Annotated in this window: 46 protein-coding genes and 1 pseudogene; 22 read left to right on the top strand and 25 right to left on the bottom strand. The window is 53.3% G+C overall.

Going from position 1 to position 48,937, the window contains the following annotated elements; translation table 11 throughout:
• Positions 1 to 96: 96 nt before the first annotated feature.
• From J8X26_RS04430 to J8X26_RS04460, 7 genes are all read right to left on the bottom strand, one after another.
• Positions 97 to 339: a hypothetical protein gene (locus J8X26_RS04430; RefSeq protein WP_152325795.1), complete on the bottom strand. Its 243-nt coding sequence runs from the start codon at positions 337 to 339 to the stop codon at positions 97 to 99.
• Positions 340 to 766: 427 nt separating this feature from the next.
• Complete coding sequence (locus J8X26_RS04435) at positions 767 to 970, bottom strand: hypothetical protein (protein ID WP_104922452.1); 204 nt, start codon at positions 968 to 970, stop codon at positions 767 to 769.
• 167 nt (positions 971 to 1,137) lie between these two features.
• A complete protein-coding gene (gene cmoB / locus J8X26_RS04440; protein ID WP_152325796.1) occupies positions 1,138 to 2,109 on the bottom strand; it encodes a tRNA 5-methoxyuridine(34)/uridine 5-oxyacetic acid(34) synthase CmoB in 972 nt (323 codons plus the stop codon).
• Positions 2,106 to 2,849 (bottom strand): carboxy-S-adenosyl-L-methionine synthase CmoA, encoded by a 744-nt coding sequence (gene cmoA, locus J8X26_RS04445; RefSeq protein ID WP_152325797.1) that lies wholly within the window; start codon positions 2,847 to 2,849, stop codon positions 2,106 to 2,108. Before cmoA ends, cmoB begins: the two co-directional genes overlap by 4 nt.
• Positions 2,850 to 2,964: 115 nt before the next feature.
• The gene (locus J8X26_RS04450) at positions 2,965 to 3,360 is read right to left on the bottom strand and encodes an MAPEG family protein (protein ID WP_152325798.1); all 396 of its coding nucleotides are present in this window, start codon (positions 3,358 to 3,360) and stop codon (positions 2,965 to 2,967) included.
• Positions 3,361 to 3,469: 109 nt separating this feature from the next.
• Complete coding sequence (locus tag J8X26_RS04455; RefSeq protein ID WP_208950255.1) at positions 3,470 to 4,288, bottom strand: DUF72 domain-containing protein; 819 nt, start codon at positions 4,286 to 4,288, stop codon at positions 3,470 to 3,472.
• Positions 4,289 to 4,362: 74 nt separating this feature from the next.
• Positions 4,363 to 4,938 carry a hydrolase gene (locus tag J8X26_RS04460; protein WP_208950256.1) on the bottom strand — a complete coding sequence of 192 codons (576 nt, stop codon included), beginning with the start codon at positions 4,936 to 4,938 and terminating at the stop codon, positions 4,363 to 4,365.
• A gap of 338 nt (positions 4,939 to 5,276) precedes the next feature.
• On the opposite strand from J8X26_RS04460, the gene aspS reads away from it, so the two are divergent.
• The 6 genes from aspS (at position 5,277) to ruvB (ending at position 10,636) form a co-directional block, all read left to right on the top strand.
• Complete coding sequence (aspS, locus tag J8X26_RS04465) at positions 5,277 to 7,073, top strand: aspartate--tRNA ligase (protein WP_208950257.1); 1,797 nt, start codon at positions 5,277 to 5,279, stop codon at positions 7,071 to 7,073.
• Positions 7,073 to 7,519, top strand: coding sequence for a dihydroneopterin triphosphate diphosphatase (gene nudB, locus J8X26_RS04470; RefSeq protein WP_152325802.1), 447 nt, complete (start codon positions 7,073 to 7,075; stop codon positions 7,517 to 7,519). Before aspS ends, nudB begins: the two co-directional genes overlap by 1 nt.
• 25 nt (positions 7,520 to 7,544) lie before the next feature.
• On the top strand, positions 7,545 to 8,288 hold the full coding sequence (locus J8X26_RS04475; RefSeq protein ID WP_152325803.1) for a YebC/PmpR family DNA-binding transcriptional regulator: 744 nt from the start codon (positions 7,545 to 7,547) through the stop codon (positions 8,286 to 8,288).
• A gap of 108 nt (positions 8,289 to 8,396) precedes the next feature.
• Positions 8,397 to 8,918, top strand: a complete 522-nt coding sequence (gene ruvC, locus J8X26_RS04480; protein ID WP_015696865.1) for a crossover junction endodeoxyribonuclease RuvC — start codon at positions 8,397 to 8,399, stop codon at positions 8,916 to 8,918.
• Between the two features lie 87 nt (positions 8,919 to 9,005).
• Positions 9,006 to 9,620, top strand: a complete 615-nt coding sequence (gene ruvA / locus J8X26_RS04485) for a Holliday junction branch migration protein RuvA (RefSeq protein ID WP_152325805.1) — start codon at positions 9,006 to 9,008, stop codon at positions 9,618 to 9,620.
• Positions 9,621 to 9,628: 8 nt separating this feature from the next.
• Positions 9,629 to 10,636, top strand: a complete 1,008-nt coding sequence (ruvB, locus tag J8X26_RS04490; protein WP_152325806.1) for a Holliday junction branch migration DNA helicase RuvB — start codon at positions 9,629 to 9,631, stop codon at positions 10,634 to 10,636.
• Positions 10,637 to 10,713: 77 nt separating this feature from the next.
• On the opposite strand, the gene J8X26_RS04495 is transcribed toward ruvB, so the two are convergent.
• The 4 genes from J8X26_RS04495 to J8X26_RS04510 form a co-directional block, all read right to left on the bottom strand.
• Entirely contained in the window at positions 10,714 to 11,112 is a 399-nt protein-coding gene (locus J8X26_RS04495; RefSeq protein ID WP_244370338.1) for a fibronectin type III-like domain-contianing protein, read from the bottom strand.
• 289 nt (positions 11,113 to 11,401) lie between these two features.
• Complete coding sequence (locus J8X26_RS04500) at positions 11,402 to 11,668, bottom strand: helix-turn-helix transcriptional regulator (protein WP_152325807.1); 267 nt, start codon at positions 11,666 to 11,668, stop codon at positions 11,402 to 11,404.
• 73 nt (positions 11,669 to 11,741) lie between these two features.
• Complete coding sequence (locus J8X26_RS27870; protein WP_256443880.1) at positions 11,742 to 11,912, bottom strand: ash family protein; 171 nt, start codon at positions 11,910 to 11,912, stop codon at positions 11,742 to 11,744.
• 178 nt (positions 11,913 to 12,090) lie between these two features.
• Positions 12,091 to 12,996 carry a LysR family transcriptional regulator gene (locus J8X26_RS04510; protein ID WP_208950258.1) on the bottom strand — a complete coding sequence of 302 codons (906 nt, stop codon included), beginning with the start codon at positions 12,994 to 12,996 and terminating at the stop codon, positions 12,091 to 12,093.
• A gap of 115 nt (positions 12,997 to 13,111) precedes the next feature.
• Between J8X26_RS04510 and J8X26_RS04515 the strand changes: the two genes are divergently transcribed.
• The 8 genes from J8X26_RS04515 to J8X26_RS04550 all read left to right on the top strand — a co-directional run bounded on the left by J8X26_RS04515 (position 13,112) and on the right by J8X26_RS04550 (position 22,965).
• Positions 13,112 to 13,906, top strand: coding sequence for an SDR family NAD(P)-dependent oxidoreductase (locus J8X26_RS04515; RefSeq protein WP_208950259.1), 795 nt, complete (start codon positions 13,112 to 13,114; stop codon positions 13,904 to 13,906).
• Positions 13,907 to 14,202: 296 nt separating this feature from the next.
• Positions 14,203 to 16,080 (top strand): PTS beta-glucoside transporter subunit IIABC, encoded by a 1,878-nt coding sequence (gene bglF, locus J8X26_RS04520; RefSeq protein ID WP_152325811.1) that lies wholly within the window; start codon positions 14,203 to 14,205, stop codon positions 16,078 to 16,080.
• 22 nt (positions 16,081 to 16,102) lie between these two features.
• Entirely contained in the window at positions 16,103 to 17,500 is a 1,398-nt protein-coding gene (locus J8X26_RS04525; protein WP_152325812.1) for a glycoside hydrolase family 1 protein, read from the top strand.
• Positions 17,501 to 17,711: 211 nt separating this feature from the next.
• Complete coding sequence (locus J8X26_RS04530) at positions 17,712 to 19,082, top strand: carbohydrate porin (protein ID WP_165058659.1); 1,371 nt, start codon at positions 17,712 to 17,714, stop codon at positions 19,080 to 19,082.
• Positions 19,083 to 19,248: 166 nt separating this feature from the next.
• On the top strand, positions 19,249 to 20,097 hold the full coding sequence (gene bglG, locus J8X26_RS04535) for a transcriptional antiterminator BglG (protein WP_208950260.1): 849 nt from the start codon (positions 19,249 to 19,251) through the stop codon (positions 20,095 to 20,097).
• A 232-nt stretch (positions 20,098 to 20,329) separates the two neighbouring features.
• Positions 20,330 to 21,811 (top strand): L-asparagine permease, encoded by a 1,482-nt coding sequence (gene ansP / locus J8X26_RS04540; RefSeq protein ID WP_152325814.1) that lies wholly within the window; start codon positions 20,330 to 20,332, stop codon positions 21,809 to 21,811.
• 150 nt (positions 21,812 to 21,961) lie between these two features.
• The gene (locus J8X26_RS04545) at positions 21,962 to 22,159 is read left to right on the top strand and encodes a hypothetical protein (RefSeq protein ID WP_152325815.1); all 198 of its coding nucleotides are present in this window, start codon (positions 21,962 to 21,964) and stop codon (positions 22,157 to 22,159) included.
• Positions 22,159 to 22,965 (top strand): hypothetical protein, encoded by an 807-nt coding sequence (locus J8X26_RS04550; RefSeq protein WP_152325816.1) that lies wholly within the window; start codon positions 22,159 to 22,161, stop codon positions 22,963 to 22,965. Before J8X26_RS04545 ends, J8X26_RS04550 begins: the two co-directional genes overlap by 1 nt.
• 28 nt (positions 22,966 to 22,993) lie before the next feature.
• Here J8X26_RS04550 and J8X26_RS04555 read toward each other — a convergent pair whose 3' ends face one another.
• Positions 22,994 to 23,683 carry a fumarylacetoacetate hydrolase family protein gene (locus J8X26_RS04555; RefSeq protein ID WP_208950261.1) on the bottom strand — a complete coding sequence of 230 codons (690 nt, stop codon included), beginning with the start codon at positions 23,681 to 23,683 and terminating at the stop codon, positions 22,994 to 22,996.
• A gap of 92 nt (positions 23,684 to 23,775) precedes the next feature.
• The gene (locus tag J8X26_RS04560; protein WP_152325818.1) at positions 23,776 to 24,570 is read right to left on the bottom strand and encodes an SDR family oxidoreductase; all 795 of its coding nucleotides are present in this window, start codon (positions 24,568 to 24,570) and stop codon (positions 23,776 to 23,778) included.
• A gap of 112 nt (positions 24,571 to 24,682) precedes the next feature.
• Here J8X26_RS04560 and J8X26_RS04565 point away from each other — a divergent pair, with 112 nt between their 5' ends.
• The gene (locus J8X26_RS04565) at positions 24,683 to 25,129 is read left to right on the top strand and encodes a helix-turn-helix domain-containing protein (RefSeq protein ID WP_208950262.1); all 447 of its coding nucleotides are present in this window, start codon (positions 24,683 to 24,685) and stop codon (positions 25,127 to 25,129) included.
• A gap of 47 nt (positions 25,130 to 25,176) precedes the next feature.
• Here J8X26_RS04565 and J8X26_RS04570 read toward each other — a convergent pair whose 3' ends face one another.
• From J8X26_RS04570 to J8X26_RS04590, 5 genes and pseudogenes are all read right to left on the bottom strand, one after another.
• Complete coding sequence (locus J8X26_RS04570; protein WP_208950263.1) at positions 25,177 to 27,204, bottom strand: CocE/NonD family hydrolase; 2,028 nt, start codon at positions 27,202 to 27,204, stop codon at positions 25,177 to 25,179.
• Positions 27,201 to 28,844 (bottom strand): annotated as a pseudogene (locus J8X26_RS04575) (ABC transporter ATP-binding protein). Before J8X26_RS04575 ends, J8X26_RS04570 begins: the two are co-directional and overlap by 4 nt.
• On the bottom strand, positions 28,841 to 29,668 hold the full coding sequence (locus tag J8X26_RS04580) for an ABC transporter permease (protein ID WP_208950264.1): 828 nt from the start codon (positions 29,666 to 29,668) through the stop codon (positions 28,841 to 28,843). Before J8X26_RS04580 ends, J8X26_RS04575 begins: the two are co-directional and overlap by 4 nt.
• Positions 29,669 to 29,680: 12 nt before the next feature.
• The gene (locus J8X26_RS04585; RefSeq protein WP_208950273.1) at positions 29,681 to 30,628 is read right to left on the bottom strand and encodes an ABC transporter permease; all 948 of its coding nucleotides are present in this window, start codon (positions 30,626 to 30,628) and stop codon (positions 29,681 to 29,683) included.
• Positions 30,628 to 32,211, bottom strand: coding sequence for an ABC transporter substrate-binding protein (locus tag J8X26_RS04590; RefSeq protein ID WP_208950265.1), 1,584 nt, complete (start codon positions 32,209 to 32,211; stop codon positions 30,628 to 30,630). The genes J8X26_RS04585 and J8X26_RS04590 overlap by 1 nt, the downstream gene beginning before the upstream one ends.
• A 218-nt stretch (positions 32,212 to 32,429) precedes the next feature.
• On the opposite strand from J8X26_RS04590, the gene J8X26_RS04595 reads away from it, so the two are divergent.
• Positions 32,430 to 32,705, top strand: a complete 276-nt coding sequence (locus J8X26_RS04595; RefSeq protein ID WP_152325824.1) for a cyclic nucleotide-binding protein — start codon at positions 32,430 to 32,432, stop codon at positions 32,703 to 32,705.
• A gap of 56 nt (positions 32,706 to 32,761) precedes the next feature.
• Here the strand turns inward: J8X26_RS04595 and J8X26_RS04600 are convergent, their stop codons facing one another.
• Together J8X26_RS04600 and J8X26_RS04605 are read right to left on the bottom strand one after the other, a co-directional pair.
• Positions 32,762 to 33,652: a LysR substrate-binding domain-containing protein gene (locus J8X26_RS04600; protein WP_165057007.1), complete on the bottom strand. Its 891-nt coding sequence runs from the start codon at positions 33,650 to 33,652 to the stop codon at positions 32,762 to 32,764.
• Positions 33,653 to 33,676: 24 nt separating this feature from the next.
• Positions 33,677 to 35,095 (bottom strand): PLP-dependent aminotransferase family protein, encoded by a 1,419-nt coding sequence (locus tag J8X26_RS04605; protein ID WP_208950266.1) that lies wholly within the window; start codon positions 35,093 to 35,095, stop codon positions 33,677 to 33,679.
• 168 nt (positions 35,096 to 35,263) lie between these two features.
• On the opposite strand from J8X26_RS04605, the gene J8X26_RS04610 reads away from it, so the two are divergent.
• Positions 35,264 to 35,527 carry a DUF1127 domain-containing protein gene (locus J8X26_RS04610; RefSeq protein ID WP_152325827.1) on the top strand — a complete coding sequence of 88 codons (264 nt, stop codon included), beginning with the start codon at positions 35,264 to 35,266 and terminating at the stop codon, positions 35,525 to 35,527.
• A 65-nt stretch (positions 35,528 to 35,592) separates the two neighbouring features.
• On the opposite strand, the gene J8X26_RS04615 is transcribed toward J8X26_RS04610, so the two are convergent.
• A complete protein-coding gene (locus J8X26_RS04615) occupies positions 35,593 to 36,747 on the bottom strand; it encodes an iron-containing alcohol dehydrogenase (RefSeq protein WP_152325828.1) in 1,155 nt (384 codons plus the stop codon).
• A 64-nt stretch (positions 36,748 to 36,811) separates the two neighbouring features.
• Positions 36,812 to 38,842, bottom strand: coding sequence for a methionine--tRNA ligase (gene metG / locus J8X26_RS04620; RefSeq protein ID WP_208950267.1), 2,031 nt, complete (start codon positions 38,840 to 38,842; stop codon positions 36,812 to 36,814).
• 152 nt (positions 38,843 to 38,994) lie between these two features.
• Between metG and apbC the strand changes: the two genes are divergently transcribed.
• From apbC to asmA, 4 genes are all read left to right on the top strand, one after another.
• Complete coding sequence (gene apbC / locus J8X26_RS04625) at positions 38,995 to 40,107, top strand: iron-sulfur cluster carrier protein ApbC (RefSeq protein ID WP_208950268.1); 1,113 nt, start codon at positions 38,995 to 38,997, stop codon at positions 40,105 to 40,107.
• Positions 40,108 to 40,252: 145 nt separating this feature from the next.
• Positions 40,253 to 40,894: a uridine kinase gene (udk, locus tag J8X26_RS04630; protein WP_120506638.1), complete on the top strand. Its 642-nt coding sequence runs from the start codon at positions 40,253 to 40,255 to the stop codon at positions 40,892 to 40,894.
• Between the two features lie 38 nt (positions 40,895 to 40,932).
• Positions 40,933 to 41,514: a dCTP deaminase gene (gene dcd / locus J8X26_RS04635; protein ID WP_152325831.1), complete on the top strand. Its 582-nt coding sequence runs from the start codon at positions 40,933 to 40,935 to the stop codon at positions 41,512 to 41,514.
• Between the two features lie 44 nt (positions 41,515 to 41,558).
• Complete coding sequence (gene asmA, locus J8X26_RS04640) at positions 41,559 to 43,409, top strand: outer membrane assembly protein AsmA (RefSeq protein ID WP_208950269.1); 1,851 nt, start codon at positions 41,559 to 41,561, stop codon at positions 43,407 to 43,409.
• 75 nt (positions 43,410 to 43,484) lie between these two features.
• Here the strand turns inward: asmA and J8X26_RS04645 are convergent, their stop codons facing one another.
• Entirely contained in the window at positions 43,485 to 45,071 is a 1,587-nt protein-coding gene (locus tag J8X26_RS04645) for a TerC family protein (protein ID WP_208950270.1), read from the bottom strand.
• A 463-nt stretch (positions 45,072 to 45,534) separates the two neighbouring features.
• Here J8X26_RS04645 and galU point away from each other — a divergent pair, with 463 nt between their 5' ends.
• The gene (gene galU, locus J8X26_RS04650) at positions 45,535 to 46,422 is read left to right on the top strand and encodes a UTP--glucose-1-phosphate uridylyltransferase GalU (RefSeq protein ID WP_208950271.1); all 888 of its coding nucleotides are present in this window, start codon (positions 45,535 to 45,537) and stop codon (positions 46,420 to 46,422) included.
• A gap of 120 nt (positions 46,423 to 46,542) precedes the next feature.
• Here the strand turns inward: galU and rfbA are convergent, their stop codons facing one another.
• Together rfbA and rfbB are read right to left on the bottom strand one after the other, a co-directional pair.
• Positions 46,543 to 47,415 carry a glucose-1-phosphate thymidylyltransferase RfbA gene (rfbA, locus tag J8X26_RS04655; protein ID WP_208950272.1) on the bottom strand — a complete coding sequence of 291 codons (873 nt, stop codon included), beginning with the start codon at positions 47,413 to 47,415 and terminating at the stop codon, positions 46,543 to 46,545.
• Positions 47,416 to 47,435: 20 nt separating this feature from the next.
• Positions 47,436 to 48,500, bottom strand: a complete 1,065-nt coding sequence (rfbB, locus tag J8X26_RS04660) for a dTDP-glucose 4,6-dehydratase (RefSeq protein ID WP_165057018.1) — start codon at positions 48,498 to 48,500, stop codon at positions 47,436 to 47,438.
• Positions 48,501 to 48,937 lie beyond the last annotated feature (437 nt).

A 48,937-nucleotide genomic window follows, 5' to 3' on the forward strand; every position in this document is an offset into this window, starting at 1 on the left:
TTGAGGCAACTAATTGATTTAATGTTAATTTATAACCCCATCGAAATCTAAAATCATGCCATTTTGGCGGGGCTTTTTTTATACTTAATATCTCTGCTAGACGCGGTGTTTTTCGGAAGAGCCTGCTGCGGTTTCAATCAGCGTCACCAGATGTTCGATGGCGTCTTTTGTGGGATCCTGTTTATCGCTGTTCGCCGTATTACGGCGTAAAGACTCAACAACTTCCGTTTTTACATCGGGAAGATTTACCGAAATTGAAGCGATGCTGAATGCTATTGCAGCCTCCAGTGCCTGAGCGGTGCGCAGGAGAACATCCGGGTTTTCGTGTGAGTCGGACACTTTATAACCTTGTGGTTTGAATGGTTATAGGAGACTAGCATTTCCATTACATTTGGAAAGGGTGTCAGATCGAAAATTGGACAAATGTTGTCATTTAATCTGAAAAGTGTCAGCCCCAGGTGAGGTAAGCCACGCCAAACATGCCGGCTTTAACCACCAGACACATCACAAAGAGGCCTAAAACAATCACTGCACGATCAAAAAGGAATCGGATTCGCCGGCGCATACTTATCTCCGCGACAGGTTCGCGTTCTGATGAATAACTTTGGCCGAATTTATACACGAAACACTATGAATCAATCCAACGATAAAGTTTGAAAACAGGAAGCTTTACAAAGGCCTGGCGCACAGAGGCCGTCAGCCCTGATCTTAAGGCCGCAAAAGGTGGATAAATTCGGAAGATTTATGTCAGTCAGAAGTGTGCTGGCTACTTTTCGTAGAAGTTTTTAATTTTGATTGCGACATCGATATTGGCCCAGTGCAATTCGTTTTCCTGATGCAGACTGCTGCTGCCATCTTCCCAGGAAACGTAATATGAGACGATTTCCTTATCAGATTCAAACGTATTCATCACGGTGCCTTTGATATCGCCGGATCTGTGTTGAACGATACTGCCTTTAGGGAATTTCATACATCCTCCCAGAACGTTAACCACGATCTCTGTCAGAACAAACAGATAGCCATTCCGAAAGGTTAGACCTTTTTAATCCCGGATGTACAGCGCGAGGGGGCAGAAAGCCGGAGATAAATGCGGAGAAGGTTTCCGCCAGACAGTATACCTGGCGGAGAAAACAGGGTTTAAGGTTTGCGGGCGATAAGCAACGCGCGGCGCGGTGCCGGATAACCTTCAATAGTTTTCGTCGGATCGTTCGGGTCTAGGAATTCGGCCAGTGATTCACTGGTCATCCAGTCGGTACGGCGCTGTTCCTCAACCGTAGTGACGCTGACATCCGCGATACGCACATCTAAAAATCCGCATTTAACCAGCCAGTCTTTCAGCGCTTCGGCAGACGGAATAAAATAGATATTTCCCATCTGCGCGTAACGGTCGCCTGGCACCAGAATCTGCTGACTGTCACCTTCGACAACCAGCGTTTCCAGCACCAGTTCACCGCCACTGACCAGCTGGTTTTTCAGCTGATAAAGATGATCCAGCGGTGAACGTCGGTGATAAAGCACGCCCATCGAGAAAACAGTGTCAAACGCGTTCAGCTCAGGCAACTGCTCAATGCCCAGCGGCAGTAAATGTGCACGCTGATCGCCGCCCAGCAATTTACGTACGGCTTCAAACTGGCAGAGGAAAAGCTGCATCGGATCGATACCGACGGCCAGATGCGCGCCCGCGCCAATCATGCGCCACATGTGATAGCCGCTGCCGCAGCCGACGTCTAAAATTGTACGGCCTGCCAGAGAAGAGATGTGCGGAAGTACGCGATCCCATTTCCAGTCTGAACGCCATTCGGTATTGATTTCAACGTCATACAGCGAAAAAGGCCCTTTGCGCCATGGCATCATATTACGCAGCAGATTTTCAATTCCTTCGCGCTGACCGGCGGGCAGCGGGGTTTCCATATTGGCGGAAACGCTGTGCAGCAAATCCAGACGTTCAGGCTGTAACAGCGGCAGGCGGTCAACCGAGTTAAACCACAGCTTGAACTTACCGTGCAGCGACTCTTTCTGCCAGGCGGTCAGTTGCGAAGGCAGCGTATTGAGCCACGGGCTCAGCGGGCCTTTGGCAATCACGCGGTAAAAATCACCAAAATCAATCATTCTGCTTCCCCGGCTTTCACGGCAATCAGCGAGCCAAAGTTAAAGCACTGGAACCAGAGTTCAGTGTGCTGGAAACCAGCCTGATGCAGGCGCGCTTTGTGGGTTTCAACAGAATCGGTCAGCATCACGTTTTCCAGCATGCTGCGTTTCTGGCTGATTTCCAGTTCGCTGTAGCCGTTCGCACGTTTGAAGTCATGATGCATATTGAAGAGCAGTTCGCCGACGTCTTTGTCCGCGAAACTGAATTTCTCTGAAAGCACCAGCGCTGCTCCCGGGCGCATTCCCTGATAGACCTGATTCAGCAGGCGCTGACGATCGTCCGGTTCAAGAAATTGCAGGGTGAAATTGAGCACAACCATCGAGGCATTTTTGAGTTCGATATCCAGAATATCGGCTTCAATAACGTTAACCGGCGTATCGGCGCGGAAGGCGTCGATGTGGCGTCGGCAGCGTTCCACCATGGCGGGGGAATTGTCGACCGCAATGATTTCGCAACCCGAAACCTTGATATTGCGGCGCATCGACAGCGTAGCCGCACCAAGCGAGCATCCCAGATCATAGACATTCGTGTCGGGCTTAACAAAGCGCTCGGCGAGCATGCCAATCATCGAAATAATGTTGGAATAACCCGGTACAGAACGTTGGATCATATCGGGGAAAACTTCAGCAACGCGTTCATCGAACGTCCAGTCGCCCAGCTTATCTATCGGTGCAGAAAACAGCGTATCGTGCTTTGCCATAATGGTGAGTCGAACCAAAAAATTGAAGGGACAGAATTTTGAGGGCGAATTTTAGCAGATACTGAGGCGGGCAGATACCTGTGCGCGGCGCTGCCCGTAAAAAACGGCGGAAAAGCTAATCGAATGCCAGAAACTGGGACCACGGCAAATAGATGATATTCGCGATAACCATTAACACCAGCGAGATATAAGTGGCGGCCATGCCGCTGCGGCGCCAGGCGAATTCGCGGTGTTTTAAGCCGTAATAATGGAACAGCCGGCCGGTAATCAGCAGTAATCCGCAGGCATGAATCATCCAGACGCCGGCACCGTTCATTTCCATAAACAGCAGCAATAAACAGCCGATTGGCAGGTATTCGACGGCGTTGCCGTGAACGCGGATGGCGGTTTGCAATTCGTAGGAGCCGCCGTCGCCGGTGGCAATGCGGTACTGCATTCTCAGGCGTACGACATCGAAAGAGAGTTTGATCAAAAGTATGGCGGCAAGCACGACATATAACGCGCTAATCATGATGACTTCCTTGGTTATTCCCTGTGATCCGGTGGGGCAATGACCCGCTTCACTGCGCCATTATGATAGCGGCAAGACGCAAAACTGTCGTCAGACATTCACGAATAATTTAGAACAGTGCGTCCTGTTCCGGCCAGTCAGGTTCAGGCTGAACGGTCGGAATTTTAGCCCGCAGCAAGGGCCAGAGACTGCGCGCCTGTTGCGGTGCGTCGGTGCAGTCCGGCGTGTGGATAAACAGATAAGGAGAAAGCCCCTGGGTTTCCCACGCCGCAAGTTTGTCTGCCCACTGTGCGAACAGCGGCCTGTTATCGTCAAGAATATCACCGCCGATGAAACGCACGATTGGGTGCGTCGCGGTTACAACGGCATGCAGCGGCAGAACAGGTTTTTTTCGTTTGGCGTCAAGCACCGCTTCAGTCTGAGATTTCGAGCTGTGAACCGGACGGCTGTCGAGAATGGTGCGGTTGATCCCACGCTGATGTAACCCCTGATTCAGCGCACGCTCGGCATCGCCTTTGGCGAAAAAATCAGAATGGCGTACTTCAACGCCGTAATCAAAACCGGCGGGCAGGGCATCAAGAAATTGCCATAAACGCTCAAGATGCGCGGGTGCAAAAGTGGGCGGAAGCTGTAACCAGAGCTGCCCGATGCGTTCACCAAGCGGCTCCAGCGTGCGGTAAAACGTATCGACATCTTCCTGACAGTTCGCCAGTGCCGCTTTATGGCTGATGGATGACGGGAATTTAAAACAGAAACGGAAGGATTCAGGCGTCATATCGCGCCAGCGCATCACAACGTCCTGTTTCGGCAACGCATAAAATGTGGTGTTGCCTTCGACACAATTGAAATACCGGGCGTAATCAGCCAGATCGCGAAGCCCGATACGGGCCCAGGCGTTGTGGTGCCATTGCGGTAAACCAATATACATGCCGCGCTTCCTCTGTTTTTTCCATAAAAAACGCCGCCCGGCAGGCGGCGTCAGGGATATCCGGCAGGGTAACGTTACTGTGGCAGTGCGGCAAGCACTTCGGCGGTTGAACGTACGCGGCTGATGCGCGGGAAGATAAACTGCACGCTGGACTGATGATGGTCGTTGTTGTGCGCGCTGCAGGCATCTTCGGCGATCACCAGCTCATAGCCGTGTTCCCAGGCGTTACGGGCTGTGGATTCCACACCGATGTTGGTGGAAATGCCGGCCAGCACAATGCTTTTAATGCCACGGCGGCGCAGTTGTAAATCCAGATCTGTACCGTAGAACGCACCCCACTGGCGTTTAACCACCAGCAAGTCTTTGTCGGTGACGCCCAGTTGCTCCGGGAATTCCCACCAGCTCGCTGGCAGGCCGCCTTCCGGCGCGGCCGCAGGGACATCGACCGGCTGTTTCAGCGCTTCGTCAAAAGAGTCGGACCAGCCCACGCGCACCATTACCACCGGAGAGCCCAGTTTACGGAAACGGTTTGCCAGTTCAGTGGCGTTATCCAGAACCTGCTGCGCGGTATGCGGGCCGCTGGCAAACGGCAGAATGCCTTTCTGTAAATCGATCAGCACTAATGCAGTGGTTTTAGGGTCGAGTTTCATGGTGTTAGCTCCCGGTTATCAAAAGGGGTAAATAGAGGCAGGAATAATGAACTGCGTGTACAAAGGGGATAGCCGGAGTCTATGCTAACGCGTGGGTCAAAATGGGGATAATTTTGTTAAATTATGTGTAGCAAGCAACATGTGTGAATTTCCGCGCCAGCCTTGATGCGTTCGCACTTATCCTGCGGCGGAAATTCCTTTATAATAGCCGCCTTTTTTCGACCCGAATAAAACCCATTCCGCGCGCTGCACAGTTTTGCGGCGGGCGACCAGAGTGAATAACCGTTTCTGTACCTGTGCGCCATGAGGCCGGGTAGTGGGATCAAAAGGATACCGTTATGCGTACTGTATATTGTGGAAAGCTGAATGCGTCCAATGTGGGCCAGGAAGTGACATTGTGTGGCTGGGTTAACCGTCGCCGCGATTTGGGTGGTTTGATTTTCATCGATATGCGTGACCGCGAAGGTATCGTTCAGGTCTTCTTCGACCCGGATCAGGCCGAAGCCTACAAACTGGCTTCTGAACTGCGTAACGAGTTTTGCATTCAGTTAACCGGTACCGTCCGTGCGCGTCCTGAAAGCCAGTTCAACAAAGACATGGCGACCGGTGAAGTGGAAGTGTTCGCTAACCAGCTGAACATCATCAACCGTTCAGAAGCGCTGCCGCTGGACTCCAATCACGTCAACACTGAAGAAGCGCGTCTGAAATACCGCTATCTGGATCTGCGTCGCCCCGAGATGGCTAACCGCCTGAAAGCGCGTGCAAAAATTACCAGTTTCGTGCGTCGTTTCATGGACAGCCATGACTTCCTCGACATTGAAACCCCGATGCTGACCAAAGCCACACCGGAAGGCGCGCGTGACTATCTGGTGCCAAGCCGTGTGCATAAAGGCAAATTCTACGCTTTGCCGCAGTCTCCTCAGCTGTTCAAACAGCTGCTGATGATGTCCGGTTTTGATCGCTATTATCAGATTGTTAAATGCTTCCGTGACGAAGATTTACGTGCTGACCGTCAGCCGGAATTCACCCAGATCGACGTGGAAACCTCTTTCATGAGCGCTGAGCAAGTGCGCGAAGTGATGGAGAAACTGGCCCGCGAACTGTGGCAGGAAATCAAAGGCGTGGATCTGGGCGATTTCCCGGTCATGACCTTTGCAGAAGCCATGCGTCGTTTCGGTTCAGACAAACCGGACCTCCGTAACCCGATGGAAATGGTTGATGTTGCTGACCTGATGAAAAACATCGAGTTCAAAGTGTTCGCTGATCCGGCTAACGATCCGAAAGGCCGTGTAGCGGCATTACGCGTTCCGGGCGGTGCCTCCCTGAGCCGTAAGCAAATTGATGAGTACGCGAAATTCATCGAAATCTACGGCGCGAAAGGCCTGGCTTACATCAAAGTCAACGAAGTGGCGAAAGGTCTGGAAGGTATTCAGAGCCCGGTTGCCAAATTCCTGAATGAAGAATTGCTGTCCGCCCTGATCGAACGTACCGGCGCGCAAGACGGTGACATGATCCTCTTCGGCGCAGCCAGCGCGAAGATTGTGACCGACGCAATCGGCGCACTGCGTCTGAAAGTAGGTCGCGATCTGAAAATCACCAACGAAGACATGTGGGCTCCGCTGTGGGTTATCGACTTCCCGATGTTTGAAGACACCGACGAAGGCGGCCTGAGCGCCATGCACCACCCGTTCACAGCACCGAAAGAGATGACGGCGCAGGAACTGGCGGCAAACCCGGTTTCCGCAATCGCGAATGCCTACGACATGGTCATCAACGGCTACGAAGTGGGTGGCGGCTCTGTGCGTATTCACCGCAGCGAAATGCAGCAGACCGTGTTCAGCATTCTGGGTATTAACGAACATGAACAGCGCGAGAAATTCGGCTTCCTGCTCGACGCCCTGAAATACGGTACACCGCCACATGCCGGTCTGGCATTTGGTCTGGATCGTCTGGTTATGCTTCTGACCGGTACGGATAACATCCGTGACGTTATCGCTTTCCCGAAAACCACGGCAGCGGCCTGTCTGATGACCGAAGCACCAAGCTTCGCGAATCCGGCCTCTTTACTGGAGCTCGGTATTGCGGTTGTTGCGAAAAAAGAAGTGACGCCAGACACAAATACTGAGAATAACTAATGAGCTATAAGCGTCCTGAGTCGATACTGTGCGTCATCTACGCCAGAAACACCGGCAGGGTGCTGATGCTCCAACGAAAGGATGACCCGAATTTCTGGCAGTCGGTGACCGGTAGCCTGGAAGGCGGGGAATCCCCGAATCAAACCGCGCAGCGTGAAGTGATGGAAGAGGTCGGAATCGACATCGCAGGTGAAAACCTGCCTCTTCAGGATTGTGACCGTTGCGAGGACTTTGAAATATTTGCGCATTTGCGCCATCGCTATGCTCCCGGCGTAACCCGTAATAAAGAACATTGGTTCTGTCTGGCGTTACCCGACGAGCGTGATGTGGTTCTTACCGAACATCATGCGTTCCGGTGGCTGGGAAAAGCGGAAGCGGCAGCGCTGACCGTCTCCCCGAGCAACCAGCAGGCGATTGAAGAATTTGTAAACTATTCGGTCTGTTAAGACTTTAGACTTTTTGGAGATATTTATGGCAGGTCACAGTAAGTGGGCCAACACCAAGCACCGCAAAGCGGCGCAAGATTCTAAACGTGGCAAAATCTTCACCAAAATCATTCGTGAGCTGGTTACCGCTGCACGTCTGGGCGGCGGCGATGCGGGTTCAAACCCACGTCTGCGCGCTGCAATTGATAAAGCACTGTCCAACAACATGACCCGCGATACCCTGAACCGTGCCATTGCGCGTGGCGTCGGTGGTGACGAAGACACCAACATGGAAACCATCATTTATGAAGGTTACGGCCCGGGTGGTTCTGCAATCATGGTCGAATGTCTGAGTGACAACCGCAACCGTACCGTGGCTGAAGTGCGTCATGCCTTCACCAAAACCGGCGGTAATCTGGGCACTGACGGTTCCGTTGCGTACCTGTTCTCCAAGAAAGGCGTGATTTCTTTCGCACCAGGTCTGGATGAAGATGTGCTGATGGAAGCCGCACTGGAAGCGGGTGCAGAAGATATCCAGTCTTACGACGATGGCGCCATCGATGTGTTCACAGCCTGGGAAAATCTGGGCGAAGTGAAAGACGCACTGGAAGCTGCCGGTTTCAAAGCAGATTCCGCAGAAGTCACCATGATCCCATCGACCAAAGCCGACATGGATGCAGAAACTGCACCAAAACTGTTGCGCCTGATCGACATGCTGGAAGATTGTGACGACGTACAAGAGGTTTACCACAACGGTGAAATCTCCGACGAGATCGCAGAAACTCTGTAATCTCACCGCAGCCGGTGGTCTCCACCGGCTGGCTATTCTCAAATCCCTCAGCAGTTTATACTGTCCCCAACTTTCTCAAAAAACGACAACACAAGGCGTTGAGCTGCTATGGCTATTATTCTGGGGATCGACCCCGGTTCACGCATCACCGGCTATGGCATTATCCGCCAGACAGGGCGTCAGCTGAGTTATCTGGGCAGCGGCTGCATCCGTACCGTCGTTGACGATATGCCGGGGCGTTTGAAATTAATTTACGCCGGCGTATCGGAAATTATTACGCAGTTCCAGCCTGACTTTTTTGCCATCGAATCCGTATTCATGGCGAAGAATGCGGATTCCGCGTTAAAGCTCGGGCAGGCGCGTGGCGCAGCGATTGTAGCCGCAGTGAATCAGGATTTGCCGGTGTTCGAATACGCCGCGCGGCAGGTGAAACAAACAGTTGTCGGCACAGGCGCAGCTGAGAAATCGCAGGTGCAGCATATGGTGCGTTCTATCCTGAAACTGCCCGCCAATCCGCAGGCCGATGCCGCCGATGCACTGGCGATTGCGATTACGCATTGTCACATGAGCCAGAATGCGATCCGGCTGAGTTCTGATAAATTGCAGATGGCGCGCGGACGTATGCGATAGACGCCGCAAGTCCATTAGGCTGGATATTCATCCAGCCTTTTTTATGATATAAACACTGCTGCTTTTGACCTGATAAGGAAAACGAACGTGATAGGCAGACTTCGAGGCATTATTCTGGAAAAACAGCCACCTCTGGTGCTGCTGGAAACCAACGGCGTGGGCTATGAAGTGCATATGCCGATGACCTGTTTTTACGAATTGCCCGAACTGGGTCAGGAAGCCATCCTCTTCACGCAATTTATTGTTCGCGAAGATGCCCAACTGCTTTACGGGTTCAATGATAAACAAGAGCGCGCGCTGTTCCGGGAACTGATCAAAGTGAACGGCGTCGGGCCAAAACTGGCGCTGGCAATCCTGTCAGGCATGTCGGCACAGCAGTTCGTCAGCGCAGTGGAAAAGGAAGAAATCACTGCCTTAATTAAGTTACCTGGCGTCGGTAAGAAAACCGCAGAACGCCTGGTCGTCGAAATGAAAGATCGGTTTAAAGGATTAAACGGTGATCTATTTAACAATCATACTGATATCACGCTACCTGCATCGGCGTCGAAAGCGAAAGAATCTGATGCCGAAGGTGAAGCAGTAGCCGCCCTGATATCCCTCGGATACAAACCGCCGGAAGCCAGCCGCATGATCAGTAAAGTGGCGAAACCGGGTGCAGAATCCGAAACGTTGATTAGAGAAGCGCTGCGCGCGGCGCTGTGAGGTAAACGATGATTGAAGCTGACCGCCTGATTTCTTCTGAAGTGTTTAGTGAAGAAGAGGTCATTGACCGTGCGATCCGCCCGAAGCTGCTTAACGAATATGTCGGGCAGCCCCACGTGCGCTCGCAGATGGAAATCTTTATTCAGGCGGCAAAGCAACGCAAAGATGCACTCGATCACCTGCTGATTTTCGGGCCGCCGGGGCTGGGTAAAACCACGCTGGCGAACATTGTTGCCAACGAAATGGGCGTGAATCTGCGCACGACTTCCGGGCCGGTGCTGGAAAAAGCCGGTGATCTGGCCGCGATGCTGACCAATCTCGAACCTCACGACGTACTGTTTATCGATGAAATCCACCGCCTCTCGCCGGTTGTCGAAGAAATTCTGTATCCGGCGATGGAAGATTATCAGCTGGATATCATGATTGGCGAAGGCCCGGCGGCGCGTTCCATCAAGCTTGATTTACCCCCGTTCACCCTGATTGGTGCCACGACGCGCGCCGGTTCCCTGACGTCTCCGCTGCGTGACCGTTTCGGTATTGTGCAGCGTCTGGAATTTTATCAGGTCGCCGATTTGCAGCATATCGTCGGGCGCAGTGCGTCCTGCCTCGGGCTGGAATTGTCGGAAGAAGGGGCGCATCAGATTGCCCGCCGCTCGCGTGGCACGCCGCGTATTGCCAACCGCCTGCTGCGCCGCGTGCGTGATTTTGCCGAAGTGAAAGGCGACGGTACGATCAACGGTGATGTAGCAAATGGCGCGCTGGACATGCTGGACGTTGATGCGGAAGGTTTCGATTATATGGACCGCAAACTGCTGCTGGCGATTATCGATAAATTCACCGGCGGGCCGGTAGGGCTGGATAATTTAGCTGCCGCAATTGGCGAAGAACGTGAAACGATAGAAGACGTGATCGAACCGTTCCTGATCCAACAGGGCTTTATCCAGCGAACGCCGCGCGGACGTATGGCAACCAACCACGCGTATAAGCATTTCGGCATTACGCGGGATACTGAATAACAGCCTATCTGAACCCTGTAAAAACGGACGCTGAAGCGTCCGTTTTGCTTTCTGATTTTGTGATCTGCGAGTAGCCTTTACTGATTCACCTCACACCGGCTGACCATCCGCCAGTTACGCGGCAATTCCCGCACTTTTCCGGCCAGTGTCACCTTACCGTTAGCGCGAATATCAGCGCTGGAAGCCCCGACCTGAACGTCAATAAAGCCCGGCTCAACGATGTGTTTGTGCGCGGCGTTGGTGAAATTCAGCATGTCGGTTGGAATACTGAAATTCAGCGTGGCGGTTTCTCCGACGTTCAGTTCAACGCGCTGGAATGCTTTCAGTTCGTGCACCGGCCGCACCAGAGAAGCCACGCAGTCGCGCAGATAAACCTGAACCACTTCGCTGCCTGCTCGCGAACCGCTATTGGTTATCTGAATCTGTACGGAAATTTCGCCGTTTTCGATGACGACTGGCTGCTGATTTAGCTGCAAATCGTGATACCGGAACGTGGTGCCGCTCAGCCCGTAACCAAACGGGTATTTCGCGCCGAAATGGAATGCAATCGGCGTCCCGCCACTTTACGTTTTTTGATTTTGTTTTTTTATTTGTGAACGGGATCAAACAGAATGAGGCCTGGCCGGCAAAAGCCCGCAGCGAACGGTATGCGGTCTCTTGCGAATGGATGGAAACCTTTGCGGTAACGGCATGAATATTTAAAAATTCGCCGGTCTGAGACTCTTCAAAATGCGGTGAAAGCCAGGCTCCCACCGCTGTTACGGATTAACTCTCCGCTTTAGGGTTCCGCAATTTAGGAACAACCAACTCCCCGTTGGCATTGTAATAACGGCTTGGCCAGATTTCCCACGCCGGAACGCCGATCATTGCCGCAATAATCAACTCACCTTTGGGCCAGCGTCGCGACAGCGTATTGGACAGGGTTGATGCGCCCAGTCCGGAATCACGCGAGAGTGCCGTCAGCGTTGAGCCTTTTTTGCGAATTGCAGCGATAATATCGGCGGGATGCCAGTCTTCACGGGTGTTCTTCATATGCTCTCTCCGTAACAAACGGGAGCATAAACCAACAGTGGGGGAGGAAGTAATGCCTGCCTTGGCTTGTCGTTCATGGTTCATTGTCCAGTAGTTTAATGTTACAGCGACCACCGGAGTTGAGAATCTCACTGGTGGTAGCCCTGACGGGGTTCTCAACACCGGTTCTACTGGATACCGGCCTGACCGTAGTCAGCCCCGCCTGAGCCACCATTGAGATATTGCTTGTTGTTTGTACAGGCAATAGGCATGCGCAGACTCAAACGTGAAATGCACTTATGCACTCCATGTCGCCAGTAAACATTCAGGTTGAGAATCCTGGTTACGGATTTTGCCGTAACGGGGGAATTATAACGTAACGGCTTACGTGTACCAACACCGCATTAGGAGTGCCTTTAAATTCTTGACGTTAAATGAGCGAATTAGTGATCCCGCAGCGGTAAACGAAAGCTGCTGATCACGGCTTTTAACGCCGCAGAAAGCTGGCGGTGACCGGGATAATAGAGAAAGAAACCGGGAAACGTGACCGACCAGTCTTCGAGCACGCGGATAAGCAAACCCTGTGCGACCAGCGCGTCATGTTCCGGGCTGCGGGCTGTGTAGACCAACCCGATCCCGTCGAGAGCGAGGCGAGTCATCATCGTTACGCTGTCGACAATCAGCGGGCCGCGGACCGGCACCGCAATTTGTTTACCTTCTTTTTCAAATTCCCATCGATACAACGCACCGCCGGTAATTTCCCGTCGCCCGATGCAGGCGTGATGTTGCAAATCGGCTGGTGAGAGCGGTTTCGCATGCCGCGCGAAATATTCAGGCGAGCCGTAAACCGCCGAATGAAAATCGGACGTCAGGCGAACCGCACTCATATCCTGCTGAACGTCGCCGCGGATACGCACTCCGGCATCAAATCCTTCAGTAACGATATCCACGAAACCGTCGTTGGTGGCCAGTTCCAGCCGGATGTCCGGGAAATCCAGATTAAATTGCTTCAGCTGCGGCATAAAAACGAGATCTGCCGCAATGCGCGGCGTATTGATGCGCACCGTGCCTTGCGGAGTTTCCCTGAAGGTATTCACTTTCTCAACCGCACCGGCAATCGCCGCAAACGCAGGCGCAATTTCGGCCAGCAGCGCAATCCCCGCTTCGGTCGGCGAAACGGTACGCGTGGTGCGGTTCAGTAACCGTACGCCCAGCCGTTCTTCCAGCGCGCGTAAAGAATGGCTGAGGGTGGATGGGGTTAAATTCAGCCGCGCCGCCGCCTTACGGAAGCTTTTTTCTTCTGCCACGGCGACAAAGGCGGTCAGTTCACCCAGTTCGTTAGTCCGCATTTCTTTTCTCATTGATGAATATGAACCAGTAAATCATGCGATATAAGACGGCTTATCCACAACAATTAATCCTCTTATAGTCAGGTTCTGGTCAACATATTTCTCAGAGGTTTCTATGTCACAGCAATCACATCTTCATATTCAGCCCCTTCGTCTGCATAACCGCGTGGCGCTGGTCACTGGCGGAGGCAGCGGAATTGGCCGTGCCGCGGCGCTGGCTTTCTCACGCGACGGCGCAAAAGTGGTGGTCGCCGGGCGTCGTGAGGCGGAACTTTTGCAAACCGTTGCGCTGATCCATGAACAGGGCGGCGACGCGCTGGCGGTGCCGGCAGACGTTTCAGATAGCGCGCAGGTTCAACATATGATTGCGGAAACGCTGGCGCATTTCGGGCGTCTGGACGCGGCGTTTAATAATGCCGGTGTCGAAGGTTTTGCGCCGGTCAATGAAATGACGGAAGCCGAATTCGACCGCGTGATCGCCATCAATCTGAAAGGCGTCTGGCTGTCCGTGAAATATGAACTGGAGGCGATGGTGGCCGCAGGTCACGGCGGCGCGATTGTGAATACGTCCTCGTGGCTGGCGCACGGTGCGAGTTTCGGGTCTGCGGCTTATTCCGCCAGCAAGGGCGGTCTGGATGCCATGATCCGCGCCATTGCGCTGGAAACCGGCGCGCATAAAATCCGTATCAACAACGTGAATCCAGGCATTATCGATACGCCGATGGCACGACGGATGGGCGCGAATGAAGAGATGCTCAGGCCGTTTATTCAGCTGACACCGGCAGGGCGCGTGGGCGAATCCGACGACGTGGGCGACGTTGTTGCGTGGCTGTGCAGCGACGAAGCGCGGTTTGTCACCGGGCAAAATCTGCTGGTAGACGGCGGATTCACCATCGCCGGTCTGCGCTAGTTTGCCGGAGATGCTCAGGGACGAGCCTCCTTCAGCACAAAGTCTGAAGCCGATCACAGTTTCGTCACACGGCTGATATTACGACTTGTTTCTGTCAACGATTCGCCCGAGAATCCGTTGCAGAAAGCAGGATTGTTACTGTCTGACAGGCAAAACCTAAACTTCTCGTTTCTTCGCATGCCGCGAAGAGACCGGACGTTTAGGTTTTTTTTTGGCCTGAATTCAGGGGCCGGCCGCCCCTTTGAAATACAACGGCAATGTCGTGCACGACGCCATTACTCTGATGAGATAACACCATGGAATACAAAACATTAGCCGACGAAATTCTCCGCGGAGTGGGCGGAAAGGAAAACGTGAACAGCGTGGTGCATTGTGCCACCCGTTTACGGTTCAAGCTTAAAAACATCAGTAAAGCGGATGCCGAAGGATTAAAAAAGAACCCCGGCGTCATTATGGTGGTGGAAAGCGGTGGCCAGTTTCAGGTCGTGATCGGCAACCACGTCGGCGCGGTCTATGACGCTTTAGTGCGCGGCAGCGCACTTTCGGAAAGCGGCGATGAAGAAGAGGGGCAGGATAAAGGCAATCTGTTCGCCCGCGCCATTGACGTCATTTCCGGTATTTTCACCCCGTTTATCGGCATCATGGCCGCGTCAGGGATCCTGAAAGGGTTTCTGTCACTGGCGCTGGCCTGCGGCTGGCTGAATCCGGAAAGCGGCACGTATAAAGTCTGGTTCGCCGCCAGCGACGCCATGTTTTACTTCTTCCCGCTGGTGATCGGCTATACCGCCGGGAAAAAATTCGGCGGCAATCCGTTTGTAACGATGATGATTGGCGGCGCGATGGTGCATCCGCTGATGACGGCGGCATTTAACGCTCAGCAGCCGGGTGTACCGTCTGAACATTTCTTTGGCATACCGCTGGTTTTCATCAACTACGCCTCATCGGTTATTCCGGTGATCCTCGCTGCGTGGGCCTCCAGCTGGATGGAAAAACGTCTGATGAAACTACTGCCGGGTTCCCTGCGCAATTTCATTACGCCGCTTATCTGCCTGATGGTAATTGTCCCGCTGACCTTCCTCCTCATCGGGCCGGTCGCGACCTGGGCCAGCCAGCAACTTGCTAACGGCTATCAGTTTATCTATCACATCAGCCCGGCCATCGCGGGGGCCTTTATGGGTGGCCTGTGGCAAGTCTGTGTGATCTTCGGTCTGCACTGGGGGCTGGTGCCGCTGATGATCAACAACTTCAGCATTCTGGGCCACGACACCATGCTGCCGCTGCTATTACCGGCCGTGATGGGGCAGGTTGGCGCTGTAATCGGCGTGATGTTGCGTGCTAAAGACGCGCGTACCAAAGCACTGGCGGGTTCAGCGGTCAGCGCCGGGATTTTCGGTATCACAGAACCGGCGGTTTACGGCATTAACCTGCCACGCCGCCGTCCGTTTATTTTCGGCTGCGTCGGCGGCGCGCTGGGCGCGGCAATCCTCGGTTATTTCCAGACTACCGCGTACTCGTTCGGCTTCGCTAACATCTTCACTTTCACGCAGATCATTCCACCGACGGGTTTTGACCAGACGGTTACCGCCGCGATCGCCGGCACCGTTTTTGCCCTCGCGTTTGCCGCTCTGGCAACGTTCTTCTTCGGGATGAATGAAGAAGCGAAAGCGGGTGAAACGGCCGATAGTGTCTCGCCGGCTTCCGTCCAGGCGCCGCGTGGCAAAACCCTGGTGGCCAGCCCGATTGCAGGTATCTGCGTGGCGCTTGAAGATGTGAAAGATCCGACATTTGCCAGCGGTTTGCTGGGTAAAGGCGTAGCGATTATTCCGTCCGCGGGCCGTGTCGTTTCGCCGGTCAACGGCACCGTGGTTTCCCTGTTCAAAACCCATCACGCTATCGGAATTGAATCAGAAGACGGCGCGGAAATCCTGATCCACGTCGGTATCGATACCGTGAAGCTTGATGGCAAATTCTTCACGCCGCACGTGGCAGCAGACACCGTCGTGAAGCAGGGTGATTTGCTGCTGGAGTTCGACACCCAGGGCATTGCCGATGCCGGTTACGACCTGACTACGCCTGTACTTATCACCAACAGCGACGATTATCTCGACGTCATTCCGGCCTGCACGGGTCAGGACGTCGGCGAACAAGCTTTATTACTTACCCTTTTACGATAACAGTCAGAACCAGGAGATTCACATGAGCAAGCAATTCCCGAAGGAATTCTTATGGGGCGGCGCAGTCGCAGCTAATCAGGTTGAAGGCGCGTACCTGACCGACGGTAAAGGATTGTCCACCTCTGACCTGCAACCGCAGGGCGTTTTCGGCCCGGTGCAGGAGCGCGTGGAAGGCGATTTTGGCATCAAAGATGTGGCGATTGATTTTTACCATCGTTATCCGGAAGACATGAAACTGTTCGCCGAAATGGGATTCACCGTGCTGCGAACTTCTATTGCCTGGACACGTATTTTCCCGGAAGGCGACGAACTGCACCCGAACGAAGCCGGTCTGGCATTCTACGACCGCCTGTTTGATGAAATGGCAAAATACGGCATCACGCCGCTGGTGACGCTTTCCCATTACGAAATGCCGTACGGCATCGTGAAAAAACACGGCGGCTGGGGCAGCCGGGATACCATCGGTTTCTTCGAGAATTACGCCCGCACCGTGTTCACGCGTTACAAAGATAAAGTGAAACACTGGCTGACGTTCAACGAAATCAACATGTCGCTGCACGCGCCGTTTACCGGTGTCGGATTGCCGGAAGGCAGCAGCAAACAGGCGATTTATCAGGCCATTCATCATCAGCTGGTGGCGAGTGCCAAAGCAGTGAAAGCCTGTCATGAAATCATTCCTGACGGCAAAATCGGTAACATGCTGCTGGGCGGAATGCTCTATCCGCTGACCTGCAAACCGGCTGATATGATGGAAACGCTGCAACAAAACCGCGACTGGTTATTCTTTGGTGACGTTCAGGTACGTGGCGCGTATCCGGCGTATATGAAACGTTTCTTTAAAGATCGCGGTATGGAAATAAACATTACTGCTGAAGACAAAATAGCGCTGAAAGAAACGGTCGACTTTATTTCCTTCAGTTATTACATGACCGGTTGTGTAACCACGGATGCAGAACAAAATATTAAAGCACGTGCCAATATATTAAATATGGTGCCGAATCCGCATCTGAAAAGTTCCGAATGGGGCTGGCAGATTGATCCGGAAGGTTTGCGGTTCTTAATGAATGAATTATATGACCGCTACCAGAAGCCGTTATTTATTGTTGAGAATGGTCTGGGTGCCCGCGATAAAGTCGAAGCGGACGGCAGCATTAATGATGATTACCGCATTGAGTATATCAATGACCATCTGGTGCAGGTGCGCGAAGCCATTGAAGACGGTGTGGAAGTCATGGGCTACACCAGCTGGGGGCCTATCGACCTGGTCAGCGCATCGAAAGCCGAATTCTCCAAACGCTACGGTTATATCTATGTCGACCGCGACGACCAGGGCAATGGCACGCTGGAACGCCGCCGCAAGAAAAGCTTCTTCTGGTATGCCGACGTGATTAAAACTCATGGTGCTTCTTTAAAAGCGTAAATAAACAAACCGTAATCCGGTGGCCTGAATGAGCAGGCCACTTCATACCGAACCTCAATTAATAATGCGAAATTTCACCCGCAGGGCAATCTGTGCCTGCGGGAAGGAGTTCGAATAACAATAAAAAGATAATCAATAATTCGAAGGGAATGTAATGATGAAATTTTCTCAGATTTCTGTATTACCTGCACATAATAATTCCGGGCATAAAATGCGACCCGCAGTTCGTTCATATCATAAATATTTCGCGCTGGCCGTTTGTCTGGCGGGCGCAGGGATCCAACCGGCACTGGCCGCCAGCGACTGGAACGGAACCGTGCTCGGCTTTGAAGCACCCGGCGAAGGGATGCTCGGAGACATGCTGGGGATCCGGCCCATTCTTGAAGACCACGGTTTCCATTATCAGCTCGGTTACCTGAGCGAATCTTCCTACAACGCGGGCGGCGGTTATAACCACGATAAAAAACTGGCGTACATCGACCAGTTCTCGCTGACGTTTACGCAGGATCTGGAAATGTACACCGGCATTCCGGATGCGGCGATTGAAGGGAACATTGTTAACCGTAACCATGATGACAACCTGACGTCCGAACGTACGCAAGATCCGCGTGTGGGTTTTAACGATATCGCGCAGGAAAGCTGGGGAGGGCAGTCGATTACGCGTCTGGGCTGGCTGACCTTCAGTCGCAGTTTTGATGACCGCAAACTGCACTGGCGCATCGGCATGATGAACAAGAATCAGGATTTCGATCAGATTATCCCGTGCGATTTCCAGTTGCTCAGTCAGTGCGGCGGCAAATCTGCTAACTCGATGACCTGGTACAACTGGAACAAACATTACTGGGGCACCACATTCCAGTACAAACTGACGGACAGCCTGACGCTGAAAACCGGCATCATGGAACAAAACCCGGACGCGTCAGATAGAAAATACGCCTGGAGCGGTTCGCTGAAAGGCGCTCGCGGGATTTTGCTGCCGATGGAAGCCGAACTGAAAACCAAGGTCAACGGTTTGCCGGGCATTTATAACTTCGGACTGCTGTACACCAACTCGCCGCAGAAGGATCTTTCTGAGGGGAAAACGCAAAGCGTCGGCGCCAGCGACCCGGAAGGTTATCGTTCCCACAGCAGCACCTGGTTTATGTACACCGGTTTCAACCAGCAGGTGACGCAGCGTGGCGATGATCCGAACCGCGGCATGAGCGTGTCATACAGTCTCGGTCTGGCCGACCCGCGCAGCAACGCCATGCATTACACGCAGGCGGCGTCCATGCGTTATCGCGGTCTGTTCGATGCGCGCCCTGACGACTGGCTGGGTTTTGGTATGACGTACATTAAAATGAGCGACCACTACCGGCAGAATCAGGAAAACCTGAACGCCATTTATCAGGTGGATGATTACGGCAATCCGTTGTACACGCCGCTGTCCGGGCATTCGGTTAATGCCGATTTGTACTATCAGATCAAAGTGCGTTCATGGCTTATCCTGCAACCTGATTTGCAATACTGGTACCGTCCGGGTGGCGTGAAAGAAACGCAGGACGCCTGGGTGACAGGGCTGAAAGCCATTGTCACTTTCTGAGTGCGGGCATGGCCGGAGAGCCGGGATCGTTATCACGCTTTTTCAGTAATGTGCATTGAGTGGCTAATCTAACCTGCTAGAATTATCAGGCAGATACGCAATGCTACGGCAGACAAAACCTGATCTTCTTCACTGACGATCGGGTTTTTCTTTTCAGGGAATCACAATGAAAATCGCCAAAATTTTAAATAATAACGTGGTGGTTGTCGTCAACGATCAGCAGCGGGAACAGGTCGTCATGGGCCGTGGTCTGGCGTTTATGAAAAAAACGGGAGATGAACTTGATGACAGTAAAATCGAGAAAATCTTCGCCTTACAAAACGACGAACTGGTCGCGCATCTGACGGAACTGCTCTCGCATATTTCGATGGAAGTGATGACGACCTGCGACCAGATCATTTCGCTGGCACGAACCCGGCTGGGAAAGTTGCAGGAAAATCTGTATATCGCGCTGACCGATCACTGCAACTTTGCCATTGAACGGCAGAAAAAAGGTGTGCCCATCAGCAATGCGTTGCTGTGGGAAACGCGACGTCTGTATCCCAAAGAGTATGCGCTGGGCGTGGAAGCGCTGGACATTATTGATGCCCGTCTGGGCGTGCGGTTGCCGGTGGATGAAGCCGGTTTTATTGCCCTGCATCTGGTCAACGCGCAGCTGAACGGCGAAATGCCGGAAGTGGCGCGCATTACCCGCGTGATGCAGGAAATCCTCAATCTGGTGAAATACCAGCTGCGTCTGGAATATGACGAAGAGTCGCTGAGTTATCAGCGGTTCGTTACCCACCTGAAATTCTTCGCCCAGCGGATGCTGAACCGGACCGTGGTCGCCGATGACGATATGACGCTGCATGTGGCGGTAAAAGAGAATTACCCGCAGGCGTGGCAGTGTGCAGAAAAGATCGGGGAATACCTGACGGCGCAGTACCAGCGCGGGCTGACGACGGAAGAAATCATGTACCTGTCGATCAATATTGAGCGGGTGCGCAAAGAGAGCAAACCACAAGATCATGCATAAAACTGTCGTTGCATGCGCAATTCACGCCGCGAAATATGTCTTATCACAATTTTTAAGTACGGTTTTTTTTGCCTCGGTTAATGAGAACAGGTAGCATCCTTCGCCGTTATTGCATCAAAAACAGTTCCGGCTAAAAAAACTACAGTGGGTTAACCACGTAAACGTCGTGGCTTGCAATCGTTTGCTTGCTGCACCGGCGTCAGGTGAAGGTTATTTTGGAGAACAAGTCATAATGAAGTCTCATAAGAAATCGGCAGAGGCAAAACACGCCGCAAAACGGCGCTGGCTGGATTCGCACGAAAGCGGTTACCACAAGAGCATGGGCAATCGTCAGGTTCAGATGATTGCTATTGGGGGTTCTATCGGTACCGGTTTATTCCTTGGTGCGGGTGCGCGTTTACAGATGGCAGGCCCGGCGCTGGCTATCGTGTATGCGGTATGTGGTATTTTCTCGTTCTTTATTCTGCGTGCGCTGGGTGAACTGGTTTTACACCGTCCGACCAGCGGCAGTTTCGTCTCTTATGCCCGTGAGTTTCTGGGCGAAAAGGCCTCCTATGTGGCGGGCTGGATGTACTTCCTGAACTGGGCGATGACCGGCATTGTCGATATCACCGCAGTGGCTCTGTACATGCACTACTGGGGAACCTTCGGTGATGTCCCGCAATGGATGTTTGCCCTCGGTGCGCTGGCGATTGTGGCGACCATGAATATGATCGGCGTGAAGTGGTTCGCTGAAATGGAATTCTGGTTTGCGCTGATCAAAGTCGCGGCTATCGCAATCTTCCTGGTGGTCGGCGTGGTGTTCCTCGGCACAGGCAAACAGCTCGACGGCAATACCACCGGTCTGCACCTGATCACCGACAACGGCGGTATCTTCCCGCACGGCCTGTTACCGGCGCTGGTTTTAGTGCAGGGCGTGGTCTTCGCCTTTGCGGCGATCGAACTGGTCGGTACCGCAGCGGGCGAAACGAAAAATCCTGAAAAAGTGCTGCCGAAAGCCATCAACAGCGTGATCTGGCGTATTGCTTTGTTCTACGTCGGCTCCGTCGTGCTGCTGGTTCTGCTGCTGCCGTGGAATGCGTATCAGGCGGGCCAGAGTCCGTTTGTGACCTTCTTCAGCAAGCTCGGCGTGCCGTACATCGGGACAATCATGAATATCGTGGTGCTGACCGCCGCGCTGTCGAGCCTGAACTCTGGCCTGTATTCCACCGGTCGTATTCTGCGTTCGCTGTCGATGGGCGGCTCTGCGCCGAAATTCATGTCGAAGATGAGCGCGCAGCAGGTGCCTTACGCTGGCATTCTGGTGACCGTCGGTATTTACGTAATAGGCGTCATCCTCAACTATTACGTGCCTTCGCAGGTCTTTGAGATTGTCCTGAACGTTGCGTCACTAGGCATCCTCAGCTCATGGGCATTCATCATCGTGTGTCAGATGAAACTGCGTACCGCCATCAAAGAAGGTCGGGCGAAAGACGTCTCCTTCAAAATGCCGTGGGCGCCGTTTACTTCATGGCTGACGCTGGCATTCCTGGCGGGCGTACTGATTCTGATGGCGTTTGATTACCCGAACGGAACCTTCACGGTTTCCACTATTCCGGTGCTGATCATTCTGCTGGTTCTGGGCTGGATTGGCTTGCGTAAGCGCGCGGCGGAAGTGCATGCCGAGCAGGCAGCGCACGAAGAAGCGCATCACGAAAGCGTGGAAACGAAGTAAACCGGGCAGAATGTTTGCCGTGAAAGAAGGTCGTCCTGCGGGGCGGCCTTTTTTTTGCCTTTCAGAAAGTAAACATTCCTAAACTCTCCTGATTTTTCACCGCATTGCCCTTCGTTGACTAGGCTTGTTCTTTTGCTGTGAGAGAAACCTATGCTAAAGAATCTGCTTCAAATTTTTTCCAGCCCCGAGCAATTTCTGGGGCTGTTCAGTGCGAAGGATATTGAGAATACGCTGGAGGAGGGGGAGCGTATTTTGATTGATGAAAACGGTACTGCCTCGGTCAATCCGGCGAATCAGGACATGCAGGAAGATTTCGCCCGTCACGTCAAACGCATGGGTGTGCTGTAATGGCGACGGCGGTTTTCATGGTGTTAATGGTCTGCGGTTACTGGTACACCACCCGCGACATCTCATCACGTTTCAAACTCAAACGGACATTTGGCTGGGATGTCTATTTTCTGGTGGCGCTCTACGGCTGCATTTTTGTCCTGCAAGGCGTGCTGATGATTGCGCTGGGGTATATGGCGCTGTGGGGCATTTCAGAAATCGTGAACGCCATTCCGGCCACGGTTTATGCGCATCAAAACGTTCATTACCACCGCGATTTTATCAACTGGAGTTTCTTAGGGATTCAGGCACCGGTTGTCATCATGCTCGGCATTTCGGTGATGCTTTGCCTGGTGCGCACCACCTGGTCGCCGGGCTTGCGGCTCAATACCGCCGGACGCAAGCAACTGTACAAACAGCTCACCCGGGCCAACGGCGTCGAAGGTCTTTTGTACCAGTGCATGGAGCAGGGCGATATGGTGTTTATCACGCTCCAGTCACGGCGTGTGTATATCGGGATGGTGCACACGGCGCGCTGTGAAACCTCATCATCAGATAACGTCGTGGTGATCCCGATGGTCAGCGGCTACCGCGACAAAGACACACTGGAGCTGCGCGTTGAGCACAACTATGCCCGGTATTATCAGGAACACGGCGTGACGCCTGTTTCCCAGCCGGTGAATGCACTGAATTTCAGAAAGGTGATTTTGCTCAGCCAGATAGAAACGCTGTCACTGTTTGATCCGTCCAGCGCTTGTGCATTTGAGAAGCTGATCCCGCTCGTTACGGAAGAGGCTGAAAGAAAGGCGGGAGAAAAGGACGCCTGAAATCAGGCGTCGCAGCAGGGATAGACGCTTAAACGATAGTAAAGCTGAATTCGCTCAGCCCTTCGATCCCGCCGGTGATCACATCACCGCGCACAACCGGGCCGACGCCCGCAGGCGTACCGGTGTAAATCAGGTCACCGGGCTTAAGCTCAACGGCCTGTGACAGATAACTGATCACATCCGCCACCTGCCAGATCTGATCACTTAAATCGCCGCGCTGACGTTTTTCGCCGTTCACATCCAGCCAGATTTTACCGGCGGCAGGATGTCCGGTCTGGCTGACCGGCAGCAGCGGATTCGCGGGTGCGGAATCATCAAAGCCTTTGGCGAAATCCCACGGACGCCCCTGCTTTTTGGCCTGCGCCTGGATGTCGCGACGGGTTAAATCCACGCCGACGGTATAACCCCAGACATGCGAAAGCGCGTCTCCGGCGGCGATGTTTTTACCGCCCTCGGCGATCGCTACCACCAGTTCCACTTCGTAATGCAGATCTTCGGTCAGTGTCGGATACGGCACGTTACCGCGGGCAGGAATAACCGCATCAGCCGGCTTACCAAAGAAAAATGGCGGTTCACGATCCGGATCATGCCCCATTTCGCGGGCGTGCTCGGAATAGTTACGTCCGACGCAGTACACACGGCGTATCGGAAAACGGGCGCTCTGGCCTTCGACGGCAAGAGAGGAAACTTCAGGTGTAGCAATTACATATTCAGTCATCGTATTCACTTCACAAAGTTGGCGAATTAACATATTTGCAAAGCAAATCAACATTGACCAGTAAATTTATGTTACTGGTCAATGTCTCACTGTCAGGCTTTGTAACGCGGCGCGGCGTGAGATTGCAGGAAGTTCGGCACCATCGCCGAACGCAGGGCGTCAAAATCGTCCCACTGTTTTTCGTCCTGCAACGGCGGAATAGTGACTTTTTCTTTGCGGTCAAAGCCCAGCAGCGCGGCATCTACCAGTTCACCGACTTCCATGACTCCCGGTACTTCATCGATATTTTTGCCCGAACGCGCCCAGATTTCGGTACGCGTTGCGGCCGGTAACACGGCCTGAACGTACAGGCCGCGTTCTGCCATTTCAAATTGCAGCGTCTGGCTGAAAGTCAGCACAAAAGCCTTAGTCGCGGAATACACCGCCGATTGCAGCTCCGGCGTCAGCGCCATCACAGAAGCGATATTAATAATGGCGCCGTCTTTATGTTTAATCAGACCGTCGAAAGCGACACGGGAAAGACGTGCCACCGAGGTGACATTCAGGGTGATCAGATTCTCGATAGCCCCGGCGTCACTGTTCTCAAAACCGGCTTTCAGTGAAGCCCCGGCGTTATTGATCAGCAGGGAAATCTGCGGCGTGGCGCGGATGAAGTCTTCGACACGGGCGAGATCTTCGCTGCGGGTCAGGTCAGCAGGCAGCACGGTGATATTTACGCCCGACTCTTGTTGCAGGCGATCGGACAGCGCATTAAGACGTTCAACGTCACGGGCAACCAGAATTAAATCGTAACCACGCTTTGCCAGGCGATCGGCATAGGTTGCGCCAATACCGGTGGATGCCCCTGTGATCAAAGCAACAGATTTGGAGCGAATAGAATCTGACATAGTAGAACCTCGGGTTTGAATAGGTGGTTTAATTATGAAACCAGATGATTTTTAGCACCAGTGGTTTTATAATGCAACCAGATTATTTAAACCGCATTGAGCAGGAAGTGCCATGAAACGAACCCGTCTGGAAAATACGCCTTGTCCGGCAGGCCGTGCGCTGGATTTAATTGGTGACTGGTGGACGCTGCTGATTGTCCGTGATGCCATGCGTGGAATTTCGCGTTTCAGTGAATTCCAGCGCAGTCTGGGCGCGGCTAAAAACATTCTCAGCACGAGACTGAAAGCGCTGGTGGCGGAAGGTATCTTGAAAGTTGAACCGGCGGCGGATGGCTCGGCGTATCAGGATTATGTGCTGACAGAAAAAGGGCTGGCGCTGCAACCGGTGCTGGTCGCGCTGGGGCAGTGGGGAAGTGAATACCTGTTTGAAGAAGGCGAAGCCTGCACGCTGCTGGTTGATAACAAAAACCGCCAGCCGCTGCGCAAACTTGAAATACGTGCGCAGGACGGGCGGGTGCTGGAGAGTCAGGACATTACGGCGATAATTCCTGAAGTTTGATTCAAATCCCAACCCGCTCCCACCTCAGCGAAGGGGGATAAGCAAAGTTACCGCGCAATCCTCTCGTGCCAGTATTTCGTGAATTCTTCTTCGCCGTTCAGACTCACCACCATGTCGCCGCTGACGATAAAGTGGGTCAGATCACTACGCAGCTCGAGCGTAATTTCCGCCTCCATCCACCAGCCTTCTCGCCCCATTTTCATGGTTTGCGTCAGCAGATAGCGCGCGGAAAGCGGGTCACTGTTACTGACCGTCAGCTCGCGGCGTAGACCGTGATCGACGGTCGTATCGATATCATCGAAACGGTAAACGCCTTCACCGAATACGCCACCCACGCCGTGGGTCACGCTGGTCCAGCTGTCGGTAAGGAAATCATAAGTGATGTTGCGATCAACGCGTCCCGGTGACAGTACGGTCTGCGGGGTAAGCGGGGCGCTTTGTGGTTCGGCGATCGGGCCATCAACCGGTACCGGCTGTTCGCAAACCGGCAGACTGAGCTGCGCGCTGTGCAAATCTACCGTCAGCGTCGCGGCTTCTGCCATCGGCCAGATCATCGGCCAGAAAGTGGTTGCCAGCGAGAGCCGCAGGCGATGTCCGGCGGCAAAGCGGTGAGCGATGCCATCCAGCTGTACCGGTACTTTGACTTTTTGCCCCGGTACGAGCGGTACAGATTTATCGTGGCCGTGCAGATGCGCCAGATTCAGCCAGCCGTGTGTGACGCGGTTTACCGCACCTTCCGGTGAAACGTCGGAAAGGCGCACGTAAAGCATCGCCGCCGGTTTATCACTGCTCAGCTCCACCGTGAATTCCGGAAAGCCGAAGATGGACAGCGGTTCGGCCAGCGGTTCGCCGTCAAAGATTTCCGCCATGCCGTCGTCAACGCGCTGATCCGGCGGCATTTCACCGGGCACGCCAGCGCCCATCCATTCCCCGGCCATCAGCCCGTGATTCTGAGGCGAACAGATATTGATGACGCCCGCGCCGGCATCCGGCTGAGTATTCAGCTGGCCGCGCGAAAGCCAGCGGGGCATGTAATTAATATTGCTGGCGGTGCCGCGATCAAATCCCACCCATTCGCCTTTGCTGACCGGACGCATCGCCGAAGGCGGCTGGCTGTCCTGCAACCATGTCTGAATCATCGGGCCTTCCATCGCGCCGTTTTGTTCGCCCTTCAGCCAGTGATCCCACCAGCGAACCGCTTCCTGCAGGAAACCGATCGTCGGTTCCGGCGTGCCGTCCTGGGGATAAATATGCGCCCATGGGCCGAGAATGGCGCGGCGCGGAACCTGTAAATTGTCCATCAGGCGGAAAACGGCATTGCTGTAGGCATCTGCCCAGCCGCCAATCGCCAGCACCGGACATTCAATGGCTGACCAGTCTTCGCACACCGAGCCGTGCTGCCAGTATTCGTCGCGCAGCGGATGCTCCATCCACAACGCCGGGAAGAAGGGCATGTTTTCCAGACGGTTCAGCCAGTCTTTGTACCAGCTTTCACCGACCAGCGCCGGATCAGACGGACGGCTCTGGTACGCCAGCATAATGCCGCCCCACCAGAGGTTATCGTTAAGCAGGCAGCCGCCTTTGTAGTGGATGTCATCGCGGTAGCGGTCGTCGGTTGAGCATACGGTGATGATGGCTTTCAGCGCCGCAGGACGACGGGCGGCGACCTGCAATCCGTTAAATCCGCCCCAGGATTTGCCCATCATGCCGACGTTGCCGCTGCACCAGTTTTGCTGCGTGATCCATTCGATGACTTCGAGCGCGTCGTCCTGTTCCTGCAACAGGTATTCGTCGGCCAGCAATCCGTCGGATTCGCCGCTGCCGCGCATGTCCACACGCACCACCGCGTAACCGTTGCCGGCAAAGAATCCGTGCATCGGTTCATCGCGGGTGCGGGTTCCGTCGCGCTTGCGGTAAGGAATGTATTCGAGGATCGCCGGAACCGGCTGGTTTACCGCATCATCCGGTAGCCATAATCGCGCGGCGAGGCGTGTGCCGTCGCTCAGCGGTATCCACACATGTTCAGTCACGGTGACGGCGTGGGGGAATTCGGTCACGATGCGTTTGGTATTCATAAGACTCCTGTCGAAGGAATGGCTGTAGCCGGAAGCGGAACGTTGCGCAGGGCGAGAACGTCGTCCAGCCAGCGGGTGCGCATTTCCGGTACGGACGTCAGCAGTTTTTCGGTGTAGCTGTGCATAGGCGCGCTGAATACCACGCCGGTATCGCCACTGGCGACCACCTGGCCCTGATACATCACCGCGACCTGATGGGCGATACGTTTCACGGTGCCCAGATCGTGGGTGATAAACAGGTAAGACAGCCCGAGCTGTTCCTGTAAGCGGCGCAGCAGATTCAGTACTTCCTCAGCGACCAGCGGATCGAGCGCGGAGGTGGCTTCGTCACAGATAATCAGTTCCGGCTGCGCAGCCAGCGCACGGGCTATACAGACGCGCTGTTTCTGCCCGCCGGAAAGCTCGCCGGGACGACGGTCGATCAGCTTTACCGGCAGCTCCGTCAGGCGCAGTAACTCTTCCACGCGCTCGCGAACCTGCTTTTTGTTCATCCCGAAATAGAAACTCAGCGGGCGGCCAATGATATCCAGCAGCGTCTGGCGTGGGTTGAGCGCCACGTCTGGAAGCTGATAAATCATCTGCATCCGGCGCAGGGTTTCTTTGTTGCGCTTCTGGTAATTATGCGAAAGCGCCGTGCCGTCGAAGTCCACCGAGCCTTCGGTGTCCGGTAGCAGACCCACCAGCGCCCGCGCCAGCGTACTTTTTCCGCTGCCGGATTCACCGATAATCGCCAGCGTTTTGCCGCGAGGGAGTTGCAGACTGACATCATGCACCACGCGTTTACCGTTATAACCGGTGCTGAGTTTCTTCATAGTCAGCAGCGGCTGGCCGGACGATTCATGGCCGCCGGTCAGTGGCGTCAGCGCGTGTTCACGCTCCGCGACCAGCCTGCGGGTATAATCCTGCTGCGGATTTTACAGAATGGTTTGCGTGCTGCCGGTTTCCACTTCCTTGCCGTGACGCAGCACCATAATGCGGTCGGCGAGCTGCGCGACAACGGCCAGATCGTGCGTGATATACAGCGCGGCGGTGTTGAACTCACGCACCAGTTTGCGCAGCATCACCAGCACTTCAATTTGCGTGGTGACGTCCAGCGCCGTGGTCGGTTCGTCCATGATCAGCAAATCCGGTTTACAGGACATCGCCATCGCGGCCATTGCGCGCTGAAGCTGTCCGCCGGAAAGCTGATGCGGATAACGCTTGCCGATGTTTTCCGGATCCGGCAAATCCAGTGAGCGGAACAGCGAAATCGCCCACTGGCGGCTTTCTTCTTTGTTCATCAGACCGTGGCGGACCGGGCATTCGCATACCTGTTTTTCGATGGACAGCTCCGGGTTAAACGAGGCGGCGGCGCTTTGCGCGACATAGGCCACGCGTTTGCCGCGCCACTCGCGTTTAACGCGTGAAGGCTGTGAAACAATGTTGGTGCCGTCGAGGATCACCTCGCCGCCCGCAATCCGGCAGCCCTGACGTGCATAGCCCAGCGCCGCCAGCCCGATGGTGGATTTGCCTGCGCCGGATTCACCAATCAGGCCGAGCACTTCGCCCGCCGCCAGTTTCAGCGAAATATCCTGCACCAGCGGCGAACCGTCGAGGGTTTCGATGCGCAGGCCGCGCATTTCTAAAATCGTGTGTGTCATGCTTCATCTCCCTGCGGCAGGCTGTTACGGGCCAGCAGCCAGTCAACCACCAGATTGACGCCAATCGTCAGCAGCGCAATCGCCGCCGCCGGATAGAGCGGCGCAAACTGACCAAAGTTAATCGCCTGCGCGTTGTCACGCACCATGCTTCCCCAGTCAGCATACGGCGGCTGAATACCTAATCCTAAGAAGCTCAGACCCGCAATAAACAGGAAGGTAAAGCAAAAGCGCATACCAAACTCTGCCAGCAGCGGCGGCAGGGCGTTAGGCAGAATTTCTTTGAACAGCACCCAGCGCAACCCTTCACCGCGCAGACGCGCCGCTTCGACATATTCCTGACAGACAATCGCCTGGGCGACCAGGCGTGCCAGACGGAACACGCGGGTGGCGTCGAGCAGGGCGATGGTCAGCACCAGGACCGGAATCGAGGTGCCCATTACGGATAATACGATCAGCGCGAAAATCAGCACCGGAATCGACATCACGGTATCGACGATGCGCGAAAGCACGGTATCCACCCATTTGCCGTAAATCGCGGCGGTGAAACCGGTGACGATGCCGATGATAAATGAGCTGAAGGTGATGGTCAGGGCGATGGCAATTGTCGTGCGCGCGCCAAATAAAATGCGCGAAAGCATGTCGCGCCCGAGGCTGTCGGTACCAAACGGCGTGGCGGAAGACGGCAGCAGCCAGATATCGCCAACCTGTTCGGTTTCGCTGTGAGGCGCAAGCCACGGCGCGAAAATGGCGGCGAAGAGATTCACCGCAATAATCACAATGCCAATCCAGGCCGACAGCGGGATGTTAATGAAATACCGGTTCATGCTGTCCCTCTTTTAGCGCGCATGGCGCAGGCGTGGATTACACCAGATCGCCAGTAAATCGGCGGTGATATTAAGAAAAATGTAGGTGCCGCCAAACAGCAGACCGCAGGCCTGAACGACCGGCAGGTCTCGCTTGGTGACGGCGTCCACCATGTACTGGCCAATGCCCGGATAGACGAACACCACTTCCACCAGAATGACGCCAACCACCAGATACGCCAGATTGAACGCCACGACGTTGATGATGGGCGCGAGGGCGTTGGGCAGCGCGTGCGAGACTACAATACGCCAGCGCGGAATGCCTTTGAGCACCGCGCTTTCGATGTACGGGCTGGACATCACCGCCGTCACCGATGCACGCGTCATGCGCAACATATGCGCCAGCACGACCAGCGTCAGCGTGAGCATCGGCAGGGTGCAGACGTAAAGCCGGTCGGCGAACGAAGATGAACTGTCAACCATCGCCAGACTCGGGAACCACGTCAGGCGGATAGCAAAGGCGATCACCAGAATGTAGCCGACGAAAAACTCCGGCACGGAAATGCTGATGAGCGTGAGGGTATTTGCCAGCCGGTCAAACACGGAACCGCGCCAGATGGCGGAAGCGATACCCAGACCGACCGCCAGCGGAATGGCGATCACGGCGGCGTATCCGGCCAGAAACAGCGTGTTCGCCAGACGCGGCAAAAGTTCGTCGCTGATGGCGCGACCGTTCGCCAGTGAATGACCTAAATCGCCGTGCAGAATCCCTGCCAGCCAGTGCAGATAGCGTAGCACCGACGGTTCATCCAGACCCAGTTGCAGCCGCAGAGCCGCCACGGTTTCCGGCGTCGCGCTTTGCCCTAAAATCGCGGTAGCGACGTCGCCGGGCAGCATTTCTGTGCCAATAAAAATCAGCACAGAGACCAGCCACAGCGTGATAATGCCCAACAGGACCCGCTGTAAAATCCGTTTTTTCATCATGCCTCCAGCCAGACGCGCTCGGCCAGACGACCACCCATGAAGTTGAACATCGGATGCGGTTTGATCCCGCCGACTTTTTTGCTGGCGGCATCGAGATAATCACCAAACAGCGGGATCATCGCACCGCCGTTGTCGCGCACGATGCTTTGCAGCTCGCCATAAATTTCAGCGCGTTTGGCTTCATCGAGCAGTGAACGCGCCTGAAGCAGCAGGGCGTCAAACTTCTCATCTTTCCAGTGCGTGTCATTCCATTTGGCGGTGGACTGGTAGGCGGTTGAAAACATCTGGTCAGCCGTCGGGCGTCCACCCCAGTAACCCATGCTGAACGGGGCCTTCATCCACACATCGTCCCAGTAGCTGTCGGCAGGCTGGCGCTTGATGTTGACCTGAATGCCGCCTTTCTGTGCCTGACCCTGGAACAATGCGGCGGCGTCGAGCGCCCCGGCAAAGGCGGCGTCAGACGAAGACAGCTCGACTTTCAGGTCGGTTAATCCGGCTTTTTTCAGGTAGAACTTTGATTTGTCCGGATCGTATACACGCTGCTCGAGACTGTGGTTGAAGAAACGGTCGGTTTTCGGGATCGGGTGATCGTTGCCCAGCGAGCCGTAGCCGCGCAGTACGGTATCAAGAATTTTCTGGCGGTCGATGCCGTGTTTAATCGCCATGCGCACATCGTTGTTGTTATACGGCGCGACGCTGCAATCCATCAGGAATGTAAAGTGCTGGCCGCCGGAGGAACGGATAATGTTCAGGGCCGGACTGCGTTTGAGGAAATCGACGGTTTTGAAATCGACGCGGTTGATCGCGTGAACCTGACCGGAAATCAGGGCGTTGGTGCGCGCGGTCGGGTCGTTGATCACCAGCACTTCCACGGCGTCAACAAAGGCGCGATCCGGCTTCCAGTAATTCGGGTTACGTTTGAACAGCGAGCGTACGCCCGGTTCGTACTGATCAAAGATAAAACCGCCGGTGCCAATCGGGTGCGACCAGTCGGTGAAGCCCGCGGGCACGACCACCAGATGGTAATCTGCCAGCAGGTACGGCAGGTCGGCGTTGCCGCTGTCGAGAGTAATCAGAATCTGGTTGTCGCCCTGTTTGGTCAGGCCGGTAATCGGTACCAGCTGCGTTTTGATGGCGCTTTTGGATTTGTCGCCGCGGTGCAGGTTGATGGAGTAAAGAATATCGTCGGCGTCCAGCTTTTTGCCGTTGTGGAAGGTGACGCCATCACGGACGGTAAACACCCATTCGGCTGCGCCCGGTTTGGCTTCCCACGCAGAGAACAGTTCAGGCGTGGCTTTGTTATTTTCATCAATTTCAATCAGGCCATTCATCAGCATATATGCCTGGTTGAGCGGCACCCAGTCGCTGAATAACGTCGGGTCGAGCGTATCACTGGTATTTCCGCCTGACATACCCAGTTTTAATACGCCGCCTTTTTTTGGTTCAGCAGCGAAAGCAGAGAAGGGTGAAAAACCTAAGGCACTGGTAATACCCACAGCGGAAGCGCTGGTAATAAAGCCGCGACGGCTAAGTTGTGCATCCTGCATTAATTTCGTCAAAGGGGAATTATTATCTTTCATTAATTTTCTCCATAGTACGTGCTGGAATTTTATAGGTGCAGGCGAAATACCCCGGGTGTATCTAATTGGCGCAATGGATTGCCCTGATGATTTATATCAAAACCCCCTGTTGAACTTGCATGAGAATTTATCATGAGGGTATGCGAAAAATGCGCGGCAGAACACCCTGAAAAGCTTTATTTTTCTGAGCTATCAATGACAGGAAAGGGAAGTGGCCGGTGGAGATGCATACGGTTGTCGGTTTAATTGGGGTATTTTGCTACCTTCTTGCCTATGCGCTGGTTCAGATGCGCAGGCTAGCGGTTGATGCTAACAGTTACGCCTATCTTAATATAATCGGCGGTGTGTTTGGCCTGTATTCGTTAAGCCATGATTTTAATCTTGCATCCTGTATTTCACAGTCATGCTGGCTGTTGTTTACATTAATCGGGATGAATTCTGCAAGAAAACGCAGAGTTCTGGAGAAAAATAAAATCCCGCCCGCTGATATATAAATAACATATAAGATTATTATTATTTGCTCCTCCCCGTGCGAAGGGGGAGGAGTTTTTTAAGGCTGTTTCAGCCAGTTAATTACTTTATGCACCACCGGTTTCAGGAACCGGTCTTGTGGCGTCAGCATGTAGCATTTTCCGGCAGCAGCCAGTTTACCCGGATGCGCGGCGACCAGTTGTCCGCTGTTGATGTAATCCTGTACCAGACCTTCCCAGCCCAGAAGAACGCCATCGCCCAGCACCGCTGACTGCACCAGAAACGGGTAGTTGTTGGCGCGCCATGTCCGGCGCGGGGTGACGAAAGTGACATCCTGTGAGGCGAACCAGTCGCGCCAGCCGGTCCATTCCCGTTGCGGATCGTCCTGAATCAGCAGTGTTTGTTCCAGCAAATCCGCCGCGCTGGCACGGGCGGGCAAACGGTTGAACAATTCCGGCGAGCACATCGGATAACAGACTTCATCAAACAGTGCCTGCACGTGATAGCCGGGCGGCGGTTCGCGCAGATAGAAAATAGCCAGATCAAATTCTGATGACTTCAGTTCAGAAAAGCTGTCGGAAATTTTCATCTGGATTTGCAGATCCGGCATCAGCTGGCGTAAAGAAGACAGGCGCGATGACAGCCACAGGCCGCTCATGGCGCTGGTACAGGCCAGCGTCACCTGCGGTAAACCGTTCCAGCCCATGACTTCGGCCGTCGAAAGCGAGATATCGCCGAGCAGTTTTCTTACCTGATGCGCGTAAGTTTCACCGCGCGGTGTGAGCGCGGTTTTGCGCTGCGCCCGCTGGAAAAGTTTGCAGCCGAGCATTTCCTCAAGCTGAATAATCTGGCGGCTGATGGCGCTTTGCGTGAGGTTCAGCTCGTCGGCTGCCCGGGAAAAACTGCAATAACGCGCCACACATTCGAAGGCCACCAGGGTGTTGAGCGGTGGTAACGGTTCTATCTGCACAGTGATGAGTTCTCCGGGATGCGTTTAGCAGCTTTCCAGCATGTATGAAACCATCTGCCCGACCTGCTGAACGGCGCGTTCAGTTTTGGCCGCCAGAGGCTGAGCATAGTTAATACGCAGACAGTTGCGGTATTTCCCTGAAGCGGAAAATATCGAACCGATCGCAATTTGCACAAAATGTTCTTCCAGCAGCCGGTTCAGGCGCTGCGTATCCACGCGTTCGTCCAGCTCAATCCACAGCAGGAAACCACCCTGAGGGCGGCTGACCCGCGTGCCACACGGAAAATATTTCATCACCCAGTCGGTCATGGTGCACAGATTGCGCTGGTACTGATTACGCATTCTGCGCAGGTGCTGAAGGTAATGGCCCTGTTTGATGAAATCCGCGATGGCGATTTGCGGCAGCGTGGCCGACGCGCCGGTGGTGATGTATTTCATGTGCAGTGCGCGGTCGTGATATCGGCTCGGTGCAATCCAGCCGACGCGCAGACCGGGCGCGAGCGTTTTTGAAAATGAGCTGCAAAGCAATACGCGGCCGTCGTCGTCAAACGAGGTAATGGTCGCCGGGCGCGGATACTGATAGGCCAGTTCGCCGTAAACATCGTCCTCGATAATGGCGATATCGTAACGCTGCGCCAGCCTCAGCAGCGCTTTCTTGCGGTCATCCGGCATGTTGTAGCCGAGGGGATTGTTACAGTTTGGTGTGAGCTGGATAGCTTTGATGGGCCACTGTTCCAGCGCCATTTCCAGTGCTTCCAGGCTGATGCCGGTGACCGGGTCTGTCGGAATTTCCAGTGCTTTCATGCCAAAGCCTTTCAGGGTTTGCATCGCGCCGTGAAAACTCGGGGAATCTACCGCCACAATATCGCCGTGTTCGCAAACGGAACGAATGGCGATAGACAGCGCTTCGTGACAGCCGGTGGTGATCAATATATTGCTGGCATCCATATGGCTGCCGCTGTCGATCATCAGGCGCGCAATCTGTTCGCGCAGATCTTCGGAGCCGTAAATGCTGTCGTAGTGAAAGGCATTGAGGTTCTGATGTTGTCCGGCGCGGCCCATCAGACGGCTGAGCGGTTTGAGCGTGGCGGCGGTGACGTCCGGTGAACCGCGCCCCAGCTGAACAAAACCGGGAAGGTGCGGCGAGGTGATCAGCTCCAGAACCTGATCCCACTGGGAAATTTCCACCGGACGCTGCGTCGGACGGCACCCGCTCGGCAGCGCCGCCTGCAACCGGGCTTCCCTGACGAAGTAACCGGATTTCGGACGTGCTTCCACCAGCTGTTTTTCTTCCAGTACGCGGTACGCCTGCTGAACGGTACTGACGCTGACGCCGTGCTCGCTGCTTAAGACGCGCACCGACGGCAGGCGGATCCCCGCCGGGTACAGCCCCTGTTCGATGCGTTCGCTCAGTACATTCGCCAGATTTTCGTAACGGTTCATTTTCATTCCCTTAACGTCTGCGCAATAAGAGCAGTACAGATGCGTCTAATCTAACGCTGAATCTGTCATTGGATCCAGAACTGTATGGTTGAAATACAAAATAACTGAATCTGTAATGTTTTTGCCGGATGTTAGATCCTGATCACAGGTCGTTAACAGGAGCAGAAAATGAAAAATACCATTGAAGAACGGCAGTTTGCCGCTTGTGAGTCAGTGCGTAGTGCCGATAGTGTTGCACCGGTACAGATGCCGGTTAAGCAGGGCGGATGGGTAAAACAGGTGTTCAGTGTTTTACATGCCTGGAATGAGCGCCGCGTCAGCCGCAAACTTCTGCATGCGCTGAGCCCGGAGCAACTGAAAGATATCGGGCTGGCAAGATCGGATATCGATAAAGAGTATCCACGAAGCGTCTGGCCGAACTGGCCGAAATAAATGAGACGTTATAAAAAAGGGGAAACGGTGTCGCGTTTCCCCTTCGATTTCTTCAGCTGCGGCTTTTAGTAGCTCAGGCTGAGAATGCGGCGGGCAGCCACCCGATCGATATCTTTGTGTTCGCCCATCGGCAGCAGGTTGAAGCGGGTCAGATTCTCCAGCACTTCTTCAATGACTTTTTCCGGCACGCCGTACGCGCTGATGCGCGTTTTCACGCCCATATCATCAAAGAAATCGCGGGTTTTATCGATGGCCGCGGTGATACGGGTTTCTTCATCACCGTCGGTCAGCCCCCAGACGCGCTCTGCGTATTGCAGCAGTTTGAGGCGTTTGGTTTCACGTTGTACCTGAAGCAGCGAAGGCAGCAGAACGGCCAGCGTTTCAGCGTGATCCAGATGATAGAGCGCGGTCAGCTGGTGGCCGATGCGGTGCGTTGCCCAGTCCTGCGGCACACCGACGCCAATCAGACCATTCAGTGCCAGCGTTGCCGACCAGGTGACGGTTGAGCGCACATCGTAATTTTCCGGATCGGTCAGCGCTTTCGGGCCTTCTTCGATAAGCGTCAGCAGCAGGCCCTCGGCAAAACGATCCTGCACTTTGCCGTAAACCGGATACGTCAGGTATTGCTCAATCACATGCACAAAGGCGTCAACCACGCCGTTGGACACTTGTTTAACCGGCAGCGTGTAGGTTTTTCGCGGATCCAGCACGGCAAACTGCGGGTACAGATGCGCGTCGCTGAAACCCATTTTTGCGCCCAGTGCGACGTTAGTGACCACGGCTGTCGGGTTCATTTCCGAACCGGTCGCCGGTAACGTCATGATGCAACCGAGCGGCATGGCTTTTTCCAGCGGCAGGCGTTTCGACCACATATTCCAGACGTCGCCCTCGTACAGGACGGCGGCGGCGATAAATTTGGTGGCATCCACGACAGAACCGCCGCCAACGGCCAGCAGGAAGTCGATTTTTTTCTCTTTAACCAGCTCAACGGCAATCATCAGGGTTTCGAAATGCGGGTTAACCTCAATGCCGCCAAATTCGAAAATTTCGCGGTCACCGAGAGCTTTGCGCGCTTCATCAATCGTACCGAATTTTTTTGCGCTGCCGCCGCCGTAGGTAATCAGGACGCGGGCGTTGGCCGGAATGTACTGGCCGATATCGGCAATACGCTGTGTACCAAAAAGAACGCGGGTGGGATTGTAGTAATCGAAGTTAAACATAGCAGGAACTCCTTGAACCTCCCCCCGGGGATGAGGGGAGGGGCTTACTGAGAAACGCAGTGGCTTATTTCACCTGCATGCCAGGTTGTGCGCCGGAATCCGGGCTGAGCAGGAAGATGTCTTTTCCGCCAGGGCCTGCGGCCATCACCATGCCTTCAGAAATGCCAAAGCGCATTTTACGCGGCGCAAGGTTTGCGACCATGATGGTCAGACGGCCTTCCAGCGCTTTCGGATCCGGATAGGCAGAGCGGATACCGGAGAAGATCTGACGGGTTTCGCCGCCCAGATCCAGTTGCAGACGCAGCAGTTTGTCGGAACCTTCCACGAAATCAGCGCTTTTGATCAGCGCGATACGCATGTCGACTTTTGCGAAGTCATCAAAGGTGATGGTTTCCTGAATCGGATCATCCGCCAGCGGGCCGGTTGCAGGGGCTTTCGCTGCCGCAATGTCTTCTTTCGATGCATCAACCATGGCGGTCACTTTATCCAGTTCGATACGGTTAAACAGCGCCTTGAACGGATTCACTTGATGAGAAAGCAGCGGTTGTGCAATCGCATCCCACTCAAGCGTGGTGTTCAGGAAAGCTTCTGTGCGTTCAGACAGTGAAGGCAGAACCGGTTTCAGGTATGTCATCAGAACGCGGAACAGGTTGATGCCCATTGAGCAAATCGCCTGCAGGTCCGCGTCGCGGCCTTCCTGTTTTGCCACAACCCACGGCGCCTGTTCGTCTACATAACGGTTAGCCAGGTCAGCCAGCGCCATGATTTCACGGATTGCACGGCCTGATTCGCGGCTGTCATACGCCTGCGCAATACTTTCAGCGGCATCCGTGAAGGTTTTGTACAGCGCTTCATCCGCCAGTTTATCCGCCAGTTTGCCGTCAAAACGTTTGGCGAGGAAACCGGCGTTACGTGAAGCCAGGTTGACCACTTTGTTCACGATGTCTGCGTTAACGCGCTGCACGAAATCTTCCAGATTCAGGTCGATATCGTCGATACGGGAAGACAGTTTCGCGGTGTAGTAATAACGCAGGCAGTCTGCATCCAGATGGTTCAGATAAGTGCTGGCCTTGATGAAGGTGCCGCGTGATTTAGACATCTTCGCGCCGTTCACCGTCACATAACCGTGAACGAACAGGTTGGTTGGTTTGCGGAAATTGCTGCCTTCCAGCATTGCCGGCCAGAACAGGCTGTGGAAATAGACGATGTCTTTACCGATGAAGTGATACAACTCGGTGGTGGAATCTTTCTTCCAGAACTCGTCGAAGTTCAGGTCGCTGCGGCGGTCACACAGGTTTTTGAATGAACCCATGTAGCCGATTGGCGCGTCCAGCCAGACGTAGAAATATTTGCCCGGCGCATCAGGAATTTCGAAACCGAAGTACGGCGCGTCGCGGGAGATATCCCACTGTTGCAGGCCGGATTCAAACCATTCCTGCATTTTGTTCGCGACCTGCTCCTGCAACGCACCGGAACGGGTCCACGCCTGCAACATCGCGCTGAATTCAGGCAAATCAAAGAAGTAATGCTCGGAATCACGCAGCACAGGCGTCGCGCCGGAGACCACAGATTTCGGCTCGATCAGTTCGGTCGGGCTGTAGGTTGCACCACACACTTCACAGTTATCGCCGTACTGGTCTGGCGATTTACATTTCGGGCAGGTGCCTTTAACGAAACGGTCAGGCAGGAACATGCCTTTCTCCGGATCGTACAGCTGAGAAATGGTGCGATTCTTGATGAAACCGTTTTCTTTCAGACGACCATAAATCAGCTCCGACAGTTCACGGTTTTCGTCACTGTGCGTGGAGTGATAGTTGTCGTAGCTGATGCCGAAGCCGGCGAAGTCTTTCTGATGCTCCTGGCTCATTTCGGCAATCATCTCTTCCGGCTTGATACCGAGTTGCTGTGCTTTCAGCATGATCGGTGTGCCGTGCGCATCGTCCGCACAGATGAAGTGCACTTCATTGCCACGCATTCGCTGGAAACGAACCCAGACGTCAGCCTGGATATGCTCGAGCATGTGACCGAGGTGGATGGATCCGTTGGCGTACGGAAGTGCACAGGTTACCAAAATTTTTTTCGCGACTTGAGCCATAGTAAGAGCTTGCTTTCTGTTGTTGAAATCAGGGGCATTGATGTTAACCGAAAGCGCCGCCCCGCGTAAACAAACGGGGGGATCTCCTTACGTGTGTTCTGTTATGCTTAGGGTAAATAACTAGTCTGATAACCAGTTTTCAAGGAGCCGGGATGACATCTCAATCCCCACAGCAGACCACACCCGCAGGGCTGCGCGCACTCGTGACCGGCGTACTGGCCACCTTCCGCCATTCAACACTTCAAAAAGATTTAGCTGCGATAAAAGCGGTGCATCATTGCGTGCTGATGGACGAAGTTCTGCATATCGATCTGACGCTGCCGTTTGCCTGGAACAGCGGTTTCGAGGTGCTTAAAGATGAAACCAGCGGTGAATTGCTGCGGGTTACCGGCGCTTCGGCCATTCAGTGGAACCTGCGTCACGATATCGCCACGATGAAACGTGCCAATGAGCAGCCCGGCATTAAAGGCGTACGCAATATTCTGGCGGTCAGCTCAGGCAAAGGCGGCGTGGGTAAATCCACCACGGCGGTGAATCTGGCGCTGGCGCTGGCCGCGGAAGGCGGAAAAGTCGGTATTCTGGACGCGGATATCTATGGCCCGTCGGTGCCGAACATGCTGGGCACGGAAGAAGAGCGTCCGACATCACCGGATGGTGTACATATGTCGCCGATTATGGCGCACGGACTGGCGACGAACTCCATTGGTTATCTGGTCACCGACGAAAATGCGATGGTGTGGCGCGGCCCGATGGCCAGCAAAGCGCTGATGCAGATGTTGCAGGATACGCTGTGGCCGGATCTCGATTATCTGGTGATTGACCTGCCGCCGGGCACCGGCGATATCCAGCTGACGCTGTCGCAAAATATTCCGGTGACGGGCGCGCTCGTGGTGACCACGCCGCAGGACATCGCGCTGCTCGACGCTATGAAAGGCATTGTGATGTTTGAGAAAGTACATGTGCCGGTGTTAGGCATTATCGAAAATATGAGCATGCATGTGTGCAGCAACTGCGGGCATCATGAACCGATTTTCGGCACCGGTGGCGCACAACGTCTGGCCGAAAAATACCGTTGCGAATTACTGGCTCAGTTACCGCTGCATATTTCGCTGCGCGAGGATTTGGATCGCGGCGAACCGACTGTTGTCTCTAATCCTGAAAGCGAGTTCACGACGATTTATCGCGAACTTGCGTCAAAAGTGGCGTCGCAGCTGTTCTGGAAAGGCGACGCGATTCCGACAGAAATCGCTTTCCGGGCGGTTTAATCTCCCAACTCTGCGAATTATTGCCCGATGTCAGCGATTACACCGCCTTAACGCTGGCATCGGGTAGTGTGTTGTACTTATAATTGGCGCGTTCAAAGCACACGCTGTGCTTGCCTTCCAACTTCCAAATCAGGTCTTTAATTTTATGTCTGACAAATTCCATCAGTGTGTCATCGTGGGTATCGCTGGCGCATCTGCTTCGGGAAAAAGCCTCATCGCCAGTACGTTATACCGTGAACTTCGTGATCAGGTAGGTGATGAGCATATCGGGGTGATCCCGGAAGATTGCTACTATAAAGACCAAAGCCATATGACCATGGAAGAACGGGTCAAAACCAACTATGACCATCCCAGTGCCATGGATCACAATTTGCTGTTCCAGCATTTGCAGGCAATGAAGTCAGGTCAGGCTATCGAATTACCGAGTTACAGTTTTATCGAACATACCCGTCTGGCTGAGACCGTGACGCTCAAGCCTAAGAAAGTCATTATTCTGGAAGGGATCCTGTTACTGACCGACGTGCGTCTGCGTCAGGAAATGAATTTCTCTATCTTCGTGGATACACCGCTGGATATCTGCCTGATGCGCCGCATGAAGCGCGATGTCAACGAGCGTGGCCGCTCTATGGATTCCGTGATGGCGCAATACCAGAAAACTGTCCGTCCAATGTTCCTGCAATTTATCGAACCTTCAAAACAATACGCAGACATCATTGTGCCGCGTGGCGGTAAAAACCGGATTGCGATTGATATTCTTAAGGCGAAAATCAGCCAGTTCTTCAACTAATCGCGGAACAATCCGTAGAAAACCACACCGGAGATACGATGAGACTTTGCGATCGAGACATAGAAGCCTGGCTGGACAGCGGCAAATTAGGCATTTCACCCCGTCCGCCGGTTGAGCGGATTAACGGTGCAACGGTAGATGTGCGTCTGGGTAACGGTTTTCGCGTTTTCCTCGGCCATAACGCTGGCTTTATCGATCTGAGTGGCCCGAAAGACGAAGTAAGCGCGGCGCTGGACAAAGTGATGAGCGACGAAATCGTTCTGCCGGAAGGTGAAGCTTTCTTCCTGCATCCCGGCGAACTGGCGCTGGCGGTCACTTTTGAATCCGTCACTATTCCGGATGATCTGGTGGGCTGGCTCGATGGCCGTTCTTCACTGGCGCGTCTGGGCCTGATGGTACACGTCACGGCACACCGCATCGATCCGGGCTGGAAAGGTCGCATCGTCCTTGAGTTCTACAATTCCGGTAAACTGCCTCTGGCGCTTCGCCCGGGTATGCTGATTGGCGCGTTAAGCTTTGAACCGTTGTCCGGTTCAGCTGCACGCCCTTATAACAGCCGTCAGGATGCGAAATACCGCGACCAGCAAAGTGCAATTGCCAGTCGTATTGATAAAGACTGATTCTGTTTTTTATCGGCGTGAGCGGATGAAAACGTGAGGAAGGCATGAGAAGACTACTGACAACACTGGTGATTTTACTGGTGGTTATCATTGCCGGCATGACTTCGCTGGTATTTCTGATCAACCCGAACGATTTCCGTCAGTACATGGTGGAAAGGGTTGAGGTGAAAAGCGGTTACAAGCTGGCCATTAATGGTTCGCTGCGCTGGCACGTCTGGCCGCAGCTGAGCATTATTGCCGGGCAGACATCGCTCACCGCGCCGGGTGCGAAAGAACCGGTGGTCAGTGCTGAAAATATGCGACTGGATGTCAAACTCTGGCCTCTCATTTCTCATCAGCTCGCCGTAAAGCAAGTTTTGTTTAAAAATGCGATTATCCGGTTAACGCCGGATACCGAAGAGAATCAGCCCGATGCGCCGGTTGCTCCATCTTCTCCGGTTCCTGTGGCGCCCGGTGCGTCTGAGCTGGACGCTGGCTGGAAGTTCGACATTGATAAAATCAGCATCGCTGACAGTTTGCTTATCTGGCAGCGTGGCGACGATGAACAAATCAATGTGCGCGACATTAATCTCGAAATTGATAAAGACGACAACCGGCAGGCTTCTGTCCAGCTTTCCAGCCGCATCAATCGTAATCAGCGTGATTTAGCCTTCACGATGAATGCGGAACTGGATATGCAGCATTATCCGCAGGCCTTTGCTGCCAACATCAGCAAATTTACCTATCAGCTGAGCGGCGCGGATATTCCGGTTAAAGGCATTCAGGGCAACGGTTCGATGCAGGCGAGTTATCAGCGGGAAACTAATGCTGTGACGCTCAGCCAGATGGCGCTGACCGCCAATGATAATCAGATCTCCGGTACGGCTTCGGCCACGCTGGGAGATGAACCGAATTATCAGCTGAACCTGAACGCGGAAAAACTCGATCTGGATGCGCTTTCCGGCTGGCAGCCGAAAACAACGGAAGAGACAGCCACGACTTCTCAGGCCATCACGTCGGCACCGGTTATTGCGCGCGACATAGATGAACAACCCAACGGGCTGAGTGAACTTCAGACATTCAATGCACACCTGGCGCTGAAAGTGGCTGATCTTACTTACCGTGGAATGAAAATTCAGAACCTGGCGCTCGAAGCTGATAATCAGCAAGGGCAGGTTTTGCTGTCGACGTTCAGCGGCAACATGGGTACCGGCAATTTCTCACTGCCAGGCAAAATGGATGTGACGGGCAAGAAAATTCAGGTTCAGTTGGTGCCTGACGTCAACAAGATTGAGCTGGGCGATTTGCTTTCGGCATATGAGTTGCCTAAGGCGCTGACCGGCAACTTCTCGCTGAAGGGTAATGTGAGCGGTGAAGGCCTTTCATCCGCTGATTTCGCGCGGCACTGGCAGGGCGATGGCCAGATTTCAATGGATAATGCGCGTCTGAATGGCATGAATATTCAGCAGCTTATCCAGCAGGCTATTGCGAGAAACAGCGATAAAGTTCAGGGCCTCGATCGTTACGAGCACTACAGCCAGATTGATACGCTGAATGCGAAAGGACATCTTGCCGATGGCACGCTGACGCTGAGCAATATGGAAGGAGTGTCGCCGATGGTCACCGGCAAAGGTGACGGCACCATTAATATGGCTGCACAGCAGGTGGATTTGAATCTGCTGATCCGCGTAACCGGCGGCTGGAAGGGCGACAGCAATCTGATCAATACGCTGAAAACGACCGATATTCCGCTGCGCGTGTACGGGCCGTGGTCGCAGATGCATTATCAGTTGCAGGTTGACCAGATATTGCGTCAGTCACTGGAGCAGAGCGCCCGCAGCGCTATCCAGAACTGGATTGATAAACGCAAAGACAGTAAAGCCGGTGATGAAGTGCAGAAGATATTGAAGAAGTAACATCGGATTAGCCGGGAATAAAAACGGGGTGCTCAATGGCACCCCGTTTTTTTGGTCACGCTTACCGCGAAGAAATCAGACTTCGTAGTCGTCGGACACCGGCGGAATGAGCGGGGTGATCTTCACTTTTAAAATCCGGTGACTGCTGACTTCCAGTGGTTCGTACAGATAATTGTTAATTTTTATCTGCGCGCCGACCTGCGGAATGCTCTGGGTATATTCCATCAGTAAACCGGCCAGCGTGTGGTATTCGCGCTTATCATCGAGCGGCAGGGGGATGTACATTGCCAGATCCTCGAGCGGCATATAGCCATTCGCAATCCAGCTTCCGTCTTCCTGCTGCTGGATATCGTGGCGTGCATCCGGCAACTCATCAGATTCCGGCAGATTCCCGGCAATGGTTTCCATCACGTCAGTCAGCGTCACGATGCCTTCGACAGAACCAAACTCATCCACGACAAAAGCAAAGTGCGTTTTCGCCTGACGGAACTGTTCAAGCGCCATCAGCAATGAAAGCTGCTCCGGGAAGATCAAGGGTTGGCGGATCAGTGCCTTAAGATCTAACTCATTTTGCAGCAGCTGCTGTTTAAGCAAGTCAACAACATGAACAACACCCAGCGGCTCGTCGGTCGAGCTGTCTTCCGTCACCAGAATGCGCGTGTGCTGATTCTCGGCAATCTGATTTCTCAGGACATCAATGGGGTCATTCAGTTCGAGATTATCGACGTCATGACGCGAGGTCATTACGCTGCTGACCGTGCGCTGCCCCAGCCCCAGAACGCGTTCAATCATGTTGCGTTCCTGCTGGTTGAAAATGGCGTCTTCTTCAGTGCTGTCCGCAATCATACTGGACGAATGGGCATCCAGTTCAGCCTCTTCATGCTTGCCGCGTAAAACGCGCAGAACAGTCTCCGCCGTGCGTTCACGCAAAGAACGACGCGATGACAGGAAGCGTTTGCGGTTAAATTGTGCCAGCTGATTGAGCGCTTCGATGATCACCGAGAAACCGATAGCCGCGTACAAATAGCCTTTAGGAATCGCGTAGCCAAAGCCTTCGGCGACCAGACTGAAGCCGATCATCAGCAGGAAACTCAGACATAAAATAACGATGGTGGGATGCGCGTTCACAAACTTAGTCAGCGGCTTGCTGGCCAGGAGCATCAGCCCGATGGCGATACAGACTGCCGCCATCATAACGGCCAGATGATCCACCATACCAACGGCGGTAATCACCGAGTCGAGGGAAAATACCGCATCGAGCACCACGATCTGCGTCACGACAGGCCAGAATCTGGCACCGCTTTGCTGCTGGCTCTGCTCTTCATCTTTACCTTCCAGGCGCTCATTGAGCTCCATGGTGGCTTTAAACAGCAGGAACACGCCGCCGGTCAGCATAATCATGTCTCGGGCGCTGAACGGATGCCCGAGTAAAGTGATGAGAGGGCGGGTGAGGGTCGACAGCCAGGAAATTGACGCCAGTAACAACAGGCGCATCACTAATGCCAGCATTAAACCTGTGACGCGGGCTTTGTCGCGCTGCCGGCGGGGAAGCTTTTCTGCCAAAATGGCGATGAAAATCAGGTTGTCTATCCCTAAGACAATTTCAAGGATTACCAGGGTAGCCAGCCCGGCCCAGATTGACGGATCGGCGATCCATTCCATATTGCTTGTTTCACCTTTAGTTACACGACGATTGTCGCACGTTGAATAATGGGCGTCAGAGGGCGAAATTTCAAATCTAAATCAGCTTGCTACCGCATAGCGTGATGGAAATGAAACAGGTGCGGTTGCTGTGCGGTAAAGTTTAACGGGATGTTTTGGAAAGCAGCAAATTGTGTGCAGAAAATCAGCGAACAGGTTCAACATTCCTAATTTTAAGTCTTTAGCTTACCGTTATGTGCTGCTTGCTGGTATCGTAATGGCATACACAGAATGGTGCTGGAGTCCTAAAGTCAGCAGTATAGTCTCCCTAAACGAAATCACAGGGACTATACTCAGGGAAGAAAATATCGTGCTGGGAAATTAATTTGTTTATACAATTTCAGTTCAGTGAATGCCCTGACATGTTTGGCTCCCCAACTGACTGAATTTACACACCAATAGGTTTCAAGGAGTATCTTCTACAATGTTAAAAGCTGTTATCCCTGTTGCCGGTCTGGGCACACGTATGTTGCCAGCGACGAAAGCCATTCCAAAAGAAATGTTGCCTATCGTCGACAAGCCTTTAATCCAGTACATCGTTAATGAATGTGCGGCGGCGGGCATCAAAGAGATCATTCTCGTCACGCATTCTTCCAAAAATGCCATCGAAAACCACTTCGATACTTCATTCGAACTGGAAAGCATGCTGGAAACCCGCGTTAAGCGTCAGTTGCTGGAAGAAGTGCAGTCAATCTGTCCGAAAGGCGTGACTATCATGAACGTGCGTCAGGGGCAGTCTAAAGGCCTTGGACATGCCGTTCTGTGTGCTAAACCTTTGATTGGTAACTCACCTTTTGCGGTTATCCTTCCAGACGTTCTGATGGATGATTCAACCAGCGATCTGCGTAAAGACAACCTTGCAGCAATGCTTCGCCGTTTCAAAGAGACCGGCAACAGCCAGGTTATGGTTGAAGAAGTGCCTGAAAAAGACGTGTCCAAATACGGTATCGTGAACTGTAATGGTGCGGAAGTTGAGCCGGGCGAAAGTGCGCCAATGACGGCCATCGTTGAAAAACCTGAATTGAAAGATGCGCCATCTAACCTCGCGGTTGTGGGGCGTTATGTTCTTTCCGAAGCTATCTGGCCGCTGCTGGCAGTAACGCCATACGGTGCAGGTAATGAAATCCAGTTGACGGATGCCATTGCTATGCTGATGAAAAAACAAACTGTAGAAGCTTTCTCCATGACTGGCCGTTCACACGACTGTGGTGACAAACTCGGTTATATGAAAGCGTTTGTTGAGTATGGCATTCGCCATAACTCACAAGGTGAAGCGTTCAAGGCGTGGTTGAAAGAGTTTGTAGAAGAGTAAATACTTATCCAATGCGAACAAAAAAAAGCACCGAATTACCGGTGCTTTTTTATATCTGATTTCCAGAAGCGCTATTTTAAACAATCCTGGATGTCTGAGAGATTTAGGTAAACCTTACTCTTACTTCTGTTCATTTAGCAGTTGGGTCAGATAGGTTCCATAAGCTGTTTTACTCATTAAAGCAGCTTGTTCAGCAACACGTTCTTTGCTGAGCCATCCTTTACGGAATGCGATTTCCTCAAGACAGGCTACTTTGAAACCCTGTCGCTTCTCGATGGTATGGACGAATTGCGAAGCTTCTATCAGGCTGTCATGCGTGCCGGTATCCAGCCACGCAAAACCACGCCCCAAAAGTTCGACTTGCAGTTGACCCTTCTCAAGATACATTTCGTTTAATGTGGTTATCTCAAGTTCACCGCGATGAGATGGCTTCACTTGTTTAGCCATTTCTACAATGTTGTTGTCATAGAAATAAAGCCCGGTTACTGCCCAATGAGATTTTGGTTTTAATGGTTTTTCCTCAATGGAAAGTGCCTTGAAATCCTTATCAAATTCAACCACGCCAAAGCGCTCAGGATCTTGTACCTGATAACCGAAGACCGTAGCGCCAGTCTCTCTTTTGGAAACGGCTTCGAGTTGTTTGCCAAAGCTTTGACCAAAATAGATATTGTCGCCGAGAACCAGTGCGCAACGCTCACCGTTAATAAATTCTTCACCGATGATAAATGCCTGGGCAAGACCGTCGGGAGAAGGTTGCACGGCATATTCCAATTTAATACCGAACTGCGAACCATTACCCAGTAAACGCTTGAATGACGGCATATCTTCAGGAGTAGAAATGACCAATATCTCATTAATCCCTGCGAGCATTAGCACCGATATTGGATAATAAATCATCGGTTTATCATAAATTGGCAGCAGTTGCTTAGATACACCGCGTGTCAGGGGGTACAGGCGTGTGCCTGAACCACCGGCTAAAACGATACCTTTCACTTAATTCTTCTCCTCAAATATTAGTCAGTCAGGCCTAAACGTTCACCGGCATAGGAACCATCCTGAACACGGCGCCACCAATTTTCATTGTTCAGATACCATTCGACCGTTTTCCGGATACCGCTTTCGAAAGTTTCCTGCGGCTTCCAGCCTAATTCTTGATCAATCTTAGTTGCATCAATTGCGTAGCGCATGTCGTGACCAGGCCGATCTTTGACGAAAGTGATGAGCTCAGAGAAATGGGTGATGCCTGCCGGTTTATCTGAAATCAGTTCATCAAGCAATCCGCAGATTGTCTTAACAACATCAATATTTTTGCGCTCGTTATGACCACCAATGTTATAGGTTTCGCCTACCACACCTTCGGTTACCACTTTATAAAGTGCGCGGGCATGATCTTCTACAAACAACCAGTCACGAATTTGGGCTCCATCACCGTAAACAGGTAACGCTTTACCCGACAATGCGTTAAGAATGATGAGGGGAATGAGTTTTTCAGGGAAGTGATAAGGACCGTAATTATTTGAACAGTTTGTCACAATAGTAGGGAAGCCGTACGTGCGCTGCCATGCACGAACAAGGTGATCGCTTGAGGCTTTTGACGCAGAGTAAGGGCTGCTTGGTGCGTACGGTGTCGTTTCAGTGAAAAGATCTGTAGTACCGTGCAAATCACCATACACTTCATCCGTCGAAATATGATGGAAGCGGAAAGCTGTTTTTTTCTCTTCAGACAACGAGCTCCAGAAATGCCGAGCTGCCTCAAGAAGAACGTAAGTACCCACGATGTTAGTTTCGATAAAAGCTGCTGGCCCATCAATTGAACGATCAACATGGCTTTCAGCTGCGAGATGCATAACAGCATCAGGTTGAAAGGTTGCAAAAACAGCATCAAGGGCTGAACGGTCACAGATATTTACCTGAGCAAACTCATAACGGCTGTTATCCGAAACAGAAACGAGCGATTCAAGATTACCTGCATAGGTAAGACTATCGACCACCAAGACATTATCATGCGTATTATCAATAACGTGACGAACAACTGCTGAACCGATGAAACCGGCACCACCGGTGATCAAGATTTTCATATATACGTACTCATTTATGAAGTGTTAGCTTTTTGATATGCTCAAAAAATCAGCTATTTCGCTTTAGCTTGCGAAGAACAACATAGCGTAGCGCAGAGTCAGGGTAAGCGCAGCTATAATCAGGTTATTCTAGCGTTTTTGAGCTAAATATTTCGTGGTGCTTAAAATAAATAAAACACGCCAGATATCTGATTAAAAAATGCTCCTAATGGTTGAGCCTGACTACCATTGAATCCTGTGGCAAAACGTGTGGAATATCATATTACTTGTCGGTAAAAGTTCTCGTAGGAATTGTCCAATTTTCAGCACAAATGAAGCTTCGTGAGGGAATAAAAATGCTTTCAATTGCTGCAGAGTGTCTGGCCTGGGGCTTTGTTGAATAAATCGAACTTTTGGCCGTAATCAGGATCAGATCACCACATTCCCGATCCTGTAGC

This window comes from Rahnella sp. ChDrAdgB13 (assembly GCF_017655185.1).
Classification (GTDB): domain Bacteria; phylum Pseudomonadota; class Gammaproteobacteria; order Enterobacterales; family Enterobacteriaceae; genus Rahnella; species Rahnella contaminans.

Excerpts from the sequence above, each read along its gene's own strand:
- J8X26_RS04435 (WP_104922452.1), bottom strand. The coding sequence starts at position 970 with ATGAAATTCCCTAAAGGCAGTATCGTTCAACACAGATCCGGCGATATC.
- cmoB (WP_152325796.1), bottom strand. The coding sequence starts at position 2,109 with ATGATTGATTTTGGTGATTTTTACCGCGTGATTGCCAAAGGCCCGCTG.
- cmoA (WP_152325797.1), bottom strand. The coding sequence starts at position 2,849 with ATGGCAAAGCACGATACGCTGTTTTCTGCACCGATAGATAAGCTGGGC.
- J8X26_RS04450 (WP_152325798.1), bottom strand. The coding sequence starts at position 3,360 with ATGATTAGCGCGTTATATGTCGTGCTTGCCGCCATACTTTTGATCAAA.
- J8X26_RS04455 (WP_208950255.1), bottom strand. The coding sequence starts at position 4,288 with ATGTATATTGGTTTACCGCAATGGCACCACAACGCCTGGGCCCGTATC.
- J8X26_RS04460 (WP_208950256.1), bottom strand. The coding sequence starts at position 4,938 with ATGAAACTCGACCCTAAAACCACTGCATTAGTGCTGATCGATTTACAG.
- aspS (WP_208950257.1), top strand. The coding sequence starts at position 5,277 with ATGCGTACTGTATATTGTGGAAAGCTGAATGCGTCCAATGTGGGCCAG.
- nudB (WP_152325802.1), top strand. The coding sequence starts at position 7,073 with ATGAGCTATAAGCGTCCTGAGTCGATACTGTGCGTCATCTACGCCAGA.
- J8X26_RS04475 (WP_152325803.1), top strand. The coding sequence starts at position 7,545 with ATGGCAGGTCACAGTAAGTGGGCCAACACCAAGCACCGCAAAGCGGCG.
- ruvC (WP_015696865.1), top strand. The coding sequence starts at position 8,397 with ATGGCTATTATTCTGGGGATCGACCCCGGTTCACGCATCACCGGCTAT.
- ruvB (WP_152325806.1), top strand. The coding sequence starts at position 9,629 with ATGATTGAAGCTGACCGCCTGATTTCTTCTGAAGTGTTTAGTGAAGAA.
- J8X26_RS04500 (WP_152325807.1), bottom strand. The coding sequence starts at position 11,668 with ATGAAGAACACCCGTGAAGACTGGCATCCCGCCGATATTATCGCTGCA.
- J8X26_RS04510 (WP_208950258.1), bottom strand. The coding sequence starts at position 12,996 with ATGCGGACTAACGAACTGGGTGAACTGACCGCCTTTGTCGCCGTGGCA.
- J8X26_RS04515 (WP_208950259.1), top strand. The coding sequence starts at position 13,112 with ATGTCACAGCAATCACATCTTCATATTCAGCCCCTTCGTCTGCATAAC.
- bglF (WP_152325811.1), top strand. The coding sequence starts at position 14,203 with ATGGAATACAAAACATTAGCCGACGAAATTCTCCGCGGAGTGGGCGGA.
- J8X26_RS04525 (WP_152325812.1), top strand. The coding sequence starts at position 16,103 with ATGAGCAAGCAATTCCCGAAGGAATTCTTATGGGGCGGCGCAGTCGCA.
- J8X26_RS04530 (WP_165058659.1), top strand. The coding sequence starts at position 17,712 with ATGCGACCCGCAGTTCGTTCATATCATAAATATTTCGCGCTGGCCGTT.
- bglG (WP_208950260.1), top strand. The coding sequence starts at position 19,249 with ATGAAAATCGCCAAAATTTTAAATAATAACGTGGTGGTTGTCGTCAAC.
- ansP (WP_152325814.1), top strand. The coding sequence starts at position 20,330 with ATGAAGTCTCATAAGAAATCGGCAGAGGCAAAACACGCCGCAAAACGG.
- J8X26_RS04545 (WP_152325815.1), top strand. The coding sequence starts at position 21,962 with ATGCTAAAGAATCTGCTTCAAATTTTTTCCAGCCCCGAGCAATTTCTG.
- J8X26_RS04550 (WP_152325816.1), top strand. The coding sequence starts at position 22,159 with ATGGCGACGGCGGTTTTCATGGTGTTAATGGTCTGCGGTTACTGGTAC.
- J8X26_RS04555 (WP_208950261.1), bottom strand. The coding sequence starts at position 23,683 with ATGACTGAATATGTAATTGCTACACCTGAAGTTTCCTCTCTTGCCGTC.
- J8X26_RS04560 (WP_152325818.1), bottom strand. The coding sequence starts at position 24,570 with ATGTCAGATTCTATTCGCTCCAAATCTGTTGCTTTGATCACAGGGGCA.
- J8X26_RS04565 (WP_208950262.1), top strand. The coding sequence starts at position 24,683 with ATGAAACGAACCCGTCTGGAAAATACGCCTTGTCCGGCAGGCCGTGCG.
- J8X26_RS04570 (WP_208950263.1), bottom strand. The coding sequence starts at position 27,204 with ATGAATACCAAACGCATCGTGACCGAATTCCCCCACGCCGTCACCGTG.
- J8X26_RS04580 (WP_208950264.1), bottom strand. The coding sequence starts at position 29,668 with ATGAACCGGTATTTCATTAACATCCCGCTGTCGGCCTGGATTGGCATT.
- J8X26_RS04585 (WP_208950273.1), bottom strand. The coding sequence starts at position 30,628 with ATGAAAAAACGGATTTTACAGCGGGTCCTGTTGGGCATTATCACGCTG.
- J8X26_RS04590 (WP_208950265.1), bottom strand. The coding sequence starts at position 32,211 with ATGAAAGATAATAATTCCCCTTTGACGAAATTAATGCAGGATGCACAA.
- J8X26_RS04605 (WP_208950266.1), bottom strand. The coding sequence starts at position 35,095 with ATGAACCGTTACGAAAATCTGGCGAATGTACTGAGCGAACGCATCGAA.
- J8X26_RS04610 (WP_152325827.1), top strand. The coding sequence starts at position 35,264 with ATGAAAAATACCATTGAAGAACGGCAGTTTGCCGCTTGTGAGTCAGTG.
- J8X26_RS04615 (WP_152325828.1), bottom strand. The coding sequence starts at position 36,747 with ATGTTTAACTTCGATTACTACAATCCCACCCGCGTTCTTTTTGGTACA.
- metG (WP_208950267.1), bottom strand. The coding sequence starts at position 38,842 with ATGGCTCAAGTCGCGAAAAAAATTTTGGTAACCTGTGCACTTCCGTAC.
- apbC (WP_208950268.1), top strand. The coding sequence starts at position 38,995 with ATGACATCTCAATCCCCACAGCAGACCACACCCGCAGGGCTGCGCGCA.
- udk (WP_120506638.1), top strand. The coding sequence starts at position 40,253 with ATGTCTGACAAATTCCATCAGTGTGTCATCGTGGGTATCGCTGGCGCA.
- dcd (WP_152325831.1), top strand. The coding sequence starts at position 40,933 with ATGAGACTTTGCGATCGAGACATAGAAGCCTGGCTGGACAGCGGCAAA.
- asmA (WP_208950269.1), top strand. The coding sequence starts at position 41,559 with ATGAGAAGACTACTGACAACACTGGTGATTTTACTGGTGGTTATCATT.
- J8X26_RS04645 (WP_208950270.1), bottom strand. The coding sequence starts at position 45,071 with ATGGAATGGATCGCCGATCCGTCAATCTGGGCCGGGCTGGCTACCCTG.
- galU (WP_208950271.1), top strand. The coding sequence starts at position 45,535 with ATGTTAAAAGCTGTTATCCCTGTTGCCGGTCTGGGCACACGTATGTTG.
- rfbB (WP_165057018.1), bottom strand. The coding sequence starts at position 48,500 with ATGAAAATCTTGATCACCGGTGGTGCCGGTTTCATCGGTTCAGCAGTT.